Source organism: Sphingomonas sp. 67-41 (assembly GCF_001899725.1).
Taxonomy (GTDB): Bacteria; Pseudomonadota; Alphaproteobacteria; order Sphingomonadales; family Sphingomonadaceae; genus Sphingomonas; species Sphingomonas leidyi.
Map to the genome: position 1 here is coordinate 226,837 of NZ_MKWJ01000001.1, position 57,671 is coordinate 284,507.

Genomic DNA, 57,671 nt, shown 5'->3' on the forward strand with positions numbered 1-57,671 from the left:
CAAGCGCCGCATCCGCAAGGTGTTCGGCGACATCCACGAAGTGGTGCAGATGCCGAACCTGATCGAGGTTCAGCGCGAATCCTACGAACAGTTCCTCCGCAGCGATCCCTCGGTCGGCTATGTCTCCGGTCTCGAGAAGACCCTGCGCTCGGTCTTCCCGATCCGCGACTTCGCCGGCACCGCCGAGCTCGACTTCGTGAACTACGAGCTCGAGAATCCGAAGTTCGACGTGGAAGAGTGCCGTCAGCGCGGCATCACCTATGCGGCGCCGATGCGCGTCACGCTGCGCCTGATCGTGTTCGAGGTGGATCCCGACACGGAAGCCCGTTCGGTGCTCGATATCAAGGAGCAGGACGTCTACATGGGCGACATGCCGCTCATGACCGAGAACGGCACCTTCTTCATCAACGGCACCGAGCGCGTCATCGTCAGCCAGATGCACCGCTCGCCGGGCGTGCTGTTCGACCATGACCGCGGCAAGACCCATGCCTCGGGCAAGTATCTCTTCGCCGCGCGCGTGATCCCGTATCGCGGCTCGTGGCTGGACTTCGAGTTCGACGCGAAGGACATCGTCAACGTCCGTATCGACCGGAAGCGCAAGCTGCCGGTGACGACGCTGCTCTATGCCCTGGGCCTGAACGGCGAAGACATCCTCAACTATTTCTACAACCGCGTGACCTTCGTCCGCGGCCCGAACGGCTGGCAGATTCCGTTCGACCCGGCCAACTGGCGCGGCGCGAAGCCGATGTTCGACATCGTCGATGCCAAGTCGGGCGAAGTGATCTTCCCGGCCGGCCAGAAGATCAGCCCGCGCGCCGCCAACAAGGCGCAGAAGGACGGTCTCGAGACGCTGCTGATCCCGACCGAGGAAGTCTTCGGCCGCTATTCGGCGTTCGACCTGATCAACGAGTCGACCGGCGAGATCTACATCGAGGCCGGTGACGAAGTTTCGGCCGAGAATCTGGAAAAGCTCGACAAGGCCGGCATCGACCGCCTCGAGCTGCTCGACATCGACCATATCTCGACCGGCCCGTGGATCCGCAACACCCTCGCCGCCGACAAGGCCGAGGAGCGCCAGCAGGCGCTGGCCGACATCTACCGCGTGATGCGCCCCGGCGAGCCGCCGACGCTCGAGACCGCGGAATCGCTGTTCGCCGGCCTGTTCTTCGATCCGGAGCGCTACGATCTGTCGGCCGTGGGCCGCGTGAAGCTCAACATGCGCCTTGACCTCGACGCCGAGGACACGGTGACCACGCTGCGCACCGAGGACATCCTCGCCGTCGTGAAGACCCTGGTCGACCTGAAGGACGGCAAGGGCGAAGTCGACGACATCGACAATCTCGGCAACCGCCGCGTCCGTTCGGTGGGCGAGCTGCTCGAGAACCAGTATCGCGTCGGCCTGCTCCGCATGGAGCGCGCCGTGAAGGAGCGCATGAGCTCGGTCGACGTGTCGACCGTGATGCCGAACGACCTGATCAACGCGAAGCCGGCCGTGGCCGCGGTTCGCGAGTTCTTCGGCTCGTCGCAGCTCTCGCAGTTCATGGACCAGACCAACCCGCTCTCCGAAGTGACGCACAAGCGCCGCGTCTCGGCGCTCGGGCCGGGCGGCCTGACTCGTGAGCGCGCCGGCTTCGAAGTCCGCGACGTTCACCCGACCCATTATGGCCGCATCTGCCCGATCGAGACGCCGGAAGGCCCGAACATCGGCCTGATCAACTCGCTGGCGAGCTTCTCGCGCGTCAACAAGTACGGCTTCATCGAGACGCCGTACCGCAAGGTCGTCGACGGCAAGGTGACCAACGAGGTCGTCTATCTCTCGGCGATGGAAGAAGCGAAGCACACGATCGCGCAGGCCTCGGCCGAGGTCGATGGCGATCACCGCTTCACCGAGGAGCTCATCTCGGCCCGCCAGGCCGGCGAATTCCTGATGGCGCTGCCGGAGACGGTGACGCTGATGGACGTGTCGCCGAAGCAGCTCGTCTCGGTCGCGGCGTCGCTCATTCCGTTCCTGGAAAACGACGACGCGAACCGCGCGCTGATGGGTTCGAACATGCAGCGCCAGGCCGTGCCGCTGGTGAAGGCGGAAGCGCCCTTCGTCGGCACCGGCATGGAAGAGACCGTCGCCCGGGATTCCGGCGCTGCGATTGCAGCCCGGCGGGGCGGCGTCGTCGACCAGGTCGACGCGACCCGTATCGTCATCCGCGCAACCGGCGAGGTTTCGGCGGAAGAGAGCGGCGTCGACATCTACACGCTGATGAAGTTCGAGCGCTCGAACCAGTCGACCTGCATCAACCAGCGTCCGCTGGTGAAGGTGGGCGAGACGGTCAACGCCGGCGACATCATCGCCGACGGCCCGTCGACCGAGTTCGGCGAGCTGGCCCTGGGCCGCAACGCGCTCGTCGCGTTCATGCCCTGGAACGGCTACAACTACGAGGACTCGATCCTGATCTCCGAGCGGATCGTGAAGGACGACGTGTTCACGTCGATCCATATCGACGAGTTCGAAGTGATGGCCCGCGACACCAAGCTCGGGCCGGAGGACATCACCCGCGACATCCCGAACGTCGGCGAGGAAGCGCTGCGCAACCTCGACGAGGCGGGCATCGTGTACATCGGCGCCGAGGTCGAGCCGGGCGACATCCTGGTCGGCAAGATCACCCCCAAGGGTGAATCGCCGATGACGCCGGAGGAGAAGCTCCTCCGCGCCATCTTCGGCGAAAAGGCTTCGGACGTTCGCGACACCTCGCTCCGCCTGCCCCCGGGCGTGTCGGGCACGATCGTCGACGTGCGCGTGTTCAATCGTCATGGCATCGACAAGGACGAGCGCGCACTGGCGATCGAGCGCGAGGAAATCGAGCGCCTGAAGAAGGACAGCGACGACGAGCGCAACATCCTCAACCGCGCGACCTGGTCGCGTCTGCGCGAGATGCTGCTCGGCCAGGTCGCCACGGCGACGCCGAAGGGCCTGAAGAAGGGCTCCGAGATCGACGCGGACCTGCTCGACAGCGTGGATCGTCACGAATGGTGGAAGTTCGCCGTTCAGGACGACAAGGTCCAGGGCGACCTCGAGGCGGTGAAGGGCCAGTATGACGAGGCCGTGAAGCGCATCAAGGAGAAGTTCGAGGACCGCCGCGAGAAGCTGGAGCGGGGCGACGAGCTGCCGCCGGGCGTGCTCAAGATGGTCAAGGTCTTCGTCGCGGTGAAGCGCAAGCTGCAGCCGGGCGACAAGATGGCCGGCCGTCACGGCAACAAGGGCGTCATCTCGCGCATCCTGCCACAGGAAGACATGCCGTTCCTCGAGGACGGCACTCCGGTCGACCTGGTGCTCAACCCGCTCGGCGTGCCTTCGCGCATGAACGTCGGCCAGATCTTCGAGACGCATCTCGGCTGGGCTGCCCGCAACCTGGGCATGCAGGTGGCCAGGCAGCTCGAGGAGTGGCGCGAGACCAATCCGGACGCGGTGGCGGGCGAGATGCCCGATGCCGTCAAGGATCGCCTCAAGACCGTCTATGGCGACCATTATGCCGCCGAGATCGAGGCACGCAGCCCCGAGCAGGTGGTCGAGCTGATCCAGAACGTCCGCACGGGCATTCCGATGGGCACTCCGGTGTTCGACGGCGCGCGTGAGGCGGACGTCTCGGACATGCTGGAGCTGGCGGGCCTCGACAGCTCGGGCCAGTCGACGCTGTTCGACGGCCGTACGGGCGACGCGTTCGACCGCAAGGTGACCGTGGGCATCATCTACATGCTGAAGCTCCACCACCTCGTGGACGACAAGATCCACGCGCGTTCGATCGGCCCCTACTCGCTCGTCACCCAGCAGCCGCTGGGCGGCAAGGCGCAGTTCGGCGGCCAGCGCTTCGGCGAAATGGAGGTCTGGGCCCTGCAGGCCTATGGCGCGGCGTACACGCTGCAGGAGATGCTGACGGTGAAGTCGGACGACGTGGTCGGCCGCACCAAGGTCTACGAGGCGATCGTCAAGGGCGACGACACCTTCGAGGCCGGCATCCCCGAGAGCTTCAACGTGCTCGTCAAGGAAATGCGCTCGCTGGGCCTCAACGTCGAACTCAAGGCGATCGACGAAGCCTCCGAGGAAGACGGCCTGGCCGAGGCGGCGGAGTAACGGGAATGGAGCGCTGCCCTTCCAAGGGCAGCGCTCTCCCCTGCCCCCGCCCAGAAGAATTGACCCTCCAGAGGGACTGAAAAATGAACGAACTTACCAACTTCGCGAACCCGCTCGCCAAGCCGGAAACCTTCGACCAGATCCAGATCGGGATCGCGTCGCCGGACCGCATCCGCAGCTGGTCGTTCGGCGAGATCAAGAAGCCCGAGACGATCAACTACCGCACGTTCAAGCCCGAGCGTGACGGCCTGTTCTGCGCGCGCATCTTCGGTCCGATCAAGGACTACGAGTGCCTGTGCGGCAAGTACAAGCGCATGAAGTACAAGGGCATCGTCTGCGAAAAGTGCGGCGTGGAAGTGACCGTCTCGAAGGTCCGCCGCGAGCGCATGGGCCATATCGAACTGGCCGCCCCGGTCGCGCACATCTGGTTCCTGAAGAGCCTGCCGTCGCGCATCGGCCTGCTGCTCGACATGCAGCTCAAGCAGCTCGAGCGCGTCCTGTACTTCGAGAGCTACATCGTCACCGAGCCGGGCCTGACCCCGCTCGAGAAGTTCCAGCTCCTCACCGAGGACGAGCTGCTCGACGCGCAGGACGAATATGGCGAGGACGCGTTCTCGGCCGGCATCGGCGCCGAGGCGGTCAAGATCATGCTCATGGATCTCGACCTGGAAGGCGAGCGCAAGGAGCTCCTCGAGGAGCTGGCGGTCACCAAGTCGGAACTGAAGCCCAAGAAGATCATCAAGCGCCTGAAGGTCGTCGAGAGCTTCATCGATTCGGGCAACCGCCCCGAGTGGATGATCCTCGACGTCGTGCCGGTCATCCCGCCCGAGCTGCGCCCGCTGGTGCCGCTGGACGGCGGCCGCTTCGCGACTTCGGATCTCAACGATCTGTATCGCCGCGTGATCAACCGCAACAACCGCCTGAAGCGCCTGATGGAGCTGCGTGCGCCGGACATCATCGTCCGCAACGAAAAGCGCATGCTCCAGGAAGCCGTCGACGCGCTGTTCGACAACGGCCGCCGCGGCCGCACCATCACCGGTGCGAACAAGCGTCCGCTCAAGTCGCTGTCCGACATGCTCAAGGGCAAGCAGGGCCGCTTCCGTCAGAACCTGCTCGGCAAGCGCGTCGACTATTCGGGCCGCTCGGTCATCGTGACCGGTCCGGAGCTCAAGCTGCACCAGTGCGGCCTGCCGAAGAAGATGGCGCTCGAGCTGTTCAAGCCGTTCATCTATGCCCGCCTGGACGCCAAGGGTCTCTCGATGACCCTGAAGCAGGCCAAGAAGTGGGTCGAGAAGGAGCGCAAGGAAGTCTGGGACATCCTGGACGAAGTGATCCGCGAGCACCCGGTTCTGCTGAACCGCGCGCCGACGCTCCACCGCCTGGGCATCCAGGCGTTCGAGCCGGTGCTGATCGAGGGCAAGGCGATCCAGCTCCACCCGCTGGTCTGCTCGGCCTTCAACGCCGACTTCGACGGTGACCAGATGGCCGTTCACGTTCCGCTGAGCCTCGAGGCCCAGCTGGAAGCGCGCGTCCTGATGATGTCGACCAACAACATCCTGAGCCCCGCGAACGGCAAGCCGATCATCGTGCCGTCGCAGGACATGGTGCTGGGTCTCTATTACCTGTCGATGCTCAAGGAAGGCGAGCCGGGCGAAGGCATGCTGCTGGGCGACATGGCCGAAGTGCACCAGGCGCTCGAGGCCGGCGCGGTCACCCTGCACACCAAGGTGATCAGCCGCGTCCCGCAGACCGACGAAGAGGGCAACCAGTACCTCAAGCGCTTCGAGACCACGCCGGGCCGCATGCTGCTCGGCGAGTGCCTCCCGAAGAGCCACAAGGTGCCGTTCGACACCGTCAACCGCCTCCTCACCAAGAAGGATGTGGGCGACGTGATCGACGAGGTCTATCGCCACACCGGCCAGAAGGAGACCGTGCTGTTCGCCGACGCGATCATGGCGCTCGGCTTCCGGCACGCCTTCCGTGCGGGCATCTCGTTCGGCAAGGACGACATGATCATCCCGCAGCAGAAGGAAGCGATGGTCGACGAGACCCGCGCCCTGGTGAAGGACTATGAGCAGCAATATCAGGACGGCCTGATCACGCAGCAGGAGAAGTACAACAAGGTGATCGACGCCTGGAGCCGTTGCGGCGACCAGGTGGCGGCGGCCATGATGGACGAGATCAAGGCGGTGAAGCGCTACGAGGACGGCCCCAATGCCGGCCGCGAGAAGCCGATCAACGCGATCTACATGATGGCCCACTCGGGTGCGCGTGGTTCGCAGGCGCAGATCAAGCAGCTTGCCGGCATGCGCGGCCTGATGGCCAAGCCGTCGGGCGAGATCATCGAGACGCCGATCATCTCGAACTTCAAGGAAGGCCTGACCGTCCTTGAGTATTTCAACTCCACCCACGGTGCTCGTAAGGGTCTCGCGGACACGGCACTGAAGACGGCGAACTCGGGCTATCTGACCCGCCGTCTGGTCGACGTGTCGCAGGACTGCGTGATCATGGAGCTGGACTGCGGGACCGAGCGGGCGCTGGAAATGCGCGCGATCGTCCAGGGCGGCTCGACCATCGCGTCGCTCGGCGAGCGTATTCTCGGTCGCACGACCGCGGAAGACGTGGTCGACGCCAAGACCGGCGAAGTCGTCATCCCGACGGGCACCCTGCTCGACGAGGCGGCGGTCGCGAAGATCGAGGCGCTGAACATCCCGGGCATGAAGATCCGCTCGCCGCTGGTCTGCGAAGCCAAGATCGGCGTCTGCGGCAAGTGCTATGGCCGCGACCTCGCCCGCGGTACGCCGGTGAACATCGGCGAAGCCGTCGGCGTCATCGCGGCGCAGTCGATCGGTGAGCCGGGCACGCAGCTGACGATGCGTACCTTCCACATCGGCGGCGCGGCGCAGCTCAACGAGCAGTCCAACCTCGAAGCCCCCGTAGACGGCAAGGTCGAGTTCCGCGACGTTCGCATCATCGAAGACCAGCGTGGCCGCCGCGTGGTGCTCAGCCGTTCGGCCGAGCTGGCGATCCTGGACATGGACGGGCGCGAGCTCGCCGTGCACAAGATCCCGTACGGCGCCTATGTGATGTTCGACGATGGCCATATCGTCTCGAAGGGCGATCGCATGGCCGAATGGGATCCGTTCACCATGCCGGTGATCACGGAAACCGGCGGCGTCGTGAAGTACCAGGACCTGCTCGAGGGCAAGACGCTCACCGAACAGACCGACGAAGCGACCGGCATCGCCCAGCGCGTCGTCACCGAGTATCGCGTCGCCAGCAAGTCGAAGGAGGACCTGCGTCCTCGCCTGACCCTGACCGGCGACAATGCCGCCGAGGCCGCCCGCTACATGCTGGCCCCCGGCGCGGTGCTCTCGGTCGAGGACGGTGCGACGGTGCAGGCCGGCGACGTGCTCGCCCGTGTGGCGCGCGAAAGCGCGAAGACCCGCGACATCACCGGCGGTCTGCCGCGCGTCGCCGAGCTCTTCGAGGCGCGCAAGCCCAAGGAGAACGCGATCATCGCCAAGGTCTCGGGCCGTGTCGTGTTCGGCAAGGACTACAAGGCCAAGCGCAAGATCGGCATCATGCCGGACGATGGCGGCGAGGTCGTGGAGTATCTGGTTCCGAAGTCGAAGGTGATCGACGTCCAGGAAGGCGACTACGTCAAGCGTGGCGACAACCTGATCGGCGGCTCGCCCGATCCGCACGACATTCTCGAGGTGCTCGGCATCGAGCCGCTCGCGGAATATCTCGTGTCGGAAATCCAGGAAGTCTATCGATTGCAGGGCGTTAAGATCAACGACAAGCACATCGAGGTGATCGTTCGCCAGATGCTGCAGAAGGTCGAGATCACCGATGCCGGCGACACCACCCTGCTCCCCGGCGAGCAGGTGGATCGTTCGGAGATGGACGAGACCAACGAGAAGCTGGCTCCCGGCCAGGCCCCCGCACAGGGCAAGCCGATCCTGCTCGGCATCACCAAGGCGTCGCTGCAGACCCGCAGCTTCATCTCGGCGGCGTCGTTCCAGGAGACCACCCGCGTCCTCACCGAGGCGGCGGTCCAGGGCAAGCAGGACACGCTGATCGGCCTCAAGGAGAATGTGATCGTCGGCCGCCTCATCCCCGCCGGCACCGGCGCGGGCATGAACCGCCTGCGTGTCGCCGCGTCGAGCCGCGACGCTGCCCTGCGCGTCCAGCAGCGTGCGCTGCAGAACGCGCTGGTGGCGCCGAACTCGGCCGCCGAGGAGCATGCCGCCGAGCTCGCCCGCTCGGTGCGTGACTCGGAAGGCACCGGCAGCGATCCGCTCGCCTCGGTCGTGCCCTCGGGCCATGGCACCGACGCGGATGCCGGCGAGTATCTGAACGACGGCGAATGATCGCCTGAGTTCGGCCTCGGCTGACCCACGAAACACCGCCGTCCGGGCAACCGGGCGGCGGTTTTCCTTTGAAGCTGTTTTGGTGCCTGCCGGCACCGATGGGACCATGGCCGGCAGGCACCAGGCTCGTCTTGGGAGCCAGGACGAGCCCGACTCGGATCAGGGCATCAGCACCGAGTCGATCACATGGATCACCCCGTTCGACTGATTGACGTCGGCAATGGTGATCTTCGCCTTGCCCCCCTTGGCATCGACAACCCACCAAGACCCGTCCGGCCCCTTGGTGACGGTGAGCTTCTCGCCCTGCACGGTCGTCAGCATGGCCTTGCCGCCATGCCTGGCGGCGGCCTTGGCCAGCATGGCCGCGCTCATCTTGCCCGACACCACATGATAGGTGAGGATCTTGGTGAGCATCGCCTTGTTCTCGGGCTTCACCAGCGTTTCGACGGTGCCGGCGGGGAGCTTGGCAAAGGCTTCGTTGGTCGGCGCGAAAACGGTGAAGGGCCCCGGGCCCGATAGCGTGTCGACCAGCCCGGCCGCCTTCACTGCCGCGACCAGCGTCGTATGATCCTTCGAATTTACCGCGTTCTCGACAATGTTCTTGGTGGGATACATCGCCGCGCCACCGACCATCGGATAGTCCTGGATCGCCGCCACGGCTCCCGTGGCGAGCAACGCCGAAGCGGCGGCGGTGAGAAACATCTGCTTAACGCTGGGCATGTTCTGGCTCCTTCTCCGGGCACCTGGAGGTGGTGCCGGAGGGAGCTACGGCGCGGAAGGCGTGGCGGATGCGCGCCCGCTTCAGATCTTCGAGATTCTTCCGGCGGCGACTGGCGAACTGCTGGGCGCCCGATGCGGAGCACCGTCGCGCGGCTCCATCGTCACGGCGAGCGTCGCCCCCTCTTCCACGAAGCCACGATGCGTCGCCGGCACGGCTATGCGGCTGCTGCCATTCGCGGCCACCAGGCCGAGCGACCGCGGCACGCCGTCGGCGGGAATGATCCACAGTTCGGGCGCAAGCCGGGAGTCCGGCATGCGGATCGCACGAATGCGCAGCTCACCGGCCGTTGCATCATAGCTGGCGGCGAGCAGCGCGCCCTTCTCGCCGCCGTCGAGCTGCGCCACCGCAATCTGCTCAGGCGCCCGGACGATGGTGATCGGAGCGGGCGCCGGCCGAAGGAGCAGCATCAGCGCCAGCGATGCGGCCAGTGCGCCCGAGCCCAGGGCCGCGATCCGCCACCAATGCGAAGTGCCTGCTGGTCGAGCCCGCTCGAACCCGTCGAGCCGACGCTGGATCGCAGGCCAGATATCGGGCCCTGGAATCTCCCCAAAACCCGTACTCAGCGGCGCCAGCCGCGCCTGCCATGCCTCGACCTGTACAGCGAAGGCCTTGTCCGCCAGCTTCAGGCGCAACGCCTGCGCCAGTGCTTCGCCCTCCAGCACGCCCAATGCCAGTTCGGCCGCGAGCATGTCGCGCTCTTCGGGAGACATCACCGGCTCAGCCATCGAGGCACTGCCGGAGCTGGGCAAGGCCGCGACGGATCCAGCTCTTCATGGTGCCAAGCGGCACGGCCATGCGCTCGGCAAGCTGGGGATAGGTGAGCCCGTCGAAAAAGGCCGAGCGGATCGCGCCGCCCTTCTGCGGATCGAGCGCATCGAGGCAATGGAATATCCGCGCGCGCTCCTCAGCCTCTTCGATCAGCTCGATCGCGCTCGCGGAATCATCCGCTACGCAAGCCGCTTCCTCTTCGGGCAACAACAGGGGGCCGGCGGCACGGCGGCGATCGATCGCCGTGTTGCGCGCGATCGTGCACAGCCAGGTAATCGGGCTTGCCCGCTGCGCATCGAAGCGCCCGGCGCGGTTCCAGATCTTGAGATAGACTTCCTGCAAGATATCCTCTGCGGTTTCCCTGTCGCGGGAGATACGCAGGCAGACGCCGAACAGCTTCGCCGAAGTGGAATCATAGACACGCCGCAGCGCATCGCGATCGCCCTGGGCGACACGGGCTAGCGCATCGACCAGCCCCGTGCGGGCAGAATCCGTTACATCGCGTTTCATCCGGATGGGCAAGCTATACGCTGCACAGGCTCGTGTCAGCCCGGCGTCAGCGCGGACCCGCTCCAACTCCCGGCAGATTATTTTTCAACCCCCTGTCGATTCCCCTCAACCTCGTTCGTCGTCAGGATACGAAGCGGATGCCGCTTCGATCAAAGGAGATGAACGATGCGCGTACTGGTGTTCGTGAAGGCGAGCGAGGATAGCGAGAACGGCGTGCCGCCCACGGCCGAGGCCTGGGCGGCGATGGACGCATTCACCGAGGAGCTGGTCCAGGCCGACGTGTTCGTGGCCGCCGCCGGACTCAAGCCCAGCGTCGAGGGCAAGCGGATCCTCTATCACGGTGCCGAGCGCCGGGTGATCGACGGGCCGTTCGCCGAGGCGCGCGAGCTGGTCGCCGGCTTCTCGATCTGGGAAGTCAAGGACATGGACGAGGCGGTGGCCTGGGCCAAGCGCTGTCCCAACCCGATGTCGGGCACCAGCGAAGTCGAGATCCGCCCCTTTTTCGAGGCGGCGGACCTGGCCGAGTTCCTCACCGAGGAAGCGCTTTCGGCGCCCCGCGAGGGCACGCGCGGCAAGCTCGGCGTCGCCTGAGGCGCGCGAGAAATATTTTCATTCCCTGTCGATTCCGCGAGTCCCGGATCGTCGTCAGGATGCGGAGCGATGGCGCTTCGAGGAACCCTGGGAGAAGAACGATGCGTATGATGGTTTTCGTGAAGGCGACCGAGGACAGCGAAAAGGGCGTGATGCCCACCACCGAGCTGCTCGACGCGATGATGAAGTATAATGAAGAGCTGGTGAAGGCCGGCATCATGGTAGGCGGCGACGGGCTCAAGCCCAGCTCCGCCGGCAAGCGGGTGGCGTTCGACGGGCCCGGCCGCACCGTGATCGACGGCCCCTTCGCCGAGACCCGCGAGCTCGTCGCCGGCTATTGGCTGTGGGAAGTCAAGGACATGGACGAAGCAGTCGAATGGGTGAAACGCTGCCCCAATCCGATGTTCGGGCCCAGCGAGATCGAGATCCGTCCCTTTTTCGAGATGGAGGATTTCGCCGAGATCGTGACGCCCGAGATCGCCGAGCGCGAAGCCCGGCTGCGCGCCGAGACCGAAGGCCGCTGACACCGCACCGGTCGCCGCCCGCCGCTTGCCCTCGCCGCGCGTGAAGGCCACACAGGCGGCGTGGCGGCGACCGATATCCAGCGCACGATCGAAACGGTCTTCCGGATCGAGCAGCCGCGGCTGATCGCCGGGCTCGCCCGGATGCTGCGCGATATGGGCCGCGCCGAGGAACTGGCCCAGGACGCGCTGCTCGTCGCGCTCGCCGAATGGCCGGCGCGCGGCGTTCCGGACAATCCCGGCGCATGGCTGATGGCGGCGGCCAAGCGCCGCGCGATCGACGGCCTGCGTCGCGACAAGATGCGCGCGCGCAAGCACGAGGAGATCGGCCGCGACCTCGAGACCGCGCGCGACACCAGCGTCGAGGACATGGAGGCGGCCATGGACGACGATGTGGGCGACGAACTGCTCGGCCTGATCTTCACTGCCTGCCATCCGGTGCTCTCGCCCGATGCGCGTGCGGCACTCACGCTGCGCCTGATCGGCGGCCTGGGCACGGACGAGATCGCCCGCGCCTTCCTCACGTCGGAGCCGACGATCGCCCAGCGCATCGTCCGCGCGAAGAAGACGATCGGCCAAGCGGGCCTCACCTTCGAAGTGCCGCGGGGCAGCGAGCGCGCCGGCCGCCTCGCCTCGGTGCTGGAGGTGATCTACCTGATCTTCAACGAAGGCTATGCCGCCACGAGGGGCGAGGATCTGGTGCGGCCGGCGCTCTGCGACGAGGCCCGGCGGCTCGGGCGCATCCTTGCCGGCCTGGCACCCGAGGAGCCGGAGGTACATGGCCTGCTCGCCCTGATGGAGATCCAGTCCTCCCGGCTCGCCGCGCGCACCGCCCGTGACGGGTCGTTCGTGCCGCTGCCGGAGCAGAATCGCGCCCGCTGGGACCGCGGCATGATCGCCCGCGGGCTCGCCGCCCTCGACAGGGCCGAAGCGCTGGGCGGAGCCGATGGCCCCTATGCGCTGCAGGCCGCGCTGGCCGCCTGCCATGCCCGGGCACTGACGCCGGAGGCGACCGACTGGCCGCGCATCGCCGGCCTCTACGACCGGTTGCGCACGCTCCTTCCCTCTCCCGTGGTGGATCTCAATCGCGCAGTCGCGCATTCCATGGCCTTCGGACCCGAAGCGGGGCTCGCCATTGCCGACCAGCTCGCCGAAGCGGCGATGCTGCGCAACTATGCGCCCCTCCCCGCCGCGCGCGGCGACTTCCTGTTCCGTGCCGGACGGCTGGAGGAAGCCAGGGCCGAGTTCGTCCGGGCGGCATCGCTCACGCGCAACGAAGGCGAAAGGCGCTTCCTGCTCGGGCGGGCGGAAGCCTGCGGGCCCGCCGCCATGCCATGAGCAATGCGCCGGGGAAGCTGCCTATTCCCGCTCCAGCCGCCACGCCGCGTCGAGATATTTCTCCGCCGCCGCCTTGAGCGCGGGCGCCTTCTCGAAGGCCTGGGCCGGCAGGGGCGCGATGCCGAGCCCCTCCATCACCACCCACAGCGCGAACTTGCGCGAAGGCTCCTGCTCCACGCCGAAATCGATGCGCAGCCGCTCCTCACCGCGCGCGCGGGCAGCATCGTCCAGCGCCTCCGGTTCGTCGGTGCCGAAATAATGGGCGAGCAGTGCGTCGAGGTCCATGCGCCCTACTTCGGCGCATGGACCTCGATCTGCAAGCGGCCGGCCGCTACGCTGCCGCGCCGCCTGCAAGCCATGTGGCACCTTCGGGGCCGAGTTCGGCCAGCGCGGCGGCTTCGTAATCGGCCGCGTCCCTGGCCGTCAGCACATCGCGCCAGCGGCCATTGGTGCCCTTGTTGATGAGAGTCTCGGCGCCGCCCTCCCAGAGCGCGCCGCCCAGCGGGGCGACCTGAGGCGCATTGGCCTTCATCCAGTCGAAGCCGCAATGGCGCAGGATGCGCGGCCAGCTTGGCGGATCGACTTCGATCTCGAGGAAATCGGCGATCCGCCGGATCTCACCCGCCATGTCGCGCTTCAGCGCCTCGAAATGGACGAGATGGACATTGGGCAGGCCGCGCACCGCCCACCAGCTCCGGACATTCTCCCAGAAGGGCCAGAAGGGCGCACCGTCGCCGCCCAGCCATTCGCGGAAATATTCGGCGATATCGGGATTGGCGCGCGGCACCGGCGGGCCGACCCGGCCCGGCGTGTCGTTGAGCATCGCATACCAGGCATCGGCCGCGTGCAGATGACGGTTGTGCAGGCTCCACGCCACGTCACGCCCGTCGCGTGCGACATGGATGTATCTGGCCTGGCGGCTGAAGCGCAGCGCATCGACCGGCAGATGCGTCTTCAGGATGCGGCGATGCGTCTGCGCCTCCAGCATGGCGAGCCGCGCCAGCACCGGGCCGACGCGCAAATCGACCCAGGGCGAGATGTCCGCGATCGAAACCTCGGGATCTCCGTTGAACACCAGCTGTGCGACGATCTGCTGCACCCAGCCGGTGCCCGATCCGGCATAGCCGGCCACCACCACATCGTCGCCGCGAAACGCCAGGTCGTTCCAGACGGTCGAGTCGAAATGGGCACCATGTAGTTCGCGCAACTTGCGCGGAAACCTCGCCGGAACAGCCTCCGGCGCGAAGGTCACGGGCATTTCGCTTGTCCCACTAGAGTTGCACGGTGCACTATGAACACAACACACCACGGTCAATCAGCAAATCGCGCCAGGCCTTATCAAGAACAACGCGAGTCATAGCCAAGTGTTATGCGAAACCGGATCAACTAAACCTGATCTATAGATTACAATTATTTCACGCGCGCCGGGGCGCTGCTCTCAGAACTCCAGCGTGGCACGCAACGCGATCACGGTGACGCGCGGCGCATCCTCGTCGCCACCGCGATTCCAGATGAACTGCAGGTCCGGCTGCAGCGTCAGGAAGCTGGCGAGGCGATCGGAATAGGTCAGTTCGATCGCATTCTCCGCCGCTGCGGTGCGGGCGCCGCCGGCCCGCAGCAGGTCGCGATAGCCGGTCGACAGATAGGCCTGGTTCACGCCGATCGAGAGCTGGCTGTCATCGCGACCGGGCACCACATGGGCGGCGCGCAAGCCCGCTTGCCAGCCGCCCCTGTAGGGCGTGGTCCTGCCGTCCGATATCCCGGCGCGGGCGAACAGGCTGGTGGCGAAGGGCCCGTCCTGGTCGCCCAGCGCCTTCTCCGCGATCACATAGGCACCCCGCGCTTTCCGGCGGATCGGATTGCCGGTGTCGTCGGTATCGGCGATATCGTCCTGCCGCCGGGTATAGCCCCAGGCGCCGAGCGCCAGCTTGTCGCCGTCCTTCTCCAGCCCCGCCTCGCCGATCAGCAGCGCGCCGTGGTGGAAATCGAGCGCCGAGCCGCGATCGTCGCCAAGCGCGCCTGCGGTGGCATTCAACACCGCCACTCGCGCGAAGCCCGCGCCGCCGAAGCGCTGCTCGACGCGGATCGCCAAGGCGGTGGTCGGAAATATCGAGGGGCCGTTGGGGCCGGTTGCCGCAATCTCCGAGCCCACGCCGAAGGCCGGGGCGAGCAGCAGGCCCGACGCCTCGCTGGCATAGAATTCGCTGTTGAGATCGTAGAGGCCGGCCCGCAACGTCGTCGCGCCGCCCAGCTTCTGCTCCACCCAGATCTCGAACAGGCGCAGCTTGGGCGAAGCGACTTCGATATTGTCGACGCCCTGCAGCGTGCCCGCCACGCCATTGGGCCGGCCGCCGAGATTGTTGAGCAGGCCGATATGAAAGCGCGCCTCCTTCCAGCCGATCAGCCGTGCCAGATCCCCATCCGCCTCGATGTTCAGGTCGTCGAGCCCGAAGCTGCGCATCCGGCGGCCGTCGGCGGCGATCCCCGACAGGTCGACGCGATACGTTGCGCCGATATCCAGGGCAGGCTCGCCGGTCTCCTGTGCCAGTGCCGATGTCGAGAAAAGCAATGCGAGCGCCGTCGAGCCCCCGCCAAGCGTCGTCCTACCCATATGCAAGCCCCCGCTCTGTGAAACCCCCCGGACACAATAATAGAGGGCTCCCACCGAGCCGGGGTGGCCGCCCCCTATAATTGGCTCGGAGGCGGACGCCGCGGAGGCTTCCGCACGGGAGACTTCTCGTGAAGATCACGTCGCTGAACAAAGCCACGACGCAGGCCGCCGCCGTCCTGATCGGCATCACCGCCCTTTCCGGGAGCACCGGCCTTTTCATCGTGGCCAAGGAGAATGGCGCGATCGCCGAACAGGCAACCGCGGCCACGCTGCTCCAGAACCATATGGAAGCCGACATGATGCACGACGCGGTGCGCGCGGACGTGCTGGGCGCGCTGCTTGGGGGTGGCGACGCCGCACGCCAGGAGACGCTGAAGGACCTGAAGGAGCATCTCGGCACGCTCTCCGCGGCGATCGACAAGGATGCCGCCTTCACGGGCGTCGACAGCATCGTCGCGGCGACGAGCAAGCTCAAGGCGCCAATGGACGCCTATGCCGCCGCCGCGCAGAAGATCGTCGAAGCCGCCGGCAGCGATCCGGTCGCGGCCCGCGCGCAGATGCCTGCCTTCATGGAACAGTTCCGCGCGCTGGAGAAATCGATGGGCGTCGCGTCGGACGCGATCGACACGCATGCGCACCAGATCGCAGCCAGTTCCGCGGCGCTCGGCACCGTGGCGATGATCATCCTGTCCATCACGCTGCTGGCCGGCATGGGTGCCGCGTTCCTGCTCGCCCAGGCCGCGCGCCGCCTGCTGGTTCGCCCGCTGCTCGACCTCGCCGACACGATGCGCGCGCTGGACGGCGGCGACCTGTCGGTCCGCGTTCCCCATGCCGATCGCGAGGATGAGCTGGGCGGCATGGCCCAGGCGATCGATGCCTTCCGCGACAAGCTCAAGGCTGCCGAAGCCGCCAAGGAGGCGCAGACCCGCCTGATCGTCGATACGATCGGCACCAGCCTCGATGCGATGGCGCGCGGCGATCTCAGCGTCGAGATCGAAGCCGATCTCACCGGCCCCTTCGCTGCCCTCAAGCGCAGCTTCAACGATGCCGCGCAGGGTCTGCGCACATTGATCGGCAATGTCGTGACCGGCACCGAGAATATCCGCACCGGCGCGAGCGAGATCGCCTCCGCCTCGGAGGACCTTGCCCGCCGCACCGAGAGCAATGCCGCAAGCCTGGAAGAGACTTCCGCTGCCATCCACGCGATCGATCATCGGCTCAAGTCGATCGCGCTCTCGGCCAACGAGACGCTGTCGCGCGCCGATGGCGCCATCGCCGTGGTCGGCAACGGCCGCGCGATCGCCGACGAAGCGGTGCAGGCGATGACGCGGGTGAGCGAGAGCGCCAAGGGCATCGACGGCGTGATCGAGGGGCTGGACAAGATCGCCTTCCAGACCCGCGTGCTCGCGATGAACGCCGCGGTGGAGGCCGGGCGCGCCGGCGAGGCGGGCCGCGGCTTCGCGGTGGTCGCCGACCTGGTGTCGGCGCTGGCGATGCGGGCGGAGGAAGAGGCCGGCCGCGCCCGCGACCAGCTGACCGCCACCCAGACCGACATCGTCGCCGCGGTGGACGCAGTGCAGAAGGTGGATGGCGCCCTGGCCGATATCTCGGGCGATGTCGGCCAGGTCCATGCGCTGATCGGCACCATGGCCGAGGACAACAACGCTCAGTCGCATGCGATCGGCCAGGTGAGCGACGCGGTCGGCGACATGGATCGGGGTACCCAGCAGAACGCCGCCATGGTCGAGGAAACCTCCGCCGCCGCGCGCAACCTCACCCGGGAAGTCGACACGCTGGCCGACAGCGCCGCCAGCTTCACCATCGCCGCGCCGCAAGGCCATCGCTCCACCGGGCAGCGTCCGGCGATGAACGGCACGACGGTCCACTAGGTTGAGAACCCATATTTGTTTCCGTCATCCCCGCCTGCGCGGGGATGACAGAGGAAAGTCGCTGGGATGACGAGGTCTACCGATCGAGTCCCGGCCCTGAACGAGAAGAGCCGGCACGGCCGAGGACCGCGCCGGCTCTCCTCGTTGTTCAGCCTGCGCGATCAGAACTTGATCTTCGCGCCGAACTTGCCCGTGAAGCTATAGTCCTCATATTGCAGGAGCCGCGAGCGGCCCGCGAAGTTGCGATAGGCGTAATAGGGCTCGTTGGTCAGGTTGATCAGGTCGCCGAAAACCTGGATGTTCTTGGTGATCCAGTATTTCGCGCTGATATCCAGCTGGAAGTGATCGGTGACGTACCGGTCCTCGGTCGCATCGTCGCCCAGCTCGTCGAGATATTTGTCGCGATAGGTACCGGCGACGCGGAAGGAGACCGGCCCCTTCTCATACCCCAGCACGACGTTGAACGTATTCCGCGCGGACGAAGGCAGCGGGATCACGCGGGGATCGCCGATATCGCCGTCCTTGAGCACCGTGCCCTTGGCGTCCGTGAAGGTGTAGTTGATCTGGGTCAGCAGCCTGCTCAGCGCCCCCGGCAGGAAGCTGTAGACCTGGCTGTAGCTGAACTCGACGCCGTTGATGCGCGCGCTCGGCCCATTGTACGGGATCATCGCCTGGTCGAGGGTGCGGCCGTTATAGGCATAGTCCTGATACACGCGGTCGACGATGTAGTCCTTGATGTCCTTGTGGAAATAGCCGAGCGACAGGCCGCCGCCCTTGCCGAAATAATATTCCGCCGAGGCATCGAAGTTCCACGCCTTGTAGGGCTGGAGGTTCGGGTTGCCGAACTCGCCTTCGTCGTCCTCGATCACCACGCGCGGGGCCAGCTTCGAGAATTTCGGGCGCACCAGGCTGCGATAGCCGGCGGCACGCAGCACCAGGCCGTTGGTCGGCTCGAAGCGCGTGGTCAGGCTGGGCAGCCAGTCGGTATAGCTGCGGGCGACGCGGATCGGCGTCACCGTCTTGGCATCGAGGTCCAGCACCTGGCCATGGATATCGTTACGGGTACGTTCCATGCGCACGCCGCCGATCACGCGGACCTTGGCGCTGTCCCAGCGGGCGAGCAGATAGCCGGCCGAGACGTCTTCCTTCACCTTGTAATCGGAGTCGTTCGAGCTTTCGAACGTATCGCCGTCGTCCAGCGCGAACAGCTTGCGATTGGCGTCGTAATAGTTGCGGAACGCAGTCTTCGACAGCGCCGGCTCGATGTTGGCCAGGTCATAGTCCTGCGGACCGAGCAGGTCCCGCATGGTGAGGTCGCCCGGGCCGTCATATTCATAGACGTCGATGTTCGCGTCGTAGCGCTTGGTACGCCAGCGGAACTTGGCGCCGCCCTGCACGGTGAACTCGCCCGCGCCGGTCGCGAAGGTCTTGGCGAGGTCCGCCTTGGCCGCCCATTCGGTATCCACTGAATCGCTCAGCGTGGTGCGCTCGAGCTTGTCGAACTCATAGCCCGCAGGATCGACGAACGCCGCCTGCCCCGCCACGATATTGTAGCGGGTCTTCATCGGGTCGGCATAGTCGAAGGCGACGACGAAATTGTCGCCATCGTCGAACTTGCGCTCGAACGCGGCCGGGTCGATCGAGCCATTCTCGCGCTCGCTCGACCGCGCCCAGCTGCCCGAATAGTTGAGCTTCCAGCCATTGGCCTTGGTTTCGCCACCCAGGGTGATCGACTTGATCTCCTGGCGCTCGAAACGGTCCTTGAGGTCGCGCGTGACCGCGATCTCGCCATCCTTCGAATCGAAGGTAGCGCCGGTGGCCGTGCCGGTGCTGGGCGCCTCGTCCATTTCGAAGGTCAGCCGGCGGCGATATTCCTGATCGTCGAAGCGCGAATACAGGCCGCGGGCATAGAGCGTGGTGGTGTCGCTGGGCTTCCAGTCGAGCGACAGCGACGAGCTGAAGCGCTGGCGCTCCACGTCATAGTCGCGATATTCGACGGTGTCGGCAAAGGCGTTGCCGCCATCCTCGTCCCAGCCGTCCATCTCTTCGTTGTTGGTCGCGAACTTGCGCTGATAATAGGAGACGCCGCCGGCGATGCCGAAATTGTCGGTGATGCGAGTCGAGAAATCGAAGCTCGCCTTGGGCGTCACCGTCTCGCGCAGATCGTTGTAGCTGCCCTCGATCGAGGCGGTCAGCAGGTCCTTCTTGCGGGCGAAGGCGCTCACCGTGTTGATCTCGATCGACGCGCCGATCGTGTCGGCGTCCATGTCGGGGGTCAGGGACTTCTTGACCTCGATCGATTCGATCGTGTCGCTCGAGATCACGTCGAGCGCGACCGAGCGGACATCGGATTCGGGCGCGGGCAGGCGCGTGCCGTTGACCGAGGTGCCGTTGAGCTCGGGATCGAGGCCGCGGACCGAGACGAAGCGGCCCTCGCCCTGGTCATTCAGAATGTTGATGCCCGGCAGGCGACGCAGCGATTCCGCCACGTTCTGATCGGGAAACTGGCCGACCGCGTCGCGGGTCAGCACGCTCTCCACGCCGTCGGCGGCGCGCTGGCGCGAGAGCGCGCCGAGCAGGTTGGCGCGCTGGCCGACGACGAGGATCTGGCTGCCCGCGGTGCCGAGCACCAGGTCCTGCCGGAACACGCCGCTTTCCGGCACCACGATCTTCACTTCGCTCGCGGGCACGCCGGCGAATTCGGCGCGCAGCGTGTAGGCGCCGGCCGGAACGTCGCCGAAGCGGAAGCTGCCCGAGGCATCGGCCTCGGTGGTGCGGCGCAGCTCGACGATGGTGACGCGCGCGCCCTGGAGGTTGCGGGTGCCGCTCGCCTCCGAAACATTGCCGGTCACGTCATTGGCGTGCGCGGCGACCGGTGCGGTGAAAAGCGCGGCGCCAAGCAACAGGCGCGTGCGGAGAGACGGTTTGCGAAACATGAAATCGGGCCCCCTTCAATATGCAGGGGCCCGGTTGCCTTGGATCATGAACGGTACATTTCTTCTTGACGACATTTCGGTGACACATGGCTAAGCAACTGCCTTTACAGCAATCTTTCCCATGACGCGCGATCCCGCACTTCGTTGCGCCGCGGCAATCAGGTCCTGCCGGAAACATTTCGCTTCCGTTCGGGCCCGTTGCGCGGCGTTCCGCGGGGGCTTATCTCCGCGACCATGGCAACCGAACTCTACGACCTGACCGTTCCCGTCTTCCTGCGCGGCTTCAAGGCGATGGCGGCATTCCTCGACAAGGCGCGCGCATGGGCCGACGAGCAGGGCATCCCGCACGAGGAACTGCTCGCCGCCCGGCTGGCCGAGGACATGGCGCCGCTCACCGCACAGATCCAGCGGGTCAGCGATTCGGCGAAGCTCGCCGTGGCGCGGATCGGCCGGATCGAGGCGCCGGCGATGGCCGATACCGAGACGAGCTTCGACGAGCTGCAGGCGCGCATCGCGGCGACCATCGCCTTCCTGAAGGCCGTCCCGCGCGAAGCGATCGACGGACGCGAGGATGCCGATGTCGAAGTGAAGACGCCCAGCCGCAGCTTCCACTTCAAGGGCCTGCCCTATGTGACCGGCTTCGTCCTCCCCAATTTCTATTTCCACATGACCGCCGCCTACGCGATCCTGCGCCACAAGGGCGCGCCGGTGGGCAAGATGGATTATCTGGGCGGCATCTGATGGCGCGCGTGGCGGTGATCGGCGCGGGCGCCATCGGCGGCACCCTTGCCGCCTGGCTGGCCCAGAGCCACGAAGTCACGGTCTGCGCGCGCTCGCCGCTCGCCGATCTCGAGGTCGAGACGCCCGAAGGGGTGATCCGCGCCGCGCCGCGCATCCTCACCGATCCGGCCGGGGGCAGCGCGGTGGATTGGATACTCTGCACCACCAAGACCTATGACTGCACCGCCGCGGCCGCCTGGCTGCCCGGCTTGATGGGGCCCGCCACCCGGCTCGCGGTAATCCAGAACGGCGTCGAGCAGCGCGATCGCTTCCCCCAGGTGCCGGCGCAGCGCACCGTGCCCGTGATCATCGACCTGCCCGCCGAGCGGCACGCGCCGGGCCGCATCGTCCAGCGCCGCAACGGCACGATCCATGTGCCCGAGGGCGAGGCCGGCGAAGCCCTGGTCGCGCTGTTCGCCGACACGCCGATCGATGCGCAGACCACGCCCGATTTCGTCACCGCCGCCTGGCGAAAGCTCGCGATCAACTGCTCGGGGATCGTCAGCGCGCTTACCCGTCGTCCCGCCGAAGTGGCGAACGACGAAGGCGTGGCGGAGGTAATGCGCGCGCTGGTGCGCGAATGCATCGCGGTGGGCCGGGCGGAGGGCGCCGACCTGCCCGACAAGCTCGCCGACCAGGTCGTCAGATGGACGACGCTCGCGCATCCGCAATCGGTCAATTCCCTCCACGCCGATTTCGTCGCGGGCCGCCAGACCGAAGTGGATGCGCGCAACCGGGTGATCGTCCGGCTGGGCGCCACGCACGGCATCGATGCGCCGATGAACCGCGCGCTCGCATCTCTACTAATGGCGGCATCCACTCGGAATTAACCGTTGCGGTGCAGGAATCCCGGCCATGGAAGCTGGTATTCGTGCGTTGCTGCTCAGTCGCGGCACCTGGTTCGTCATACTCCTGGCCATGGCCGGGCTCTACGGCATATTCGCGTTCGACATCTTCCGCGACGAAGGCGCCAATGTCGCCGATCGCAAATTCCGGATCGAAGTGGACGAGTTCCTGCTCTTCACCTCGGCGCTGATCCTCCTGCTGTTCGGCTTCGGGCTGAACCAGCATCGGGCGCGCGCGCGCGAACGCGTGCGGAGAATCCAGGCCGAGCACAGCGTGCGCGATCTCGGCTATCATGACGCGCTCACCGGCATGCCCAATCGCCGCGCCTTTGATGAGGCGCTGGCCCGGCTGGTCGACGGAGCGGCGCCGGAGCGGCTCACTGCGGTCTTCATGCTCGATCTCAACGGCTTCAAGGCGATCAACGACACGCATGGCCATGCCGCCGGCGATGCGATCCTGCGTGCCGCGGCGGGCCGCATCGCCGACGCCGTACGGGACGGCGATTGCGCGGCGCGGCTGGGCGGGGACGAATTCGCGGTGATCGCCCCCGCGGTCCTGAGCGCGGAAGTGGCGCTGTCGATCGCCGGCCGGCTCGCCGCGAGCATCACGCGCCCGATCGTGCTCGACGGGCGCTCCCACCAGGTGGGCACCGGCATCGGCATCGCCCTGGTCCGCAGCGGCGAGATACATTCCGCCGAGCTGGTTCGCCGCGCCGACATCGCGCTCTATGCAGCCAAGCGCGGCAATGGCGAGCCCTGGCGTCTCTACGCGCCCGAGCTGGAAGCCTAGATCCCGACCACGCGCGTTCCCAGCCGCGTCGCTTCGTCGCGGTCATGGGTCACCATCAGGATCGGCATCCGCACCGCGTCGCGCAGCCGCTCGATCAGCGCCATGATTTCCTCGCGCCGCGCCCGGTCGAGCGAGGACAGGGGCTCGTCGAGCAGCAGGAAGCGCGGATCGGACAGCAGCGCCCGCCCGATCGCCACCCGCCGCGCCTCGCCCCCCGAAAGCGTGCGCGGCCAGCGATCGAGCAGATGCGCGATGCCCAGCAACGCGATCGTCTCGTCCACGTCCAGGCCGCCATCGCCTCGACACCCATAGAGCAGGTTGGCGCGCACGCGCAGGTGCGGGAACAGCCGCGCTTCCTGGAATACATAGCCCGCGCGCCGCTCGGCCACGGGCACGTCGATCCCGGCCGCGCCGTCGAACAGCGTCTCGCCGCCCACTCGCACATGGCCCGCATCGGGCGCCGTCAGCCCGGCGACCATGTTCAGCACGCTGGTCTTGCCCGCGCCCGAGGGGCCGAACAACACGGTGAGCCCCGCGTCCGCCACGATCCGGCAGGCGATCTCGGTCTCGCCCAGGCGCTTGGTCAGGTCGAGGTCAAAGGACATGCAGCCCCCTGCCCGCGCGCCGCGCGATGATCTCGGAAGCGAGCAGCGCTCCCAGCGAGAGCAGCACCGAAATGCCGGCAAGGCGCAGCACCTGGCCCTCGCCGCCCGGCAGCTGCAGCGCGGCGTAGATGGCGAGCGGCAAGGTCTGCGTCTCGCCCGGCACGCTGGAGACGAAGGTGATCGTCGCCCCGAACTCGCCCAGCGCCCGCGCGAAGCCGAGCACCGCGCCGGCGAGCACCCCGGGCAGGCTGAGCGGCAGCGTCACGCTCGCGAACACCCGCCAGCGCCCGGCTCCCAGCGTTGCCGCCGCCTGCTCGAGCCGCCGGTCGACCGCTTCGATCGAGAGCCGCATCGCGCGCACCATCAGCGGCAGCGCCATCACCGCCGACGCGATCGCCGCTCCGGTCCAGCGGAACAGCACCGAGACGCCGAACCAGCTCTCGAGCCAGCCCCCGATCGGCCCGCCCGGCGCGAAGGCGAGCAGCAGCAGCCAGCCGGTCACCACCGGCGGCACCACCAGCGGCAGGTGCACCAGCCCGTCGAGCAGCAGCTTTCCCGGAAAGCGCCCCCGCGCCAGCAACCAGGCCAGCGCGAACGCCACCGGCAGGCATGCCAGCACCGCCACCCCGCCCACGCGGAGCGACAGCAGCACGATGCCCCATTCCGCGGGCGCGAGCATCACAACGGCAGGAAGCCGAAGCGCCGGAAGATCGCCCGTCCCTCGCCGCCCAGCAGGAAGCGCCGGAACGGCTCGGCATCGGGGCTGGCCGATGCCTTCAGCCGGGCAAGCGGATAGCGGATCGGCGGATGGCTGCTATCGGGCAGCACGCGCACCATCTCCACTCGGGTGGAGGCGCGCGCATCGGTCGCATAGACGATCCCGAACGGCGCCGCCCCGCGCTCGACGAACGCCAGCGCCGCGCGCACGCTCTCGCCGCGCACCACCCGAGCCTTCACCGCATCCCAGGCCCCCAGCGCCTCGAGCGATGCCCTGGCATAGCGCCCGGCCGGCACCGCGTCCGGATCGGCGAGCGCGAGCGGCCCGCCGCCCAGCAACCGCGCCAGCGGCACGCGCGGCCCGGCATCGCCCCGCGCGCCCTTCGGCCGCACCACCACCAGCCGGTTCCCCAGGAACGCCGCGCGCGTGCCCGGCACGATCAGCCCGCGCTTCTCGACATCGTCCATCCACGGCTCGTCGGCCGAGACGAACAGGTCCGCCGCCGCGCCCGCCGCGATCTGCCGCGCCAGTGCCGAGGATGCGGCGAACGAGCAGACCGGCCGGGCCCGGCCCTTGCGTGCCCAGGCATCGGCTGCCGCCGTCATCGATTCCTGCAGGCTGGCGGCGGCCAGCACCAGCGGCGCCCCCACCGCGGCGGCAACCACCCCGCGCGGCGCCATCGCCGCCACGCCGATCCCGGCGAGCAGCGCTCGCCGGTCGATCCGTCCCTCGATCGTCATGCCCCCTGCCTGACACCCGCCACGCAGCGAGGCAAGGCCCTCACTTCAGCCCGAGCGCCTTGCGGACATCCGCCCAGCGGACCAGCTTGAAGTTCTGCGCGGCGGGCGCATTGTCGCCATCCTGCGCCAGCATCAGCCCGCCCTGCAGCCCCGGCCCGAAGCTCGCGGTGGAGACTTCGATCCCGTCGGTCTCGCTGGTCGCGCCGAATTTCCCCGCCGCGATCCGGAACCGCCCCGCATAGGCCATGTCGCGCAGGCGCCACACGCCATAGGCGCTGTCGCCCTGGCTCGACACGACCAGCCAGCCGCCGCGCGCGCCCTCGGCCGCGATCGCCACGCCTTCCACATCGTCCACCAGGCGCTTGCCGTCCACCGCGATCACTTTCTCGCCGGCGATCGGATCGCGCGGGTTCGCACCGAAGCGCCACACGCCGACATCCTCCTCGCCCACGAACAGCGTGCCCGTCCGGTCATCGGCCACGCACCCCTCGGACTGGGTCGCCAGCCGCATGGTGCGCACACGGTCCGCCTTGATCGCTCCGCCTTCGCGCAGGATCTCCATCTGCACGATCGTGCCGCCCTTGTGCACGACAAAGGCATGCAGCCGTCCGCCGCGCGGCGCGTACATGCACAGGCCATATGCCTCGCCCGCCCCGGCATCGAACCGCCCGATCTCGGCGAGCGCGGCCGTCCGCGTATCCAGCGTGTAGAGCGCCAGCTTCGCCGCCGCCTTGTCGTTGCGATCGCTCGCCGCCACGATCACCTGGCCGCCCCACACGCGCAGGTCGACATTGTTCACTCGCCCCGCCGGCAGCGTCGAGCGCAGCTTGCCCGACAGGTCATAGACGTTGAGCCCGGCCTTCTTGTCGGTCGCGACGATCAGGCTGCGAGCGGGATCGCGCGGGTTGCGCCAGATCGCGGGATCGTCCGCCGCATCCTCCAGGCTCGCAACTGCCTGCGTCTCCCCGATCGCCTTCACTTCGGCAGTCGGCACCGCCTGCGCATCCTGAGCGGTGGCAGCAGGCACGGTCTGGAGCAGCATCAGCGTGGCAAGCAGCATGGGTTCCCCTTCTTCATGGACGCCCGCCGTCTATAAACGCTGTGCGACGGAACGATGACGATCCGGAGACAGTCGCTCCCCCATCGCTCGACAGGAAACCGTCGCCCCGGTGCCCGAACCGCGCTACGACGCATGGCGGCGAGAGGGATGGCGATGCGCTTGGGGAATATCGGACCGCTGGTCGTAAGCGCCTTGATATTGGTGCTGGCAGCCTGTGGAGGCGGAGGAAGCGCCCGGCGCAGCACCACCCCTGAGGGCATCGCGAAAGTCACCACCATCGACTTCGCCCAAGTCGCGGACTATTCCGCGCCAAAGCTCCCCGCCTATTTCGATCACACCGTGGCGGCGCTGGACAACGGCCCGGCTTCCGACGCGACCAGCGATCGTGTGGCAACGCTTGGACGCGTGCTGTTCTACGATCTGCGGCTGAGCACGAATAACAGGGCGTCCTGCGCATCCTGCCATCGGCAGGCGATCGGCTTTACCGACTCGATGCGGTTCAGCAACGGGATCAGCAACGCGGCCACCACCGATTTCCATGCGATGCGGCTGGGCAATCTCCGCTACTGGCAACCCGGTTCCGCCTTCTGGGATCGGCGCGCGCCCAATCTGGAAGCACAGACCAGCCAACCCTTCCACAGCCTGGTCGAATTGGGATGGGGCGGAGACGCGGGCGGCTTCGACGCGCTGACCCGGAAAATGGGCGCGACGCCCTATTATCCGGACCTGTTTGCCTGGGCGTTCGGCAGCGCCGCCATCGACGAGGCCCGCATCCAGCAGGCGCTCGCCCAGTTCGTGCGCGCGATGGTCTCGCACTCGAGCCGGTGGGACACCGGCTATGCGCAGGTCTTCTCCCCCAGCGCCCCGAACCGCGCGCTGGACGTCGACCTGCCGAACTTCAGCGCCCGGGAGAATCGCGGACGGCAGTTGTTCATGACAAGTGCGCGACAAGGCGGCGCCGGCTGCTCCGCCTGTCACCTTCCGCCGACCTTCGCCCTGGCGGCAAATGCGCGAAGCAACGGCCTGGACGCGGGCGAGACACGCCTGTTCAAGGCGCCGGCGCTGCGCAACGTCGGACTGACCGGACCCTATATGCACGACGGCCGCTTCGCGACCCTTGCGGAGGTCGTCGACTTCTACGACCACGGCATCCAGCAGGGCCCGGCGCTCGACGACCGCCTGCGCGAGGGCGGGCGGCCGCGGCGCCTGAACCTGAGCCCGGCGGATCGGGCGGCGCTCGTCGCCTTCCTGACGACGCTGAACGACCCGGCTCTCACCACGGATGCGCGCTTCGGCGACCCGTTCCGCCGGTAGGAACGCCGGTGCCGGATCCTAGGCGCGGATCGAATAGAGAGTCGCGTTGCTGATCGCGTACACCGCGCCATCGGCGCCGACGAGCGTCGGCGTATAGGCCTGGCCGAGCCCTGCGTTCAGCCGCACGCTCTGCGACAGCGTGTTCGTGGCCAGGTCCCAGCGATACAGCACGCCGTCCTCGTTGTTCGCGAGGATCGACCGGCGCACCGGGTCCGCGGCCATGGTGTTGATGCACCACTCGACTCGCGAATTGGCGGAGCCGCCGTCCCGCGTCGGGGCCAGGATCGTCAGCACTTCGCGCATCACCTGAACGCTGGGCACGATCGTATCGGCCTGGCTCGCCTTCGGATCGATCACGGCTATCCGGTTGAGCCCGTCGCCATTCCCTACCCCGAAGTAGTTATTGTACTTCGTTGCGAGCAGATAGGTCGACGTGCCGGTGTAGGATGGCACCATCGACGCAGGAATCACGCTGGGCGACACGTCCCAGCCGAAGCTGCCCGGAACTCCCGCCGGATTGAGCAGGGCATCGAACTGCAACAGCCAGCCCCGCGTGTTATGCGTCGGGAACTGCGATTCCATCACGCCGAGGAACACGCGGCCATCGGGACCGACCACCGGCGATGCCGTGCCGTCATCGGGAAGGCGCGCGGGCGTGCCCAGGTTCGGGTCGGTCAGCGCGATCCTGGCGCGGGTCGCGAGCGTCGCGCTGTCGAGCGCGAGCAGGAAGCCGGTCTGCGTCGCGGTCGTCGAGCCCCGATTCACCGCGACATACACCGTGCTGCCGTCGATCGAGATGGCGGGAGCGCAGTTCATCGCGGGCTTCTGGACCGAGGCATCGCCCGCTGCCGCCGCGACGCCCACCCAGCTGCCCGTGCCGTCGGGCGCGACCCGCGCTATCCCGCTGACCAGCCCCGCCGGGTTCGCGCCGGTCACCACGAAACCGAAGAAGACATTGCCATTCGCATCCGCGGTGAGCGGCGTGTTGATGAAGACGCTGCCGTCGAATGCCGCGGAATTGGCATTATACACCGCCGCACCATAGAATATCTGGGCCGTCAGGGTGCCGTTGACCGCATCTCCATCCGCCCGCATCAGCAGCTTGCCGCCGGCGCCCGGCGCATAGACCCGGCCCTGTTGGGTGAGGATCAGGTTGTACGGTGGCTGCCAGTTGTGCGGAGGCATGACATAGTCGGTGGCGGCCATCCACAGGAGCGCACCGGTCGCGCCGGCACGGCCTTCGACGCGGAAGCCGCCAGTGGCCCCCGTCTTCACCGGGATCACCACGGTATTGTTCGTCGTCACGGCCGGCGAGCCATAATGCGCGAGCAGCCCGCCCCAGCTGGCATATTGCGGAGCAAGATCCACGGCGGACGTCCAGGCGATGCGATTGAGGTCCTGCGTGGCGATCCCGCTCAGCGCGGTATGCTGGGCGTCGCGGCCATAGCCGAACCATGCGGGGCCGGTGACCGGCGTGGGCGTGGGCGTCGGCGTTGGGGTTGGCGTCGGGGCCGGGCTCGGCGAGGGCGACCCGCCGCTGCATGCCGCGACCACCATGGTCGACGACAGCATCGCCAGCGCGCCGCGACGCGAGACGCGAGAGTCGGAAACGGGAACGGAGGGAATGCGATTACGGCTCATGGCTGCGCTCCATCAATGTGCTGACGTCGCCGGCGCGCGTGTCACCCCCTGGCATTGCCGACCCGGCCACACTTCCCAAAAGACCTGTGAAGTTGTTGCTGAGCCGCTCTGCAGACATGGCGCCAACCTGTTGAGGAGAGACAGGATAGACTTCTCAAAAGGAGAAGAAGATCGCAACATTTATCTTGACGGCTCATCGCCGCCAGGATCTCGACCTCCTGACGCTCCACGAATTCGCACAAGTCATTTGCGACAAAGCCGCAGCGGCAGGCGATGAGGATCGCCCGCTATCCGATGACCGCAAGAACGGGCGGCCGCTTCGCAAAGGCCCAGGCCGGCCGCCGCTGACGACCCGGCGGGCGCAAGCTTGCCTCTATTCCTCGCCCATCCGCAGCGCCGCGATAAAGGCCTCCTGCGGGATCTGCACCGAGCCGTATTCGCGCATCCGCTTCTTGCCTTCCTTCTGCTTCTCCAGAAGCTTGCGCTTGCGGGTGATGTCGCCGCCATAGCATTTGGCGGTCACGTCCTTGCGCAGCGCGGCGATCGTCTCGCGGGCGACCACCTTGCCGCCGATCGCCGCCTGGATCGGGATCTTGAACAGGTGGCGCGGGATCAGGTCCTTCAGCCGCTCGCACATGCCGCGGCCGCGGCTCTCGGCGGTCGAGCGGTGGACGATCATGCTCAGCGCGTCGACCGGCTCGTTGTTGACGAGGATGCTCATCTTGACGAGGTCGCCGGCGCGGTGGCCGATCTGCTCGTAATCGAAGCTCGCATAGCCGCGCGAGATGCTCTTCAGCCGGTCGTAGAAGTCGAACACCACTTCGTTGAGCGGCAGCTCATAGGTCACCTGGGCACGGCCGCCGACATAGGTGAGGTTCTTCTGGATGCCGCGCCGGTCCTGGCAGAGCTTGAGGATCGGCCCGAGATACTCGTCGGGCACATAGATCACCGCATTGATCCACGGTTCCTCGATTTCCGCGATCCGGTTGGGATCGGGCATGTCGGCGGGGTTGTGGAGTTCGATCTCGCGGGCCTCGGCCTCGCCCGCCGCCTTGGTCAGCTTGAGCTTGTAGACCACCGACGGCGCGGTGGTGATCAGGTCGAGATCATATTCGCGGCTGAGGCGCTCCTGGATGATCTCCAGGTGGAGCAGGCCGAGAAAGCCGCAGCGGAAGCCGAAGCCGAGCGCGGCGCTGGTCTCCATCTCGAAGCTGAACGAGGCATCGTTGAGCCGCAGCTTGGAGATGCTTTCCCGAAGCTTCTCGAAGTCGTTGGCGTCGACCGGGAACAGGCCGCAGAAGACCACCGGCTGGACTTCCTTGAAGCCCGGCAGCGCTTCGGCGGCAGGCTTCTTCGCGTCGGTCAGCGTGTCGCCGACGCGCGCCTGGGCAACTTCCTTGATCTGCGCGGTGATGAAGCCGATCTCGCCGGGCCCCAGGTCGGGCAGGTTCTCGAGCTTGGGGCGGAAGCAGCCGACCCGGTCGATCAGATGGGTGGTGCCGGTCTGCATGAACTTGACCTGCTGGCCCTTGCGGATCGTGCCGTCGATGACGCGGACCAGGATCACGACGCCGAGATAGGGATCGTACCAGCTGTCGACCAGCATCGCCTTGAGCGGCGCGTCCGGATCGCCCTTGGGCGCGGGAATGCGTTCGACCACGGCATCCAGTATCTCGTCGATGCCGATGCCGGCCTTGGCGCTGGCGAGCACCGCGTTCGAAGCGTCGAGGCCGATGATCTCCTCGATCTCGTTCTTCACCTTCTCCGGCTCGGCCGAGGGCAGGTCGATCTTGTTGATGACCGGAATGATCTCGTGATCATGCTCGATCGACTGATAGACATTGGCGAGCGTCTGGGCCTCTACGCCCTGGGCCGCATCCACCACCAGCAGCGCGCCTTCGCAGGCGGCGAGGCTGCGGGAGACTTCATAGGCGAAGTCGACGTGACCGGGCGTGTCCATCAGGTTGAGGACATGGCCCTTCCATTCCAGGCGCACCGTCTGCGCCTTGATGGTGATGCCGCGCTCCTTCTCGATGTCCATGTTGTCGAGCACCTGGGCGGACATCTCGCGCTCGGAGAGCCCGCCGGTGCGCTGGATCAGCCGGTCGGCCAGGGTCGACTTGCCATGGTCGATGTGCGCGATGATCGAGAAATTGCGGATCTTGGAAAGGTCGGTTGCCATGATCGGGGCGCGTTAGCAGCTTGCACGCGAAAGCCAAAGGGTCCGAAATACACTGCCGGTACCTTCTGTGATTTCACCGCGACGCGTTTGCCGCTATCCGGGCGATGGTTTCAAACAGAGGGAGAGAACCATGACCTCGAAGACCGCGTTCATCGTGAAGACGTTGATGGCTTCGGCCGCCCTGCTCGGCGCGAGCGGAGCCTATGCGCAGAAGCAGGCCAAGCCGACCAAGGGGGAAAAACTGCAGCAGGCCGCCGTCAACGACGTGCCGCATTGCTCGCGCAAGCTGGGCACGCTCTCGATCGTCGACGGCGACGATCCCAGCGGCTGGACCCAGTATCAGCTCGCCCCGCCCGCCAAGCTGCTGAAGGTGCTGGTGCAGCGCTCCGGATGCTTCAACCTCGTCGATCGCGGCTCCGGCCTGCAGGCGGCCGCGCGCGAGCGCGACATCGGCGGCGGCCTGGGCCTGCAGCGCGGCGCGAATGTCGGCCAGGGGCAGATCAAGGCGGCCGATTATGTGCTCGTCGCCGAAGTGCAGGGCGCCAACAGCAATGCCAGCGGCAGCGCCGTGGGCGGCATCGTGGGCGGCCTGGTCGGCGGCCGGGTCGGCGGGCTGCTCGGCGGCATCAAGTCGCGCAAGCTCGAGGCGAACACCGTGCTCTCGCTCACCAACGTCCGCACGACCGAGACGATCGCGGTGCAGGAAGGCTATGCCGCCAAGAACGACATCGGGTTCGGCGCGGGCGGCGGCGTCGGCTTCTTCGGCGGTGCGGCCGGCGCGGTCGGCGGCGGCTATGAGAATACCGATATCGGCCGGATCGTGACGCTGTCCTTCATCCAGGCCTATGCCAAGATGGTCACCGATCTCGGCCTGGTCCGGCCGGGCGATGCCGGCACCGCCCAGGCGGCGCCCGCCAAGACCTTCACCGCCCAGGCGCCGGTCGCGATGCGCGCCGCCCCGGTTGCGACGGGCAAGGTCATCCGTACGCTCCCGGTGGGCGCGATCGTCTATCCGACCGGCAACAAGAACGGCCTGTGGTGGGAAGTCGCCGACGAGAACGACAATGTCGGCTGGGTGCTCAACACCAAGCTGGCGCCGTCGAACTGACATTTTCCGAACGGTGGAGAAAAGGGCGGGCGCCATCGGCACCCGCCCTTTTTTTGCCCTGGAAAGGGGACGGGCCCAGCGGAGTTGCAATCCGCCGGGCCCGACTGACCGCCGGAAACGGGATTAATGGATCCGGCCGGTCAGCGACACGCCGATGACGCGCGGCTCGTTGAGCACCGCGGCCATATAGTTTTCGATCACGCCCTTGAGGTTCTTCTCGTTCGTGATGTTGCGGGCGAAGGCAGCGACTTCCCAGGCGCCGTTGCCGCCCTGGTAGCCGATCTTCAGGCCGCCTTCGAAATTGCCCTTCGAGTAGAACTCGTTGGTCTTGTAGAGCACATAGTTGGTGTAGCCCTGCACGTTCCAGTCGGTCGAGATGAAGACCTTGCCGCTGTCGCTGACGGGGATGTCGTAGCGGGCCGTGGCGCTGAGGTTATATTCCGGCGCGTTCGGCAGCGGGTTGCCATCGATCTGTGCGAACACCGCCGGCGAACCGAAGACGGTGCGGGTGATGGTCGGGTCGTTGACCGTGCAGACCACCGTGCCGGCCAGCGCGCAGACCTGGGCATAGACGCGCTTGTCCTTGATCTCCGAATGGAGCCAGCTGGCACCGAACGAGAGCGCGAGGTTGCGCACCGGGCGCACGTTCAGCTCGGCCTCGACGCCATATGCCTCGGCCTTGTCGGCGTTGAAGAGCACGCCGTTGCCGTTCGAGTCGTTGCCGTTCAGCTGGATGTCGTCGACCGTGTAGTAGAAGCCCGTCAGGTTGAAGCGGACCTTGTTGTCGAACAGGCTCGACTTGATGCCGGCCTCCCACGACAGGATCGTCTCCGAATTGGCGGTGGTGAAGTCCGAGTTGAACACGGCCGAGCGGCCCTGGATGGTCGGGCCGCGGAAGCCGCGCGCGACGCGGGCATAGAGGCTCAGATCGTCGCTCGCCTCATAGAGCGCGCTCACGTCCCAGCTCGGCTGCCGGTCCGACAGGCGGACATGGCGGCGGCCCGCATAGGTCACGGCGCCCGCCGCGGTGTCGGCGGTCTTCAGCAGATCGGTGGTCTTCGTGTCCTGGGTCACGCGCACGCCGCCGGTCAGGCGGAAGCGCGGCGTCACCTGATAGCTCGCCTGGCCGAACAGCGCCCAGCTGGTGTTCACGTCGTGCAGGCGCACCCAGTTGTTCGGGTTACGGCCGACCACGCCGGGGCTCAGGAACCAGGCGCGCTGGTAGAACTCGGTGATGTCGCGGCTGTCGAAGTACATGCCGCCGATCTGCCACTTGAAGGCACCATCGCCGTTGCTGGCGAGGCGGACTTCCTGCGACCACTGGTCGAGACCGCGCAGACGGCCCATCGACTGGCCGCAATCGCGGCACGTGCCCGTCGCCGGATTGTAGCCGAGCTGGCTGAAGCCGCCATCGGTGTCGCCGCGGCTATAGCCCGAGCTGGTCTCGAAGGCAGTGATCGAGGTCAGCGTGACCGGACCGAAATCGAAGCCGTTGTTCCACGACATGCCATAGGTGTCGTAGTCCTGCGGGTTGTTCGCCGCCTCGTCATACTGGACCGTGGTGCGCGAGACGTTGCTGACGTCGTTCGAGCCCTTCTTGAGCCCGTTGCGCAGGAACAGCGTCGAGGTGCCGTGATAGTTGCGCATGTGCGCCGAGAAGAGCGAGGTCCAGTCCTCGGTCGGCTTCACCAGCAGCTGGATGCGGGCATCGCGCTCGTCGAAGCCGCCCATCGCGTTCTTCTTCGGACGCTGGGTGCCGTCCGAGTTCGGGCCGGAATAGGCGTTGTCGACATAGTTGTCGCGATGCTGGAACAGGCCCGAGACGCGGATCGCGACATTGTCGGCCAGCGGGCCGCCGATGCCGGCGTCGAGGCTGATGCTGTTATAGCTGCCATAGCTCAGCGTGCCGCGCGCATCGAGGCCGTCCAGCGACGGGCGGACGGTGTCGAACTTGACGATGCCGGCCGTGGTGTTGCGGCCGAACAGCGAACCCTGCGGGCCGCGCAGCACTTCGACATGGTCGAGGTCATAGACCGGGTTCGACTTGAGCACGACATGCTCGAGCACCACGTCGTCCTGGATGATCGACACGGGCTGCGAGGCGCCCAGGTAGAAGTCGATATTGCCCAGGCCGCGGATGTAGAAGCGCGGGAAGATGCGGCCGGTGGTCGTCTCGGCATAGAAGCTGGGAACCTTGCCCGACAGCGCGAGCAGCGTGTCGTCGCCGCTGGCGGTGAAGTCGCGGGCATCCTGGCCGCCGATCACTGCGACCGACACCGGCGTGTTCTTCAGCGCTTCGGGACGGCGCTCGGCAGTGACGACGATCTCGGTCGTGGGCTCGTCGGCGGCCGGGGCGGCAGTGTCCTGCGCCTGCGCGGTGCCGCCGATGGCGAGCGCGCCGAATGCCGCGCCCAGGAAAAGGGCAGATCTGGTGATGCGGATCTTCATGTGGTTCTTCCCTGCTGTGCGCCCGACACGCAGCAACGGCCACGACCCCGCATTCGCAGAATCGCGCCACCGTCACGCCGGGCATTCTTGTTATCGAAGAGTGGCTCTCGCCCCCTGCAAGGGCGCCGTTAGGATCGGATTGTGTACGAACTATGACAAGAACCGACAATTTCTCGCAAGTGCAGCATACGCATCCTGCAACTGCCCCTGCCGCGTTCAGCCGTCCGCCTGGGCTGCCTCGATCGCGGCGATGGCATTGGCATAGCGCTCCTCGCCCTGGCCCGAGACATGCGCCCAGCGCACACCCCGCCGCTCCAGCTCGGCCTTGCTGAGGTCGTAGAATTTCTGCCGCAGTTCCCGGGTGCCGAACATGCGGGTGCCGTCGGCGCGCCAGGGCATGTCGATATCGAACAGCAGATAGAGGTCCGCCGTTCCCTGCCATTCGTCGAACCAGGGGTCGCGCTCGCCGAACAGCATGTCGGCCCAGACCGCAGTCATCAACGGATCGGTATCGAGCACCAGCGGCCGGAGGCCGGCCGCGACCATGGTGCGCGCGCCCGCATCGTGCGTCTTGGCGATCTCCAGCAGGTCGCGCATCGTGAAGTCGATGCCGCGCGCCTCGGCATATTCGCGGCCATATTCGTCCACCACCTCGCCGCCGAGATAGGCGGCGATGCGCGGCGCCAGCGTGGACTTGCCGGTGCTCTCCGGCCCGTGGAGACAGATGGTGCGTAACTTCATTCCCGTGCCTTCAACCAGTTGATCAGCCCCCAAGCGGAAAGGGCCAGGAATACGCAGTACAGGCTCGCCGTAAGCCACAAACCCTTGATGGCGAAAAGGGGAATCGCGAGCAGGTCGACGGTGATCCACAGCACCCAGCATTCCCAGTTGCGGCGCGACTGGAGGATCTGCGCGGCGATGCTGAGCACCGCGATGCTGCCGTCCCACCAGGGATAGGCCGCGTCGGTGAGCCGGTGCATCGCATAGCCCCAGGTGCCGATCACCGCGGCGCAGACCAGCGCCCAGGCCAGGCGCGCCCGCACGCCCATCGTCTCGACCACCACTTCGCCGCTCCCTGCCCGCGAGCGGGCCCAGTTCCGCCAGCCATAGAGATTGACCACGAAGAAGAAGAGCTGGAGCAGCGCGTCGCTGTAGAGCTTCTCGTGATAGAAGACCCAGGCGTAGAGCGAGACCATCGCCAGCGCGAAGGGATAGTTCCACATGCTGCGGCGAACGACCAGGAAGACATTGATCAAGCCAAGCAGGCTGGCGGTCGTTTCGATCATCGGCACGGCCTAGCAACAACCCCGGGCGCCCGTCGAGAGGGTTGCCCTTCCCCGCCCGGGCGCTAGGCTGGCCCCCTCAGATCGCGGGAGGAATGCCCATGCGTCACGTCGCGGTGATCGGCTCCGGGCCGGCCGGCTATTACACGGCCGAAGCCTGCCAGAAGGTGTTCGGCGATCAGGTCCGAGTCGACATCATCGACCGGCTTCCCGTGCCTTTCGGGCTGATCCGCACCGGCGTTGCCCCCGATCACCAGTCGATCAAGGGCGTCTCGCGCCGCTACGAGGCGGTGGCATTGACCGACAATGTCCGCTTCGTCGGCAACGTCACGCTGGGCCGGGACGTGTCGATCGACGAACTGCGCGCGCTCTATGACGCCGTGGTGCTCGCCACCGGCGCGCCGCACGACCGCAAGCTGGACATCCCCGGTGCCGGCCTGCCCGGCGTGGTCGGCTCGGCGGCGTTCGTCGGCTGGTACAACGGCCATCCCGACTTCGCCGATCTCGATCCGCCGCTGGACGGGCCGGCGGTGGTGATCGGCAACGGCAATGTCGCACTCGATGTCGCCCGCGTGCTCGCCAAGACGCAGGACGAGTTCGAGGGGTCGGACATCGTCACCCATGCACTGGGCGCGCTGCGGGGTGGGCATGTCGACACCATCACCATCCTGGGCCGCCGCGGCCCGCACCAGATCGCGATGACGCCCAAGGAACTGGGCGAGCTGGGCGAGCTCCGGCGCGCCACGCCGCTGGTCTCCCCCGCGGACCTGCCGCCGGCGGAGGACGATACGGTCCTCGACCCCGGGCAGCGCAAGTCGGTGGGGCATCTGCGCCGCTTCGCGCAGGGCATGCCCGACAAGCCGATCCGCATCGTCTTCGATTTCTTCGCCATGCCGGTGGCGATCGAAGGCGACGGCAAGGTCGAGCGCGTCATCGTCGAGCGCACCGCGCTGGGCCTGGACGGCAACGCCCATGGCACGGGCGAGACCTATGCGGTGCCGGCCGGCCTGGTGGTGAGCTGCATCGGCTATCGCACGCCGCCGATCGACGGCGTGCCCTATGATGACAAGGCGGGGCGATTCGCCAATCTCGACGGGCGCGTGCTGCCCGGCCTCTATGCGGTGGGCTGGGCGCGGCGCGGGCCGACGGGGACGATCGGCACCAACCGGCCCGACGGCTTCGCCATCGCCGAGAAGATCGCCGAGGATGTCGGCGAGGGCTCGGAAAAGGCCGGCCGGCCGGGGCTGGACGCGCTGCTGGCGGGGCGGGGCGTGGAGCTGGTCACCTTCCGCGACTGGCAGAAGATCGACGCCGCCGAGATCGCTGCCGCCCGCATCGGCGCCCCGCGCGAGAAGTTCGTTTCGGTCGATGCCATGCTGGGTGCGCGGAAAAGCTGATTCAGTGGCTTGCGTGACTCCCACGGCGTGGTTATAGGCGCCCCCTCGCAGTCGGGGTTCGCCCCGGATGCGCCGGTCGGGGAATAGCTCAGCCTGGTAGAGCACTGTGTTCGGGACGCAGGGGCCGGAGGTTCGAATCCTCTTTCCCCGACCATTTCATCCTCATGCAAATCGTCGATCCTACCCCATCCGGGGGGCGGCATTCCCGCGGATCGTCTTGACGCGCGCCATCCCCCGACGCTGACGCCGGGGGATCGCCGCCTTCAGAAGAAGCGCCCGTAGACGACCTGGACGACCTCTCCGGTCGTTATGTTGACCAGAAGCGCATCGGGCCCGTAGCGCACCCATTCATAGCCGACCGGCGGAACGTCGAGGCCGAACAGCCAATAGTCCGTCAGCCAATAGTCCTGCCCCCAGAAGATGCCGGGCAGGATATCGCCATAGGCCCAGCGGCGATACTGGAAGCCCCGGGGCGGATGGTACGGGCCAATATGATAGGTGCGATCGGCGTTGAAGTTATGGTTGTAATAGGGCCGATCGAGCTGGCTCGGGCGCGTCTGGGTGCCCTGGGGGCGTTCGAAGCGCGGATAGGCCATGGGCGCACGCTCCATCTCGGGCGCGGCCATTTGCCTCCCGCCTCCCTGATGATGGGCCTGCGCCATCGCCGGCGACACGCCGAGCGTCAAACCTGCGCCCGCACAGGCAAGCGCCAAGGCAGAACAGAACAGATTCTTGCGCATAACGATCTCCGTCACTGACTCGATCGCCTGCGATATGGGAATGCCTCCCCCTCGGCGGCATGCGTAGGATTACGTAATTGACTCGATATGCAGGAACGGGTGAGTCGCCTATCCTACCCTCTCCTCATTCCGCATCGATGCGAGGCCGGCAGCAGCGACCCGTCGGTCCGCTTTTCCGTTGCAGACGGATGTGCGAGATGTCTCCGCCCGACCAAGGCGCGAGGAGTCGCTCAACGCATGCTGCTGTCTCTCCTGCTTTCGCTCGCCGCACCCGCGCAGGCGACGCCGCTGCGCGTCGGCACCTACAGCTATCCGCGCTACGATCGCCGGATCGCGCTGGGACCGATCGCGGCGCTGGCTGGGAGAATCGCGGGGCGTCCGGCCGAAATCGTGCTGCTGCCGACACCGACCGCGCTGGCCGAAGCGCTGTGCAGGGGCGAAGTCGATGTGGCGATGACCAATCTCGGCGCGTTCGTCGAGGTGCGGGACTGCCCGAACCTGCGGGCCATCGCCGTGCTCGACACGCCGCCGCCGGTATTGGATCGCTATCGCGGCGTATTGCTGGTGCGGCGCGAGACGGGCATCGACACGCTCGATACGCTGGGCAAGCGAGCTTCCGGGCTGCGCTATAGCGAGGTCCTGCCGGGATCGACCTCGGGCGGGCTGGTGCAGGCCGAAGCGCTGCGTTCGGCGGGCAGCGCACCATCGGCCTTCGCCGCGCGCCGGATGGCGGGCACGCACGAGGCGGCGCTGGCCGATCTGATCGAGGGCCGCGCCGATGTCGCCGCGCTGACGGAGGATCCCTGGCGCAGGCTGCAGGCGAGCGACCCGGCGAAAGCCGCCACCCTGCACCCCATCTGGCGCTCCGCCCCGCTCCCGCCCGGTCCGGTCGTGTGCCACGAAGGCCCCGCGACGCCCTGCGCGGAGATCCAGGCCGCATTGCTCGGCGCGCAGGGAGGCCCGACCGCCGTCGCGCTTGCCGCCGGCTGGAGCGAGGCCGATGGCGCGACACGGTTCATGGCCTATGACCGGGCGCGCTACGAGGCGTTCAGGACGCGCTGATACATGGCTTGGGCAAGCGGCCGAGTGCTGCTAGGCGCCGCCCATGCTTTCCTTCCGCGACATCACCATCCGGCTCGGCGGCCGGGCAATCATCGAGGGCGCGAGCGCCGCGATCCCGCCGCGTGCCCGAGTCGGCTTCATCGGGCGCAACGGCGCCGGCAAGTCGACGCTGATGAAGGCGATCGCCGGGATGATCGAGACCGACACCGGCTCGGTCGACATCCCGCGCAACGCCCGTTTCGGCTATCTCCGCCAGGACGCACCCGGCGGACAGACCAGCGCCTTCGACACGGTGCTGGAAGCCGATGTCGAGCGCGCCGCGCTGCTCGTCGAGGCGGAGACCCAGACCGACCCCGACCGGCTCGGCCATATCTATGAGCGGCTCGACCAGATCGACGCCTATGAGGCGCCGGCCCGCGCCGGGCGCATCCTGAAGGGCCTGGGCTTCGACGAGGCGATGCAGGCTCGGCCGATGGACAGCTTCTCCGGCGGCTGGCGGATGCGCGTGGCGCTGGCCTCGCTCCTCTTCCTCAATCCCGACATCCTGCTGCTCGACGAGCCGAGCAACCACCTCGACCTGGAAGCGGTGATGTGGCTCGAGGGATTCCTGCGCGCCTATCGCGGCACGATCCTGCTGATCAGCCACGAGCGCGATCTGCTCAACAATGTGGCAGACCATATCCTCCACCTCGATCGCGGCCAGACCACGCTCTATCCCGGCGGCTATGACGCGTTCGAGCGGCAGCGGGCCGAGCGACTGGCCCAGCAGGCGGCGGCGCGCGAGAAGCAGGTCGCCGAGCGCGAGAAGCTCCAGGCGTTCGTCGATCGCTGGCGGGCCAAGGCGAGCAAGGCCAAGCAGGCGCAGAGCCGCGTCAAGGCCCTGGAGCGGATGCAGCCGATCGCGGCAGTGGCCGAGGATCCCAGCCTCACCTTCCAATTCCCCAATCCGGTGGGCCTGCGCCCGCCGCTGCTGACGCTCGACCATGTCGCGGTGGGCTATGAGCCCGGCAAGCCGATCCTCTCGCGCGTGGGGCTGCGGCTCGATCCCGACGACCGGATCGCGCTGCTCGGCCGCAACGGCAACGGCAAGACCACCCTGGCCCGACTGATGGCCGGCGAACTGGCAGTGATGGAAGGCGAGATGGCCACCGCCACCAAGCTGACGGTCGGCTATTTCACTCAGTATCAGGTCGAGGAGCTCGACCCGAAGGACACGCCCGTCGAGACGATGGGCCGGGTGATGAAGGGCGCGACGCCGGTGCAGGTGCGCTCGCAGCTGGGCCGGTTCGGCTTCTCGGGCGACAAGGCGCTGACCGCGGTGGGCAAGCTTTCGGGCGGCGAGCGGGCGCGGCTGGCGCTGGCGCTGGTGACGCACAACGCGCCCCACCTGCTGATCCTCGACGAGCCGACCAACCACCTCGACGTCGATACGCGCGAGGCGCTGGTCCAGGCGCTGGCCGAGTTCAAGGGCGCGGTGGTGCTGGTCAGCCACGACCGCCACATGCTCGAACTGGTCGCCGACCGGCTGCTCCTCGTCGACGGCGGCACCGCCCGCGAGTTCGACGGGACGATCGAGGAATATGCCGCCTTCGTCGTCTCCGGCAAGGAGCCGGCGCCGGCCCCCGCGCCCGCCGCCGCGCCGGTGGACAAGAAGGAGGAGCGTCGCGCCGCCGCCCAGGCGCGCGAGGCCTCGGCCGGCCTGCGCAAGGCCGTCAAGGACGCCGAGGGCGAGATCGCCAAGGCGCAGCGGGCGCTGGCCGAAGTGGACGGGGCGCTGGCCGGGATCGCCTCGCCGGCGCTCAAGGGCCTGTCGATGGGCGAGCTGATGAAGCGGCGCGGCGAAGTGGAAGCGCGGCTCGAGGCGGCCGAGGCGGCATGGCTCGCAGCCAGCGAGGCGCTGGAAGCAGCGGGCTGAGCCAGGCGCTTCCCGCTGCCCCCATCCGCTCGACACTTGTCCCCTATCCGATAGAGGGCCTCCGGCAGGATGGGCGGCATCCTGCTTGGCTCCGACTGGCGAAGGTATTTGCCGACGGCATGAGCGCCGCCGGCTTCGTTATGCTCCCGGTTCCTCCGGGGAGAGCCTATTTGCGCCCGGCCCACTTCTCGTACGCCACCAGCGCCTTGGCGGGGCCGGCATTGTACCAGCTATAGCCGTTGCGGCGTTCCTGGCTGAGCGCATTGACGTCGGTGTGGATCGAGCGGTCGCGGTCGCCGAAGATCGGCTTGCCGGTCCGGATGTCGTAATAGCGCGACCAGATCGGGCCGGCGCCGGGCTTGTCGACCAGCTTGCGGCCGTCCGGCCCCTTTTCGAAGGCGACGCCGTGGATGGCATGCGCCTCGATCCACGCCACCCCGTCCCGCACCGCCGCCTCGACCGCGGGAGACCGGCCCGCCTGCTTCATCAGGAAGATCAACAGGTCCGCGCTCTCGTCGGAGGACAGGGCGGCCGGTTCGAAGTTCCGGGCCCCCGCGGGCGCGAGCGTGAGCGCGTCGTGCTGCTGGCCCCAGATGGTGCGCTTGCCGTCGACGACCACCTGGGTCGCGAGGATCAGCCGGATCGCCTTGTCGCAGGCGGCCCTGGCCTTGGCGGCCAGCGCTTCGGGCACGAAGGCGTAATCGTCGCGGCGGCGCGCGACCTCGGCGAGCACCGTCACGACCGAGGAGAGCGCATCGTCGTTATAGGTCAGCGCGTCGTGATAGCCGCCCTGGAGCGGATAGATTTGCGGCCAGCCGCCATTGGGGAATTGTGCGCCCAGAAGATAGCGCACGCCCTTGAGGAAGGCCGCGCGATACCCCTCGCCTTCCGCACCCGGCGCCATCGACTGGACGCGGGCGAGGAAGCGCAACTCCGACGTGGTGGCATTGTTGTCGATCGTGCCGACATAGCTCCACGCCTCGTCGTCGCCGGTGCGCGCATTGGCGGGCAGATGCTCGACGGGGACATAATGCTGGCCCCGTACGCGGACCGGGCCGTCGCGATCGACATTCTTGCCCCAGCCGCCGGCGGGCGTCTGGAAGCTGACGATGTTGTCCGCGACGTGGCGCGCCTCGGGCGTGGCATAGAAGGCCGCGGCGAGGTTGGCGGGCATGCCGCTCCCGCCCGACTTGCCGCTGGGCGGCGGCGCGGGAATCTCGGCCAGGCCCCGGCGCTCGGCGGCGAGCGCGGCCTTGTCCGCCGCCATCAGCGCACGCGAGCGGGCGAGATAGATGGTCCAGGCGCCCTGCTCCGCCTTGGGAAGCGCGGCGATGCGCGCCTCGGTGATCGGTGCGGCCGGCGTCATCTGGCCGATCACTTCGACCGCCGCATATGCTACCGGTGTCATCGCTACAGCTGCGAGCAGAGCGATCTTTGCGATGCGAATCATGTCCCCTCCCGATTTGGATTTTGTCCGAGAATAGCGGGTTTGATTGCGAGCGCCAGCCGGGGCGAGCCGGTATCGGCTGGCGCTCGCCGTGGCGGCCCGTGTACATGATCTGTTCGCGTTCTTGCGAACCTCCGCTATATTGGCCGCATGCGCATCGGAGGAGTGTTCAGACATGGCCGACGCACGTCTCGTTGCCGATCGGCTCCTCGAGCTCGCTGCCGCTGACGGTCGTGAACGCACGCCGATGCAGTTGCCCAAGCTCGCATATATCGCGCACGGATGGCATCTTGCGCTGCATGGCCGCGCGCCGCCGGAGCCGCTCGGCCCCTAGGTTGGGGACTCATTCAGCTAACGCCGTCATCTCCGCCTGCGCGGGGATGACGAACGAAAATCAGATACTTGTTTGGGTTCTCAACCCGGCGTCGACGCACGAAAAACGGGCGAGAGGTTGCCCCCTCGCCCGCTCCTCATGGCCCTGAACTGACGCGCCTACTCGTAGCGCAGGGCATGAATCGGATTGGTGCGCGCCACGCGGAAGGCATGGGCGCCGATGGTGAGCACCGCGATCGCCAGCGCGAGCAGGCTCGCGCCGATGAAGGGCACCGGCGTGAGCGAGATGCGCGCGTCGAAGGCGTTGAGGAACTCGCGCATCAGCCACCAGGCGACGGGCCAGGCGATGATGTTGGCGATCACCACGGGCCGCGTGAACTGCCAGACGAGCAGCCGCGCGATATCGGCGGTGCGCGCGCCCAGCACCTTGCGGATGCCGATCTCCTTGGTCCGCCGCTCCGCCGTGAAGGCGGCGAGGCCGAACAGGCCGAGACAGCCGATCACCACCGCCAGGATCGCGAACATGCCGAACATCTGCGCACGGGCGTCGAGCCGCTTATAGGCCCGGGCGATCACTTCGTCGGCCAGGGTCGCGTCGAAGGGTACGTCGGGCGCATAACGGCGCCAGACCTTCTCGATCTCCTCGCGCACCGGGCGCGGGTCGCCGTGGAAGCGCGCGACGAGCCAGCTCACGCTGTGCCTGTCGAACAGGAACATGGTCGGCTCGATCGCGGTCCGCACGGTGCGGAAGCGCGCATCGGCGACGACGCCGATGATGGTGAGGTTCATCAATCCCCCATATTCGTCCTTCACGCCGTAGCGGACCGTCTTGCCGATCGCTTCCTGCGCGCTTTTGAAGCCCATGCGCTTCACGGCGCCCTCGTTGATCACGATATGGCCGCCGCGCGCGACCAACGCCCTTTCCGCCGCCGGATCCTCGGGGACCGGCGTGGTCATGTCGTCGGCCGGGCGGTTCTCCTCGAACAGGCGGCCGGCGACCAGGCGGATGCCCATGGTGGGGAAGAAGCCGGCGTCGACGCCGTAGATGCCGATGTCGACGGGATCGGTGCGGCCGGGCACGACCACCGAAGTGGAGGAGGTGTTGCCGGTCACCACGCCGATCATCGTCCGCCCGACGGAATCGACGCCCGGCACCTTGGCGATCGCGCGGGTGAGCGCATCGGCCTGGGGCTCCAGCGTCTTGGAGCCGATGCCGGCCAGCTGGATCAGCCCTGCCCGCTTGTAGCCCGGATCGAGCGAGCGGGCATAGACGTTCTGCGAATAGACCACCGCGGTGCAGATGATCAGGCCGATCGAGACGGCGAACTGGATCACGACGAGCGCGCTGCGCAACAGGCCCGAGCCTTCGGCATCCGCCGCGGACTTGTTCGCCTTGAGCACGCGCGCCGGCTGGAAGCGCGACAGGTAGAAGGCCGGATACAGCCCACCGGCCGCGCCGACGAGCAGCACCAGGCCGATCATCGGCAGGAACATTCCGCCATGGCCGAAATAATGCAGCTCGAGATCGGCATCGAGGAAGTTGCCGAACCAGGGCAGCACGATCTCGACCAGGGCAAGCGCGAGCAGCATCGCGATGGTCGCGAGCAGGATCGATTCCCCGATGAACTGCGTCATCAACTGGCGGCGGGTGGCACCCAGCACCTTGCGCAGCGCCACTTCGCGAGCGCGCTGGCTGGCGCGGGCGGTGGCGAGGTTGGTGAAGTTGATGCAGGCCATGGCGAGGATCATCACCGCGATGGCCGCGAAGGTGACGATCGTCTGCACGTCGTTGCCGGCGGTCATCGCCGAGCCGGTGGCGCGGCCGAGATGGACGTCGGGCGCCGCGACCAGCTTGAAGGTGCGCTCGTCGCCGGGATTATGCTTCTGGCCGTTGAAGGTAATGTCCGGGATGTTGCGCTTCTTCCACGCCTCCAGCTGGTTGTTCACCGTGGCGGCATCGACGCCCGGGCGCAGCTTCACATAGACCCAGCCCGAGGTCCAACCCCAGCTGGTCAGATAGCCATTGTCCTCCGGGAACATGCTCGGGAAATCGACGCGGACCAGCATCCGCATATCCATGTGCGAGTGCTTGGGGAGGTCCTTGAACACGCCGGTGATGCGGTAATCGGCCTTCTTGCCCGAAGTGAGCAGCGTCAGGGTGCGGCCGACGACGTTCCTGGTGCCGAAGATCTTGTTCGCCTCGTCCTCGCTCAGCACCACCGTTCCGGGCCGCGAGAGCGCCTTGCGGTCGCCCTGCGCCATCGGCAGCGCGATCGTGTCGAGAAAGGCGCCGTCGACCAGCCTGCCCTCATCGACCTGCCTGGCCTCGCCGTCCTTGAGCAGCGTGAGCGGCGGCCCACCCATATAGGTGGCGCTCTCGATCTGCGGGAAATCCTTGAGCAGCGCCCCCTTGGTCACATAGGGCGCGCCCTGGTTCTCGAACCCGTCGCCGGTGGTCTTGCTCTTGTAATAGACCTGGAGCTGATAGGTGCGCCCCGCATCGGGCAGCCAATTGTCGTAGCTGCGCTCATACTGGACGTAGAGCAGGATCAGCAGGCAGGCCGCCAGGCCGATCGCCAGGCCGAACAGGTTGATGAAGGCATAGGTGCGGTTCTTCGCAAGCGCGCGCAGGCCGACCGTCAGATAGTTGCGCCACATGGGCTTTCTCCTCTCCCGGAGTTTCAGGCGGCGCGGCGGCGTTCCTGGAGGACGCGGCCGTCGAGCATGTTGACGATGCGGCCGGCATAGTCGGCGTGCGCCGGCGAGTGAGTGACCATCACGATCGTCGAACCCTCGGCATTGAGGGTCTGGAGCATGTGCATCACTTCCTCGCCATGCTGGGTGTCGAGATTGCCGGTCGGCTCGTCCGCAAGGATCAGCTTCGGGCTGGCGACGAGCGCCCGGGCGACGGCGACGCGCTGCTGCTGGCCGCCCGAAAGCTGGCTCGGCCGGTGCTTGGCGCGATGGGCGATGCCGGTGCGGTCCATCACTTCCTCCACCCGGCGCTTGCGCTCGGCGGCAGGGACCTTGTGGTAGAGCAGCGCGAGCTCGATATTGTCGCGGACGCTTAGCTCGTCGACCAGGTTGAAGCTCTGGAAGATGAAGCCGATATTCTCCTTGCGGACATCGGCGAGCCTGGTCTCGCCCAGACCGGCGACTTCCTGGCCGTTGAACAGATAGCTGCCCGAGGACGGGCTATCGAGCATGCCGATCATGTTGAGCAGGGTCGACTTTCCGCAGCCGGACGGGCCCATGATCGCCACGAATTCGCCCTGCGCGATTTCGAGGTCGATCGCGTCGAGCGCCGTCGTCTGTACCGTGTCGGTGCGGTAGACCTTGGAGAGTTCGCGCATCTGCAGCATCGGATTCCCTTTCTTTTCGGTCATTTGGTCAGGTCCAGGCGCGTCTTGTCGGTGAGGCCGGTATAGGGCGAGGTGATCACCTTCTCGCCGGGCTCGAGCCCTTCGAGCACTTCGACGAAATCGGTGTTGCGGCGGCCCAGGCGCACGTTGCGCTTCTCCGCCGAGCCGCCGCCGGGCGCGACGACGAATATCCAGGCGCCGCCGGTATCGTTGTAGAAGGCGCCGTTGGGGATCAGCAGCGCGGGTGCGGAATCCCCCAGGGTGAGGCGCGCCTGCATGGTCTGGCCGCGCTGGAGCTGGGGCGGCTCGCCGCCGGTGAACTGCAGGTCGACCTGGAACTGGCCGTTCTGCACCTGCGGATAGATCTTGGTGACCTTGGCGCCGTAGCGCTTGCCGCCCCAGTCGAGCGTCGCCTGCTGGCCGAGCTGGACGCGGCCGAGATAGAATTCGTCGACCCCGGCGATCAGCTTGTTGCGGCCGGGGCTGTCGATCTGGCCGACCCGCTCGCCGCGGCCGAGCGACTGGCCGACCTGGACCGAAAAGCCCGAGAGCTGGCCGGCCACCGGCGCGCGCAGCTGGAGTGCGTCGAGATTGGCGCGGGCGATGGCCAGGCCCGACTGCATCGACTTGGCCGCGGCCTGCTGCTGCGAGAGCTGGCTGCCCTGCAGACGCGCATCGGTCGCCTGGCTGCGCTTCAGGGCGGCGAGGTTGCGCTGGCTGAGCGCGTAATCGGCCTGGGTGTCGGCGAACTGCTTGCCCGAGACGAAGCCGCGATCGGCGAGCGGCTTTTCCCGGTCATATTGGCGGCGGGCCTTGTCATAGACGGTCTCGGCGGCGAGCACGGCGCGCTCGTTGGACAGGCGCGTCTGGGCGAGCGCCAGTTCCTGGCTGCGCATGTTGTTGATCTGCTGCTCCACCTCGGTCTGGCGGGCGAGGGTGGAGAGCTGGAGCTCGGCGTTGGAGAGCAGGGCGATCGGCTGGCCGGCAGCGACGGTGGCGCCGTCCTCGACCAGCATCTTCTCGACGCGGCCGCCCTCCACCGCGTCGATATAGACGGTGAGCAGCGGCGTGACGCGCGCGCGCAGCGGCATGAAATCGTCGAACGTGCCGCGGGTGACGCTGGAGATGGTCACGCGGTCCGCCCCCACCGTCTGGCTCGCGCCCGACGGGGCGAACCACCAGAAGCCGCCCAGCGCGAGCAGCAGCACCGCCGCGCCGAGCGCGACCTTGAGCCGCCCCGAAAGCCCCCGCTTCTCGACGACCTGGTCCATCCCGCTTCCGGAGACGGCCCCCCTGTCCTTCTGCATTCGCAAAACCGCCATGTCCTCTTCCCCACCAACTACCCCAGCAACAGCCGTGCCAGTCGCTTTCCCCAGCGGCGGCACGTCACATCCTCACACGGCAACTGTTCGATTCCGGACAGGAGCGTCCGGAATCGAACGCTATCCGAAACGAAATCGGCCCGAGATCGAGCGCAGCGCGCGTGGCGTTCGCCTGGACGCGGAGGTCGAGCCCGAAGCGGCCTTGCGGCAGGGCGCAAAGCAGAAGCGCGAGCGCGCCGAGTGCCGCGAGCGTCCTTCCCTCCGTCTTCCCTGCTCCGGTGCGCCGCACGATTTCCTCCTCCGGCACTTGCGCCGTTCATCGGAGTGTCAGCATGACCCGTGCCAATTGCGCGCCGAGGGGGGACCAGGGCTTGGCACGTAAATTGATTGTCCGGTTCCGCACACTAGCTGTACGGGAGCGGGCAGAATGAGCGATCCGGAATTCGAATTCTGCGTCGTGATCGACGACGACGAGGACATATTGATGGCCTCGCGGCTGCTGCTGCGCAGGCTGTTCAGGGATGTCGAGGCAGTGCGCAGCCCCGAAGAGGCGCTGCCCCTGATCCAGGCGCGTACGCCCGACGCGGTGCTGCTCGACGCCAATTTCGCGCGCGGCGCCACCGATGCGGCCGAAGGGCTGGCCTGGCTGGACAAGCTGCTGGCGGTCGATCCCGAGATGGTGGTGGTGATGATCACCGCGCATGGCGGCGTTCAGGTGGCGGTGGCGGCGATGAAGCGCGGAGCGACCGACTTCGTCTCCAAGCCGTGGTCGAACGAGAAGCTGCTGGCCACCGTGCGCACCGCCGCGTCGCTCCGCCGCTCGCGCAAGGCAGTGAGCGGCAGGGGCGCGCCCTCCCCCGCCCCGCCGGTCGGCGCGTCGCCCCTGCTCGGCGATTCGCCGGCGATGGCGCGCGTCCATTCGCTGATCGCCCGCGCGGCGCCCACCGATGCCAATGTGCTCGTCCTGGGCGAGAACGGCACCGGCAAGGAGCTGGTGGCACGCGAACTGCACCGCCAGTCGTTGCGGGCGGACCAGGGGATGCTGACGGTCGACCTGGGCGCGATCAGCGAGGACCTGATCGACAGCGAGCTGTTCGGCCATGTGAAGGGCGCCTTCACCGATGCCCGTACCGACCGGGTGGGCCGCATCCAGGCGGCGCATGGCGGCACGCTGTTCCTCGACGAGATCGGCAACCTGCCGCTGCGGCTCCAGCCCAAATTGCTTACCGTGCTCGAGCAGCGCCAGGTGACGCCGGTGGGCGCCAACAAGCCGGTGCCGGTGGATATCCGCGTGATCGCCGCGACCAACCTGCCCCCCGAGAAGCTGCGCGACGAGAGCCATTTCCGCCAGGACCTGCTCTTCCGCCTCAACACGGTGGAGATCGACCTGCCCCCGCTCCGCGCGCGCCACGAGGACCTGCCGCAGCTCGTCGCCCATTATCTCCAGCATTATGCGAAGCGCTACGGGCGGCCGGTGCCGGTGCTGAGTCCGGCGGCGCGGATGGCACTGCTCGAGCATGACTGGCCGGGCAATGTCCGCGCGCTGCGCCACGCCCTGGAACGCGCAGTGATCCTGGCGCGCGAGGAAGCGCTGGAGCCGGAGGACTTCGCGCTCATACGCGCGATGCCGCGCTTCCCGAGCGTGGCGATCACGCCGCCGCCGCAGCTCCAGCAGAACGACGACCTCAACCTGGATCGGATGGAGCGCCGGATCGTCGAGGAGGCGCTGAAGAAGCACGGCTACAACATCTCGCTCTCCGCCGCCGAGCTGGGCCTGTCGCGCGCGGCGCTCTATCGCAGGATGGAGAAGCATGGGCTTTGACCGGCGCTTCGCGCCCGGCCTGGCCGCCTGGATCGCGGCGCTGGGAGGCGCGCTTGCCGCCGCAGCCCTGACGCTCTTCACCCCGGGGCTGGGCGCGGCGCGGATCGTCGCGCTGCTGCTCGTCCTGGGCGCGGTCTGGGGGCTGTGGCGCCACGTCTCGCGCACCAATGTCGATGTCGCGCGCTTCGTCGAGGCGCTGCGCTTCGACGATACCGCCGCCCGCTTCGGCGGCCATCGCGGCGCCGGGTTCGAAGCGCTCGGCACCGCGCTCGATTCGGCGATGGATCGGCTGCGCGCGCGCCAGATGGCCGCTGCCGCCGAGATGCGCTTTCTGGAAGCGCTGGTCGACGACATGCCGGTGGCACTGCTCACCATCGACGGCGAGGGCCAAGTCGCCCCCGCCAACAAGGCGGCGCGGCGCCTGTTCCGGAAGACGCCCGGCACCCGGACCGAGGACTACGCCGTCTATGGCGCGACGCTCGCCAAGCGGCTGGCCGGTGGCGGCGCGACAGAGGAGATATTGCTGCTGGCGATCGAGGGGCGGACGCAGCGCGCGCTGGTCCGCTCGGGAATGCTCGAGCGGCTGGGGCGCAGCATCCGGGTGGTGACGGTGCAGCCGATCCAGGGCACGCTCGACGCAGTCGAGATGGCCGCGCAGACCGATCTGGTGCGGGTGCTGACCCATGAGATCCTCAATTCGCTGACGCCGGTGACGTCGCTCGCCGCCACCGCGGCGGACCTGCTCGACGATCCCGAGCTGGCGGCCAATCCGCGGATCGCCGATGCGCGTGCAGCGGTCTCCACCCTCGCCCGGCGCGCGCATGGGCTGGGGCATTTCATCGAGGCCTATCGCACGGTGGCGCACACGCCGATAATCCAGCGCCAGGCCTTTGCCGCCCAGCCCTGGGCCGAGGAGCTGGGCCGCATCTTCGCCGCACGCGAGCCGGAGGTGCCGCTCGAGATCCATGTGGCCTCGGCACGGCTGGCGATCGATGCCGATCCCGACCTGCTGGCGCAGGTGCTGATCAACCTGCTGCAGAACGCGGCCCAGGCCATGGCCGGCCAGAAGCGCCCACCCCGGCTGGCGCTGCGGCTGTTCCCGGACCGCGAGGCGCTGGCGATCGAAGTGGAGGACAATGGGCCCGGCGTGCCCGAAGGGCTGCGCCAGGACGTGTTCCTGCCCTTCTTCACCACCCGCGCGACCGGCACCGGCGTGGGGCTGAACCTCGCGCGCCAGATCGTGGTGGCGCATGGCGGCAGCATCGCGATCACCGATGCCCCGGGCGGCGGCGCGCTGTTCCGGATCTTGCTTTAGGGTGAGAACCCGGACAAACCCTTGAAACTACTTCCGAAACCTGCCTTCGCGGGGATGACGGGTTTGCCGATCGAGTCCCGCCCGCCACGCCCCGCTTGGCCGGAGCACCTGGCGGTGCCCCGGCCGCCGGGTCACCGAAGCAACCAGGCCCAGGCTTCGCCGATCTCGTCATCGATATCGGTACCGATCCTCCGGAAACCGAGCCTGGTGAGAATGCGCGTCGATGCATTCTCCTCCGGCATCGTCTTCGCATAGAGCGCGATGCCGGGCGCGTGATGCCGCGCGATCTCCACCAGTCTCCGGGCAATTTGCGTGGCCACGCCCGTGCGCCGGTGATCGGCCAGGGTGAAATAGGCAATCTCGACGCGATTATCGGCGGGAGCGCCGACAAAGGCGCCGCCGCCGACGGCCGTGCCGGACGATATGGCAATATATCCGATCCAGGGCGGATCGAAGCCCAACCGGTCGTACATCGCTGCGGTGGCTGCGCATGCCTGGTCGATTTCGCGCGCCCGCTCGCATGGGGACGCAATGGTCCCGTCACGCGCGCAGGCGACGAGCGCAAACTTGTCGTCTGACATTTCTTGATCTCACATGCCAAAAATGCCCGCCGCTCTTGGCGGCGAGGCGGATCCTGGTTCAGGCGGGAACCGAAGCTCCCGGGCCTTGGGCAATGGCAGGCAGAGGCAAATCCAATCGATGAACCCCGCGGATAGCGGGCGCGGGGAGGCTTGGCAACGGCGGCGATGCGAGTTGCTGGCGATGTGTCCGCTTTCGTTCCGACGGCAGTTTCCACCCTGATGGATGAATTCGCGCACAGGTGATAGAAGGAGCGATGCGCAATCAACTGCAGAGAGCGGTCATCGCCTTGGCTCAGCCCGCCGGCATTCAGCTCTCCCTCTTTCCCGACTTCGTCTGCAAAGCGGACGAGCTAGCCCTCGACTTCGAAGATGGCCTTTATGAGATGGTCGGACACGAGGCGGAGTTTTCGGATGAGCAGCGAAAGGCGATCAACATCTTGAACCAGTTGCTTTCCAAAATGGTCGGCGAGCAGCATGCATCATTCTGGACTGAGGCAGCTCTCCGCGAGCACCCGGTCTGGGAGGAGATACGCGATGCAGCAAAGGCAGCCGCAGCAACCTTCGGCTGGGACTTGCAGGCTGTCCCCTCGTCGAATGCCGTCTACATCCCTGCGGGCTCGAACGGCGGCTAACCCCCTTCAGCGCGCCTCGCCCCCGCCAACCCGCACCTAACGCCCCGCCACGAACGCCGGCGCCTCGGGCGGCACCGACGCCCCGCGCCAGCGCTCGACCACGCCCACCGCGATCTTGCCATCGGTATGCTGCACGCGCTGGATCAGCACGGCGGCCTGTTGGCTGGTGCCGCCGATCGTCGCACGGGTACGGACCCAGAAGGTGCCCGAGCGGAAGCTGGTGCCCCAGGGCAGCGCGAGGTTCTGGTCGCTCAGGTCCTTGAGGATGAGCTTGCCGTTCCGCTTGCGGATCTCGGCCAGCCGCTGCGCCGCCAGCGGATCGCGAAAGAGGATGCGCAGCATATCGGGATCGGCGGCATTGAGGTTGATCGTCGTGGTGCCGGGCAAGGCCGTCACCAGCCGCTCCAACCGGGCAGTCGCCTCCGGATCCAGACCCGCCAGGCGCAGCGGGCGGATGTCGGTGATCGGGCCGTAGAGGCGGACATAGGTGATCGCCTTCACCGCATCGTCCGGCGACAGCCCCACATCCTTGGCGATCGTCTGGAACAGCACGATCGCGCCGGCATCGCCCGCGCGCAGGGCATTCAAGTTGAAGCGCCCCTCGGCATCGGCGATCGCGAGATCGAAGGTGCCGCCCTCGATCGGCGCGCCGCTCTCCGACAATCGGGCCCAGGGCTCGGTGAGATTGTCCTCATTGGGAGCGACCACCATGTCGCGGCGGAGCGCCACCACAGCGGAAAGCTCGCCGCCGCGCACCACCGCCAGCGCGCGCGCCGCCTCGCGCGTGCGCAGCGCGCGGTCGAGCGCCAATTCTTCGCGATTGATTAGCAATAGCACAAGTCCGGACGCGATCGCCACGAACATCAGCACGTTGACGAGGATCATCCCCGCTTCGCCTTCGCCCGCCCGCTTCATTGCTTCGGATACTCCGCCTGATCGGGCAGCGTCACCACGCGGCGCAGCGCCCCGGGCGTTCCGCCGGGTCCGATTGCCTGCAGTTCGATCGCGATGGCGCGCGGCCATCTGTCCTTGTCCTCGTCGCGCAACGGCCAGCGATCGGCCCAGGCGCCGCCGTCGAGGAAGCGCCAGCGGACATTGGCGACGCCACCGACCACGGTCTGCAGCATCGCGCCCGATCCGCGCACCAGATTGCCGTTGGCCACCGAATATTGCAGCGGCACCGCCGGCCCGCCAAAACCGGGCGCGGCGCGCGTGAAGTTCAGCTTCTCGCCGCCACCCGAGACGCGGCCGAACGCGATCTGGTCGATATCGCTCGACACCACGAACATCGCGCGCTGGAGATCGGCGAGGCGATCGAGCCGCTTCTCGGTGCGCCCCTGCACCTTGATGATGCCGTCGACCAGTGCGAGGCCCGCCACCGCGATCAGCGCGAACAGGCCGAGCGAGATCATCAGCTCGATCAGGGTAAAGCCCTGCTCGGCCCCTCCTTCGTCGCGACAGCGGGGAACGGGACGAAGCACTTCGGCCTCAGGAACCCGAGCTCGACGCCACCGGCGTGTAGCCGGTCTCGCCGGCGACCACGATCGCGAAGTCGCGGGCGACCGAGCCGTCGGTGCGGAAGCGGACCGGACCGGTGACGCCGTGGAAGCCCTTGGCGTCCATCAACCCCTCCATGCCCAGCCGGTTGTCGGCACGCAGCGTATTGGCGATGCCCGCCGCGTCGTAGGCGAGTGCGGCGATCGTGCCAGGCTCGCCGCCGTTGCGGGCCTGGAAGGCGGCAGCGAAGGTGCCGAAGGCACCCGGATCGGGGCTGGCGAACCAGGCGCCGTCGAGCGCCGCGAGCGCCTGGGGGCGGTTGTCGAGCGCCTGGAAAGTGCCGAGCAGCTGGACGCCGGTGTCCTTGAGCGCGCGTGCCGCGGCCAGAACCGCCTCGCCGCTGCCGGGCAGCAGCACGGCGTCCGGCGCCTCGCCCGGCGCGGGGAGCGGCTGGCCGGGCTTCACCTGGAGGACATGGACGGTGATGCCGAGTTCGCCCTCGCTCTTGCCGGCGGCGAGCGCGGCGGCGGCGCTCCAGGGCGAGCCGTCGTCGATCATCGTCACGGTCTTCACGCCGCGGGTGCGGGCATAGCGCAGGATCGCGGTGGTCACCTGGCCCGCGGTGATCCCGAAGATCCAGGTGCCCGGCGCGCGCAGCACGGAATCGTTGCTGAACGCGATCACGGGCACGCGGCCGGCGATAGTGCTGGAGACGGCGGGCACTTCCTCGGCCGAGAGCGGCCCCAGGATCAGCGCCGGCTTGAGCTTCAGCGCCTGTGCGGCCGCACCGGCGGCGCCGGCCGCGGTGCCGCCCGTGTCGAAGCTCTGCACATAGGCGCTGTTTTCCGCGAGCAACGCCGCCTGGCGCATGCTAAGGCCCAGCCGCGCTCGCGGGCCCGTGAGCGGCAGCAGCAGGGCGATCGGGCGCTTGTCCTTCTTCTCCGCTGCGAACACATGCGAGGGAAGCACGACCGATGCCGCTGACGCGACCAGGCCTGATTGCAGCGACTTCAGCAGGGTCCGTCGATCCATTGCCGACTCTGGGAGAGGGAAGCGGGGCACGGCGGTCTATTATCCTCTTCGCCCTGATCGGCATAGGGGCGTATCTGCTCGCGCTGCTCGTGACGATGCCGGCGAGCGTGATCTTCCGGGACGCCACCTGGCGCACGGGCGTGGCGGGCACGGTGTGGAACGGCGAAGTCGGCATCGCCGGCGGCGCGACCTTCGCCTGGCACATGGCGCCGCTGCGCTCGCTGACCAGCCTGGCCTTTGCGGCCGACTGGAAGGCGACCGGGCCGGACACCGATCTGGGCGGGCAGATGCTCCAGCACCTGGGCGGGCGGACGGTGCTCGACCATGTCAGCGGCTCGGCCGATGCGAGCCTGCTCCGCGCGCTCCAGCCCAACCTGCCTTTCACCTGCAACCTGACCCTGCAGGTCGAGATGCGGCGCATCGCCTCGGGCGGCGGTGCCCGCATGGCCGACGGCAAGGTGACCACCGATCCGGGCAGCTGCCGGGCGAAGAGCGGCGGCGGGCCGGTGGCGGTGCCGGCGCTGCTGATCACCGCCGAGCATGTCGGCGATCGCACGACGATCCGGGTGGCGCCCTCGGCCCAGCGGCTGAAGACGCTGATGACTGCGGTGCTGTCCGAGGACGGCGCGCTCGACATCGCGATGACGCCGGAGGGCGCGGCGATCCTGCCGTTCGTCGGGCTGCCGGGCGGGGCCAGGGTGCAGGGGCAGATGTGATGCGTTGACCGCGCAATCCGATATCGTCAGCCCCGCAAAGGCGGGATGGCGATTGCCTTGGCTTACAACCCCACCAGATTGTTCAGGTTGATGATCGGCAGCAGGATCGCCAGCACCATCATCAGCACCAGCCCGCCCATCACCAGCAGCACCAGCGGCTCCACCAGCGCGACCAGGGTGCCGACGATCGCGTCCAGCTCGCGCTGCAGCTCGTGCGAGGCGCGGTCGAGCGCCGGCGCCAGCCTCCCCGAACTCTCGCCCGAGGCGACGATCGCGACGAGCATCGAGGGGAAGACCCCCGCCTCGCCCATCGCGGCGCGCAGGCTGATGCCTTCGCGGACCCGCGACGCGACGCCGAGTGCCCTTTCGCGCACCCAGCGATTGGGCGTGACCGCCGCCGCGGCATGCAGCGCATCGACCAGGGGGACGGCGCTGCCGACCAGCGTGGCGAGGCTGCCGGCGAAGCGGGCGGCGCTCAGCTGGCGGCTGAAACGGCGGAAGGGGCGGCGCTCCGAGAAGAAGCGATCGATGCGCAGCCGATTGGCCGGCACCCGCGCCCAGCGAAAGAAGACGAGCGCCGCCACGGCAAGGCCGAGCAGCAGGTACAGCCCGAAATTCTGGAGGAACCAGCTCACCGCGATCAGCGCCTTGGTGAGGAACGGCAGGTCGGCCCCGCGCGAGACGAACACCTTCACGATATCCGGCACGATATAGACGAGCAGCAGCGCCATCATGCCGAACGAAACGAGCGCGAGCAGCGCGGGATACATCAGGGCGAGCTGGAGCTTCTGGCCATTGGCCTGGCGGTTCTCGACGAACTCGGCAAGGTGGTTGAGCACGTCGGGCAACTTGCCCGACGCCTCGCCCGCCGCGACCGAGGCGCGGTAGAATTCGGGAAAGGCCCCGGGATGCTGCGCCAGCGCGGCGGCGAAGCTGCGCCCGTCGAGGATCGCGGCGCGCACGTCGAGCAGGAGCGAGCTGGTGGGCGCATGCTCGGACTGGGTGGCGACCAGGCGCAGCGCTTCCTCGATCGCGATGTCCGAGCCGACCAGCGTGGCGACCTGGCGCGTGACGGTGGCCAGCGCCTTGGAAGACAGGCCGGCGCGGCGGAAGCGGGGCAGCTGGATCGTGCCGAAACTGGCGCCCTTCTCGGCCGCCATCTCGACGGAAAGCGGCAGCAGCGCCTGCTCGCGCAGCAGCGCGCGCGCGGCGGCGGGGCTGGAGGCTTCGATGATGCCCCTCTTGGAAGCGCCAGCCTTGTCGGCGGCGCGATAGGCATAGGCGGGCATCTATATTCCCCCCCGGCACGGGGAGGGGAAGCGGCCGCAGGCCGGTGGAGGGGGGGCGCCGCAAGGGTCTCGCCTGCGGAGAGCCCCCTTCACCACGACGCTACCGGTCGCAGTCCCCCTCCCCGTGCCAGGGAGGATTTTCATGCTTCGTCCCTCACCACCCGGGCCACCTCTTCCACCGTGGTCACCCCGGCCCTCACCTTCGCGATGCCATCGTCGAGCAGGCTCGGATTGTCCTTGCGGGCATGAGCCTCGAGCTCGGCCTCGGAGGCGCCGTCATGGATCAGCTTCTGGAACTTCTCGTCGACCGCGACGACTTCGTAGAGGCCTGCCCTCCCCCGATAGCCCTCGCCATGGCATTCCGGGCAGCCGACCGCGCGCCAGATCTTCTTGCCCGGCTTGATCGCCCCGCCGAGAAGGAGCGAGTCCGCCTCGCTCGCCTCGTCGGGCCTGGCGCAGCTCGGGCAGAGCTTGCGGACAAGGCGCTGGGCGCACAGGCCGACGACCATCGGGGCGAGCAGATAGCGCTCGACTCCCATGTCGATCAGACGAGTGACCGAGCCGACCGCGCTGTTGGTGTGCAGCGTCGAGAGCACGAAATGCCCGGTCATCGACGAGCGCACGGCGACCTGCGCAGTCTCCTGGTCGCGGATCTCGCCGACCATGATCACGTCGGGATCCTGGCGCAGGATCGCGCGCAGGCCGCGGGCAAAGGTCATGTCGGTGCGCGGATTGACCTGGGTCTGGCCGATGCCCGCCAGCTCATATTCGATCGGATCCTCGACGGTCATGATGTTGCGCTTGCGATCGTTGAGGCGATTGAGCGCCGCGTAGAGCGTCGTGGTCTTGCCCGAACCGGTGGGGCCGGTGACGAGCAGCATGCCGTGCGGGCGCTCGAGCAGGCGCGTGAACACGCCGCGATCGCGCGCGCTCATGCCCAGCACTTCCATGTCGAGCCGGAGCGACCCCTTCTCCAGCAGGCGCATCACCACCCGCTCACCATGCTGGGTCGGGATGGTCGAGACGCGGGCATCGACGTCGTGGCCGCCGATCCGCAGCGTCACGCGGCCGTCCTGGGGGATGCGGCGCTCGGCGATGTCGAGCCTGGCCATCACCTTGATGCGGCTGACCAGCAGCGGCGCCAGCGCGCGCGGCGGCTCGATCATGTCGCGCAGCACGCCGTCGATGCGGAAGCGGACGACCAGGCGCTTCTCCTGCGTCTCGATATGCACGTCCGACGCGCCTTCGCGC

At 67.6% G+C, this 57,671-nt stretch carries 45 protein-coding genes, 1 tRNA gene and 1 pseudogene (2 of these 47 only partly in view); 20 read left to right on the plus strand and 27 right to left on the minus strand.

Annotation, left to right across the window (positions count from 1 at the left end):
- Positions 1-4,123: the 3' portion of a DNA-directed RNA polymerase subunit beta gene (rpoB, locus tag BGP17_RS01060; RefSeq protein WP_167300792.1), read on the plus strand. 32 nt of this gene lie to the left of the window's left edge; 4,123 of the gene's 4,155 nt are visible here — the last part of the coding sequence; its start codon lies beyond the left edge, outside the window; its stop codon occupies positions 4,121-4,123.
- Positions 4,124-4,206: 83 nt separating this feature from the next.
- Positions 4,207-8,499 carry a DNA-directed RNA polymerase subunit beta' gene (rpoC, locus tag BGP17_RS01065; RefSeq protein ID WP_167300793.1) on the plus strand — a complete coding sequence of 1,431 codons (4,293 nt, stop codon included), beginning with the start codon at positions 4,207-4,209 and terminating at the stop codon, positions 8,497-8,499.
- A 159-nt stretch (positions 8,500-8,658) separates the two neighbouring features.
- Here the strand turns inward: rpoC and BGP17_RS01070 are convergent, their stop codons facing one another.
- From BGP17_RS01070 to BGP17_RS01080, 3 genes are all read right to left on the minus strand, one after another.
- The gene (locus tag BGP17_RS01070) at positions 8,659-9,201 is read right to left on the minus strand and encodes a fasciclin domain-containing protein (protein WP_380926309.1); all 543 of its coding nucleotides are present in this window, start codon (positions 9,199-9,201) and stop codon (positions 8,659-8,661) included.
- Positions 9,202-9,300: 99 nt separating this feature from the next.
- Positions 9,301-10,005 carry an anti-sigma factor gene (locus BGP17_RS01075; RefSeq protein ID WP_286710734.1) on the minus strand — a complete coding sequence of 235 codons (705 nt, stop codon included), beginning with the start codon at positions 10,003-10,005 and terminating at the stop codon, positions 9,301-9,303.
- Positions 9,998-10,558 carry a sigma-70 family RNA polymerase sigma factor gene (locus BGP17_RS01080; RefSeq protein WP_286710735.1) on the minus strand — a complete coding sequence of 187 codons (561 nt, stop codon included), beginning with the start codon at positions 10,556-10,558 and terminating at the stop codon, positions 9,998-10,000. Before BGP17_RS01080 ends, BGP17_RS01075 begins: the two co-directional genes overlap by 8 nt.
- Before the next feature lie 165 nt (positions 10,559-10,723).
- On the opposite strand from BGP17_RS01080, the gene BGP17_RS01085 reads away from it, so the two are divergent.
- From BGP17_RS01085 to BGP17_RS01095, 3 genes and pseudogenes are all read left to right on the plus strand, one after another.
- Positions 10,724-11,149 carry a YciI family protein gene (locus BGP17_RS01085; RefSeq protein WP_353681855.1) on the plus strand — a complete coding sequence of 142 codons (426 nt, stop codon included), beginning with the start codon at positions 10,724-10,726 and terminating at the stop codon, positions 11,147-11,149.
- Between the two features lie 101 nt (positions 11,150-11,250).
- Positions 11,251-11,601: pseudogene (locus BGP17_RS01090) on the plus strand (YciI family protein); the annotation flags it as partial.
- 132 nt (positions 11,602-11,733) lie between these two features.
- Complete coding sequence (locus tag BGP17_RS01095; RefSeq protein ID WP_286710736.1) at positions 11,734-13,008, plus strand: RNA polymerase sigma factor; 1,275 nt, start codon at positions 11,734-11,736, stop codon at positions 13,006-13,008.
- 21 nt (positions 13,009-13,029) lie between these two features.
- Here the strand turns inward: BGP17_RS01095 and BGP17_RS01100 are convergent, their stop codons facing one another.
- From BGP17_RS01100 to BGP17_RS01110, 3 genes are all read right to left on the minus strand, one after another.
- A complete protein-coding gene (locus BGP17_RS01100) occupies positions 13,030-13,293 on the minus strand; it encodes a hypothetical protein (RefSeq protein WP_167300800.1) in 264 nt (87 codons plus the stop codon).
- 46 nt (positions 13,294-13,339) lie between these two features.
- Positions 13,340-14,215, minus strand: a complete 876-nt coding sequence (locus BGP17_RS01105) for a sulfotransferase domain-containing protein (protein WP_286710737.1) — start codon at positions 14,213-14,215, stop codon at positions 13,340-13,342.
- A 231-nt stretch (positions 14,216-14,446) separates the two neighbouring features.
- Positions 14,447-15,619, minus strand: a complete 1,173-nt coding sequence (locus BGP17_RS01110; protein WP_286710738.1) for a carbohydrate porin — start codon at positions 15,617-15,619, stop codon at positions 14,447-14,449.
- Between the two features lie 128 nt (positions 15,620-15,747).
- Between BGP17_RS01110 and BGP17_RS01115 the strand changes: the two genes are divergently transcribed.
- Positions 15,748-17,508 (plus strand): methyl-accepting chemotaxis protein, encoded by a 1,761-nt coding sequence (locus BGP17_RS01115; RefSeq protein WP_286710739.1) that lies wholly within the window; start codon positions 15,748-15,750, stop codon positions 17,506-17,508.
- Positions 17,509-17,669: 161 nt separating this feature from the next.
- Here the strand turns inward: BGP17_RS01115 and BGP17_RS01120 are convergent, their stop codons facing one another.
- Positions 17,670-20,444 carry a TonB-dependent receptor gene (locus tag BGP17_RS01120; protein WP_286710740.1) on the minus strand — a complete coding sequence of 925 codons (2,775 nt, stop codon included), beginning with the start codon at positions 20,442-20,444 and terminating at the stop codon, positions 17,670-17,672.
- 234 nt (positions 20,445-20,678) lie between these two features.
- Between BGP17_RS01120 and BGP17_RS01125 the strand changes: the two genes are divergently transcribed.
- From BGP17_RS01125 to BGP17_RS01135, 3 genes are read left to right on the plus strand one after another with little or no spacing between them, the layout of a single operon-like run.
- Positions 20,679-21,185 carry a DUF1993 domain-containing protein gene (locus tag BGP17_RS01125; RefSeq protein ID WP_167300803.1) on the plus strand — a complete coding sequence of 169 codons (507 nt, stop codon included), beginning with the start codon at positions 20,679-20,681 and terminating at the stop codon, positions 21,183-21,185.
- Positions 21,185-22,054 carry a 2-dehydropantoate 2-reductase gene (locus tag BGP17_RS01130; protein WP_286710741.1) on the plus strand — a complete coding sequence of 290 codons (870 nt, stop codon included), beginning with the start codon at positions 21,185-21,187 and terminating at the stop codon, positions 22,052-22,054. Before BGP17_RS01125 ends, BGP17_RS01130 begins: the two co-directional genes overlap by 1 nt.
- Positions 22,055-22,079: 25 nt before the next feature.
- On the plus strand, positions 22,080-22,859 hold the full coding sequence (locus tag BGP17_RS01135) for a GGDEF domain-containing protein (protein WP_167300805.1): 780 nt from the start codon (positions 22,080-22,082) through the stop codon (positions 22,857-22,859).
- On the opposite strand, the gene BGP17_RS01140 is transcribed toward BGP17_RS01135, so the two are convergent.
- Genes BGP17_RS01140 through BGP17_RS01155 form a run of 4 tightly spaced genes read right to left on the minus strand, consistent with a single transcriptional unit; the run spans position 22,856 to position 25,982 of the window.
- Positions 22,856-23,464, minus strand: coding sequence for an ATP-binding cassette domain-containing protein (locus BGP17_RS01140; protein ID WP_167300806.1), 609 nt, complete (start codon positions 23,462-23,464; stop codon positions 22,856-22,858). The two genes, BGP17_RS01135 and BGP17_RS01140, sit on opposite strands and share 4 nt — an antisense overlap.
- The gene (gene modB / locus BGP17_RS01145; RefSeq protein WP_286710742.1) at positions 23,454-24,143 is read right to left on the minus strand and encodes a molybdate ABC transporter permease subunit; all 690 of its coding nucleotides are present in this window, start codon (positions 24,141-24,143) and stop codon (positions 23,454-23,456) included. The genes BGP17_RS01140 and modB overlap by 11 nt, the downstream gene beginning before the upstream one ends.
- Positions 24,143-24,922 (minus strand): molybdate ABC transporter substrate-binding protein, encoded by a 780-nt coding sequence (gene modA, locus BGP17_RS01150; protein ID WP_167300808.1) that lies wholly within the window; start codon positions 24,920-24,922, stop codon positions 24,143-24,145. Before modA ends, modB begins: the two co-directional genes overlap by 1 nt.
- Positions 24,923-24,962: 40 nt before the next feature.
- On the minus strand, positions 24,963-25,982 hold the full coding sequence (locus BGP17_RS01155; RefSeq protein ID WP_286710743.1) for a phytase: 1,020 nt from the start codon (positions 25,980-25,982) through the stop codon (positions 24,963-24,965).
- 147 nt (positions 25,983-26,129) lie between these two features.
- Between BGP17_RS01155 and BGP17_RS01160 the strand changes: the two genes are divergently transcribed.
- Positions 26,130-27,296, plus strand: a complete 1,167-nt coding sequence (locus tag BGP17_RS01160; RefSeq protein WP_286710744.1) for a cytochrome-c peroxidase — start codon at positions 26,130-26,132, stop codon at positions 27,294-27,296.
- An 18-nt stretch (positions 27,297-27,314) separates the two neighbouring features.
- Here the strand turns inward: BGP17_RS01160 and BGP17_RS01165 are convergent, their stop codons facing one another.
- Together BGP17_RS01165 and lepA are read right to left on the minus strand one after the other, a co-directional pair.
- Complete coding sequence (locus BGP17_RS01165; protein WP_286710745.1) at positions 27,315-28,937, minus strand: hypothetical protein; 1,623 nt, start codon at positions 28,935-28,937, stop codon at positions 27,315-27,317.
- 373 nt (positions 28,938-29,310) lie between these two features.
- Entirely contained in the window at positions 29,311-31,119 is a 1,809-nt protein-coding gene (gene lepA, locus BGP17_RS01170; protein WP_086130217.1) for a translation elongation factor 4, read from the minus strand.
- Positions 31,120-31,285: 166 nt separating this feature from the next.
- Between lepA and BGP17_RS01175 the strand changes: the two genes are divergently transcribed.
- The gene (locus BGP17_RS01175; protein ID WP_380926310.1) at positions 31,286-32,227 is read left to right on the plus strand and encodes a CsgG/HfaB family protein; all 942 of its coding nucleotides are present in this window, start codon (positions 31,286-31,288) and stop codon (positions 32,225-32,227) included.
- Positions 32,228-32,350: 123 nt separating this feature from the next.
- Here BGP17_RS01175 and BGP17_RS01180 read toward each other — a convergent pair whose 3' ends face one another.
- The 3 genes from BGP17_RS01180 to pnuC form a co-directional block, all read right to left on the minus strand.
- Positions 32,351-34,675, minus strand: a complete 2,325-nt coding sequence (locus BGP17_RS01180; protein WP_167300811.1) for a TonB-dependent receptor — start codon at positions 34,673-34,675, stop codon at positions 32,351-32,353.
- Between the two features lie 216 nt (positions 34,676-34,891).
- Positions 34,892-35,416, minus strand: coding sequence for an AAA family ATPase (locus BGP17_RS01185; RefSeq protein ID WP_167300812.1), 525 nt, complete (start codon positions 35,414-35,416; stop codon positions 34,892-34,894).
- The gene (pnuC, locus tag BGP17_RS01190; RefSeq protein WP_167300813.1) at positions 35,413-35,961 is read right to left on the minus strand and encodes a nicotinamide riboside transporter PnuC; all 549 of its coding nucleotides are present in this window, start codon (positions 35,959-35,961) and stop codon (positions 35,413-35,415) included. The genes BGP17_RS01185 and pnuC overlap by 4 nt, the downstream gene beginning before the upstream one ends.
- A gap of 98 nt (positions 35,962-36,059) precedes the next feature.
- Here pnuC and BGP17_RS01195 point away from each other — a divergent pair, with 98 nt between their 5' ends.
- On the plus strand, positions 36,060-37,355 hold the full coding sequence (locus BGP17_RS01195; RefSeq protein ID WP_167300814.1) for an FAD-dependent oxidoreductase: 1,296 nt from the start codon (positions 36,060-36,062) through the stop codon (positions 37,353-37,355).
- Between the two features lie 77 nt (positions 37,356-37,432).
- Positions 37,433-37,509: transfer RNA gene (locus BGP17_RS01200), tRNA-Pro, on the plus strand.
- Positions 37,510-37,618: 109 nt separating this feature from the next.
- Here BGP17_RS01200 and BGP17_RS01205 read toward each other — a convergent pair.
- Positions 37,619-37,981, minus strand: a complete 363-nt coding sequence (locus BGP17_RS01205) for an RcnB family protein (protein ID WP_286710747.1) — start codon at positions 37,979-37,981, stop codon at positions 37,619-37,621.
- A 351-nt stretch (positions 37,982-38,332) separates the two neighbouring features.
- Between BGP17_RS01205 and BGP17_RS01210 the strand changes: the two genes are divergently transcribed.
- Together BGP17_RS01210 and BGP17_RS01215 are read left to right on the plus strand one after the other, a co-directional pair.
- Positions 38,333-39,157 carry a phosphate/phosphite/phosphonate ABC transporter substrate-binding protein gene (locus tag BGP17_RS01210; RefSeq protein ID WP_286710748.1) on the plus strand — a complete coding sequence of 275 codons (825 nt, stop codon included), beginning with the start codon at positions 38,333-38,335 and terminating at the stop codon, positions 39,155-39,157.
- Positions 39,158-39,200: 43 nt separating this feature from the next.
- Positions 39,201-41,072, plus strand: coding sequence for an ABC-F family ATP-binding cassette domain-containing protein (locus tag BGP17_RS01215; protein ID WP_167300816.1), 1,872 nt, complete (start codon positions 39,201-39,203; stop codon positions 41,070-41,072).
- A 166-nt stretch (positions 41,073-41,238) separates the two neighbouring features.
- On the opposite strand, the gene pelA is transcribed toward BGP17_RS01215, so the two are convergent.
- Positions 41,239-42,522: a pectate lyase gene (gene pelA / locus BGP17_RS01220; RefSeq protein ID WP_286710749.1), complete on the minus strand. Its 1,284-nt coding sequence runs from the start codon at positions 42,520-42,522 to the stop codon at positions 41,239-41,241.
- A gap of 172 nt (positions 42,523-42,694) precedes the next feature.
- On the opposite strand from pelA, the gene BGP17_RS01225 reads away from it, so the two are divergent.
- Positions 42,695-42,853 (plus strand): Panacea domain-containing protein, encoded by a 159-nt coding sequence (locus BGP17_RS01225; protein WP_286710750.1) that lies wholly within the window; start codon positions 42,695-42,697, stop codon positions 42,851-42,853.
- Between the two features lie 158 nt (positions 42,854-43,011).
- Here the strand turns inward: BGP17_RS01225 and BGP17_RS01230 are convergent, their stop codons facing one another.
- The 3 genes from BGP17_RS01230 to BGP17_RS01240 are packed head-to-tail and all read right to left on the minus strand — an operon-like array spanning position 43,012 to position 47,536.
- Positions 43,012-45,510: an ABC transporter permease gene (locus BGP17_RS01230; RefSeq protein WP_167300818.1), complete on the minus strand. Its 2,499-nt coding sequence runs from the start codon at positions 45,508-45,510 to the stop codon at positions 43,012-43,014.
- Between the two features lie 23 nt (positions 45,511-45,533).
- Positions 45,534-46,214: an ABC transporter ATP-binding protein gene (locus BGP17_RS01235; RefSeq protein WP_167300922.1), complete on the minus strand. Its 681-nt coding sequence runs from the start codon at positions 46,212-46,214 to the stop codon at positions 45,534-45,536.
- Positions 46,215-46,234: 20 nt separating this feature from the next.
- Positions 46,235-47,536 carry an efflux RND transporter periplasmic adaptor subunit gene (locus BGP17_RS01240; protein ID WP_286710751.1) on the minus strand — a complete coding sequence of 434 codons (1,302 nt, stop codon included), beginning with the start codon at positions 47,534-47,536 and terminating at the stop codon, positions 46,235-46,237.
- Positions 47,537-47,963: 427 nt separating this feature from the next.
- On the opposite strand from BGP17_RS01240, the gene BGP17_RS01245 reads away from it, so the two are divergent.
- Positions 47,964-49,358 (plus strand): sigma-54-dependent transcriptional regulator, encoded by a 1,395-nt coding sequence (locus BGP17_RS01245; RefSeq protein ID WP_167300819.1) that lies wholly within the window; start codon positions 47,964-47,966, stop codon positions 49,356-49,358.
- Positions 49,348-50,673 (plus strand): sensor histidine kinase, encoded by a 1,326-nt coding sequence (locus BGP17_RS01250; protein WP_286710752.1) that lies wholly within the window; start codon positions 49,348-49,350, stop codon positions 50,671-50,673. Before BGP17_RS01245 ends, BGP17_RS01250 begins: the two co-directional genes overlap by 11 nt.
- 131 nt (positions 50,674-50,804) lie before the next feature.
- Here the strand turns inward: BGP17_RS01250 and BGP17_RS01255 are convergent, their stop codons facing one another.
- Positions 50,805-51,254 carry a GNAT family N-acetyltransferase gene (locus BGP17_RS01255; RefSeq protein ID WP_167300821.1) on the minus strand — a complete coding sequence of 150 codons (450 nt, stop codon included), beginning with the start codon at positions 51,252-51,254 and terminating at the stop codon, positions 50,805-50,807.
- A 254-nt stretch (positions 51,255-51,508) separates the two neighbouring features.
- On the opposite strand from BGP17_RS01255, the gene BGP17_RS01260 reads away from it, so the two are divergent.
- Positions 51,509-51,886 carry a hypothetical protein gene (locus BGP17_RS01260; RefSeq protein WP_167300822.1) on the plus strand — a complete coding sequence of 126 codons (378 nt, stop codon included), beginning with the start codon at positions 51,509-51,511 and terminating at the stop codon, positions 51,884-51,886.
- A gap of 36 nt (positions 51,887-51,922) precedes the next feature.
- Here BGP17_RS01260 and BGP17_RS01265 read toward each other — a convergent pair whose 3' ends face one another.
- The 3 genes from BGP17_RS01265 to BGP17_RS01275 are packed head-to-tail and all read right to left on the minus strand — an operon-like array spanning position 51,923 to position 54,415.
- Entirely contained in the window at positions 51,923-52,801 is an 879-nt protein-coding gene (locus BGP17_RS01265; RefSeq protein ID WP_167300823.1) for a type II secretion system minor pseudopilin, read from the minus strand.
- Entirely contained in the window at positions 52,798-53,367 is a 570-nt protein-coding gene (locus tag BGP17_RS01270; RefSeq protein ID WP_286710753.1) for a PulJ/GspJ family protein, read from the minus strand. The genes BGP17_RS01265 and BGP17_RS01270 overlap by 4 nt, the downstream gene beginning before the upstream one ends.
- A 7-nt stretch (positions 53,368-53,374) precedes the next feature.
- Positions 53,375-54,415, minus strand: coding sequence for a penicillin-binding protein activator (locus BGP17_RS01275; protein WP_286710754.1), 1,041 nt, complete (start codon positions 54,413-54,415; stop codon positions 53,375-53,377).
- On the opposite strand from BGP17_RS01275, the gene gspN reads away from it, so the two are divergent.
- Positions 54,415-55,131, plus strand: coding sequence for a type II secretion system protein N (gene gspN / locus BGP17_RS01280; protein WP_286710755.1), 717 nt, complete (start codon positions 54,415-54,417; stop codon positions 55,129-55,131). The genes BGP17_RS01275 and gspN overlap by 1 nt on opposite strands.
- A 62-nt stretch (positions 55,132-55,193) precedes the next feature.
- Here the strand turns inward: gspN and BGP17_RS01285 are convergent, their stop codons facing one another.
- The gene (locus BGP17_RS01285; RefSeq protein WP_286710756.1) at positions 55,194-56,420 is read right to left on the minus strand and encodes a type II secretion system F family protein; all 1,227 of its coding nucleotides are present in this window, start codon (positions 56,418-56,420) and stop codon (positions 55,194-55,196) included.
- 140 nt (positions 56,421-56,560) lie between these two features.
- Positions 56,561-57,671, minus strand: partial view of a type II secretion system ATPase GspE gene (gene gspE, locus BGP17_RS01290; RefSeq protein WP_286710757.1) — the 3' portion only. Its footprint extends 374 nt past the window's final position; only the last 1,111 of its 1,485 coding nucleotides appear in the window; its start codon lies off the right edge, out of view; it ends in the stop codon at positions 56,561-56,563.

Coding starts and splice junctions, on each gene's coding strand:
- rpoC (WP_167300793.1), top strand. CDS start 4,207: ATGAACGAACTTACCAACTTCGCGAACCCGCTCGCCAAGCCGGAAACC.
- BGP17_RS01070 (WP_380926309.1), bottom strand. CDS start 9,201: ATGTTTCTCACCGCCGCCGCTTCGGCGTTGCTCGCCACGGGAGCCGTG.
- BGP17_RS01075 (WP_286710734.1), bottom strand. CDS start 10,005: ATGGCTGAGCCGGTGATGTCTCCCGAAGAGCGCGACATGCTCGCGGCC.
- BGP17_RS01080 (WP_286710735.1), bottom strand. CDS start 10,558: ATGAAACGCGATGTAACGGATTCTGCCCGCACGGGGCTGGTCGATGCG.
- BGP17_RS01085 (WP_353681855.1), top strand. CDS start 10,724: ATGCGCGTACTGGTGTTCGTGAAGGCGAGCGAGGATAGCGAGAACGGC.
- BGP17_RS01100 (WP_167300800.1), bottom strand. CDS start 13,293: ATGGACCTCGACGCACTGCTCGCCCATTATTTCGGCACCGACGAACCG.
- BGP17_RS01110 (WP_286710738.1), bottom strand. CDS start 15,619: ATGGGTAGGACGACGCTTGGCGGGGGCTCGACGGCGCTCGCATTGCTT.
- BGP17_RS01120 (WP_286710740.1), bottom strand. CDS start 20,444: ATGTTTCGCAAACCGTCTCTCCGCACGCGCCTGTTGCTTGGCGCCGCG.
- BGP17_RS01125 (WP_167300803.1), top strand. CDS start 20,679: ATGGCAACCGAACTCTACGACCTGACCGTTCCCGTCTTCCTGCGCGGC.
- BGP17_RS01130 (WP_286710741.1), top strand. CDS start 21,185: ATGGCGCGCGTGGCGGTGATCGGCGCGGGCGCCATCGGCGGCACCCTT.
- BGP17_RS01135 (WP_167300805.1), top strand. CDS start 22,080: ATGGAAGCTGGTATTCGTGCGTTGCTGCTCAGTCGCGGCACCTGGTTC.
- BGP17_RS01140 (WP_167300806.1), bottom strand. CDS start 23,464: ATGTCCTTTGACCTCGACCTGACCAAGCGCCTGGGCGAGACCGAGATC.
- modB (WP_286710742.1), bottom strand. CDS start 24,143: ATGCTCGCGCCCGCGGAATGGGGCATCGTGCTGCTGTCGCTCCGCGTG.
- modA (WP_167300808.1), bottom strand. CDS start 24,922: ATGACGATCGAGGGACGGATCGACCGGCGAGCGCTGCTCGCCGGGATC.
- BGP17_RS01155 (WP_286710743.1), bottom strand. CDS start 25,982: ATGCTGCTTGCCACGCTGATGCTGCTCCAGACCGTGCCTGCTGCCACC.
- BGP17_RS01160 (WP_286710744.1), top strand. CDS start 26,130: ATGGCGATGCGCTTGGGGAATATCGGACCGCTGGTCGTAAGCGCCTTG.
- BGP17_RS01165 (WP_286710745.1), bottom strand. CDS start 28,937: ATGAGCCGTAATCGCATTCCCTCCGTTCCCGTTTCCGACTCTCGCGTC.
- lepA (WP_086130217.1), bottom strand. CDS start 31,119: ATGGCAACCGACCTTTCCAAGATCCGCAATTTCTCGATCATCGCGCAC.
- BGP17_RS01175 (WP_380926310.1), top strand. CDS start 31,286: ATGGCTTCGGCCGCCCTGCTCGGCGCGAGCGGAGCCTATGCGCAGAAG.
- BGP17_RS01180 (WP_167300811.1), bottom strand. CDS start 34,675: ATGAAGATCCGCATCACCAGATCTGCCCTTTTCCTGGGCGCGGCATTC.
- BGP17_RS01185 (WP_167300812.1), bottom strand. CDS start 35,416: ATGAAGTTACGCACCATCTGTCTCCACGGGCCGGAGAGCACCGGCAAG.
- pnuC (WP_167300813.1), bottom strand. CDS start 35,961: ATGATCGAAACGACCGCCAGCCTGCTTGGCTTGATCAATGTCTTCCTG.
- BGP17_RS01195 (WP_167300814.1), top strand. CDS start 36,060: ATGCGTCACGTCGCGGTGATCGGCTCCGGGCCGGCCGGCTATTACACG.
- BGP17_RS01205 (WP_286710747.1), bottom strand. CDS start 37,981: ATGGCCGCGCCCGAGATGGAGCGTGCGCCCATGGCCTATCCGCGCTTC.
- BGP17_RS01210 (WP_286710748.1), top strand. CDS start 38,333: ATGCTGCTGTCTCTCCTGCTTTCGCTCGCCGCACCCGCGCAGGCGACG.
- BGP17_RS01215 (WP_167300816.1), top strand. CDS start 39,201: ATGCTTTCCTTCCGCGACATCACCATCCGGCTCGGCGGCCGGGCAATC.
- pelA (WP_286710749.1), bottom strand. CDS start 42,522: ATGATTCGCATCGCAAAGATCGCTCTGCTCGCAGCTGTAGCGATGACA.
- BGP17_RS01225 (WP_286710750.1), top strand. CDS start 42,695: ATGGCCGACGCACGTCTCGTTGCCGATCGGCTCCTCGAGCTCGCTGCC.
- BGP17_RS01230 (WP_167300818.1), bottom strand. CDS start 45,510: ATGTGGCGCAACTATCTGACGGTCGGCCTGCGCGCGCTTGCGAAGAAC.
- BGP17_RS01235 (WP_167300922.1), bottom strand. CDS start 46,214: ATGCTGCAGATGCGCGAACTCTCCAAGGTCTACCGCACCGACACGGTA.
- BGP17_RS01240 (WP_286710751.1), bottom strand. CDS start 47,536: ATGGCGGTTTTGCGAATGCAGAAGGACAGGGGGGCCGTCTCCGGAAGC.
- BGP17_RS01245 (WP_167300819.1), top strand. CDS start 47,964: ATGAGCGATCCGGAATTCGAATTCTGCGTCGTGATCGACGACGACGAG.
- BGP17_RS01250 (WP_286710752.1), top strand. CDS start 49,348: ATGGGCTTTGACCGGCGCTTCGCGCCCGGCCTGGCCGCCTGGATCGCG.
- BGP17_RS01255 (WP_167300821.1), bottom strand. CDS start 51,254: ATGTCAGACGACAAGTTTGCGCTCGTCGCCTGCGCGCGTGACGGGACC.
- BGP17_RS01260 (WP_167300822.1), top strand. CDS start 51,509: ATGCGCAATCAACTGCAGAGAGCGGTCATCGCCTTGGCTCAGCCCGCC.
- BGP17_RS01265 (WP_167300823.1), bottom strand. CDS start 52,801: ATGAAGCGGGCGGGCGAAGGCGAAGCGGGGATGATCCTCGTCAACGTG.
- BGP17_RS01275 (WP_286710754.1), bottom strand. CDS start 54,415: ATGGATCGACGGACCCTGCTGAAGTCGCTGCAATCAGGCCTGGTCGCG.
- BGP17_RS01285 (WP_286710756.1), bottom strand. CDS start 56,420: ATGCCCGCCTATGCCTATCGCGCCGCCGACAAGGCTGGCGCTTCCAAG.